50 protein-coding genes and 1 riboswitch (2 of these 51 only partly in view) are annotated in these 57,324 nt (G+C 71.6%); of the genes, 26 read left to right on the forward strand and 24 right to left on the reverse strand.

Annotated features, from left to right (window positions below):
* Nucleotides 1–268 carry the final stretch of an MFS transporter gene (locus tag ACZ7CD_RS28300; RefSeq protein ID WP_458433205.1) on the forward strand. It extends 959 nt beyond the left edge of the window, so only the last 268 of its 1,227 coding nucleotides appear in the window; the start codon falls outside the window, past its left edge; its stop codon occupies nt 266–268.
* Here the strand turns inward: ACZ7CD_RS28300 and ACZ7CD_RS28305 are convergent.
* Nucleotides 175–768 carry a DedA family protein gene (locus ACZ7CD_RS28305; protein ID WP_360387598.1) on the reverse strand — a complete coding sequence of 198 codons (594 nt, stop codon included), beginning with the start codon at nt 766–768 and terminating at the stop codon, nt 175–177. The genes ACZ7CD_RS28300 and ACZ7CD_RS28305 overlap by 94 nt on opposite strands.
* 135 nt (nt 769–903) lie before the next feature.
* On the opposite strand from ACZ7CD_RS28305, the gene ACZ7CD_RS28310 reads away from it, so the two are divergent.
* Together ACZ7CD_RS28310 and ACZ7CD_RS28315 are read left to right on the forward strand one after the other, a co-directional pair.
* A complete protein-coding gene (locus tag ACZ7CD_RS28310; protein WP_470380071.1) occupies nt 904–2,256 on the forward strand; it encodes a gamma-glutamyltransferase in 1,353 nt (450 codons plus the stop codon).
* Nucleotides 2,257–2,320: 64 nt separating this feature from the next.
* A complete protein-coding gene (locus ACZ7CD_RS28315) occupies nt 2,321–3,502 on the forward strand; it encodes a sugar efflux transporter (protein WP_470380072.1) in 1,182 nt (393 codons plus the stop codon).
* On the opposite strand, the gene ACZ7CD_RS28320 is transcribed toward ACZ7CD_RS28315, so the two are convergent.
* Nucleotides 3,426–4,022, reverse strand: a complete 597-nt coding sequence (locus tag ACZ7CD_RS28320) for a flavoprotein (protein ID WP_360387607.1) — start codon at nt 4,020–4,022, stop codon at nt 3,426–3,428. The two genes, ACZ7CD_RS28315 and ACZ7CD_RS28320, sit on opposite strands and share 77 nt — an antisense overlap.
* A complete protein-coding gene (locus tag ACZ7CD_RS28325) occupies nt 4,019–5,215 on the reverse strand; it encodes a helix-turn-helix domain-containing protein (RefSeq protein ID WP_470380073.1) in 1,197 nt (398 codons plus the stop codon). Before ACZ7CD_RS28325 ends, ACZ7CD_RS28320 begins: the two co-directional genes overlap by 4 nt.
* 102 nt (nt 5,216–5,317) lie before the next feature.
* Between ACZ7CD_RS28325 and ACZ7CD_RS28330 the strand changes: the two genes are divergently transcribed.
* The 3 genes from ACZ7CD_RS28330 to ACZ7CD_RS28340 all read left to right on the forward strand — a co-directional run bounded on the left by ACZ7CD_RS28330 (nt 5,318) and on the right by ACZ7CD_RS28340 (nt 7,617).
* Nucleotides 5,318–5,914 carry a hypothetical protein gene (locus ACZ7CD_RS28330; RefSeq protein WP_360387612.1) on the forward strand — a complete coding sequence of 199 codons (597 nt, stop codon included), beginning with the start codon at nt 5,318–5,320 and terminating at the stop codon, nt 5,912–5,914.
* A gap of 285 nt (nt 5,915–6,199) precedes the next feature.
* Nucleotides 6,200–7,090 (forward strand): hypothetical protein, encoded by an 891-nt coding sequence (locus ACZ7CD_RS28335; protein WP_470380074.1) that lies wholly within the window; start codon nt 6,200–6,202, stop codon nt 7,088–7,090.
* On the forward strand, nt 7,087–7,617 hold the full coding sequence (locus tag ACZ7CD_RS28340; RefSeq protein ID WP_360387618.1) for a histidine phosphatase family protein: 531 nt from the start codon (nt 7,087–7,089) through the stop codon (nt 7,615–7,617). Before ACZ7CD_RS28335 ends, ACZ7CD_RS28340 begins: the two co-directional genes overlap by 4 nt.
* Here ACZ7CD_RS28340 and ACZ7CD_RS28345 read toward each other — a convergent pair.
* Complete coding sequence (locus ACZ7CD_RS28345; RefSeq protein ID WP_458433201.1) at nt 7,604–8,758, reverse strand: metallophosphoesterase; 1,155 nt, start codon at nt 8,756–8,758, stop codon at nt 7,604–7,606. The genes ACZ7CD_RS28340 and ACZ7CD_RS28345 overlap by 14 nt on opposite strands.
* A 208-nt stretch (nt 8,759–8,966) precedes the next feature.
* Between ACZ7CD_RS28345 and ACZ7CD_RS28350 the strand changes: the two genes are divergently transcribed.
* On the forward strand, nt 8,967–9,356 hold the full coding sequence (locus tag ACZ7CD_RS28350) for a hypothetical protein (protein WP_458433200.1): 390 nt from the start codon (nt 8,967–8,969) through the stop codon (nt 9,354–9,356).
* 136 nt (nt 9,357–9,492) lie between these two features.
* On the opposite strand, the gene ACZ7CD_RS28355 is transcribed toward ACZ7CD_RS28350, so the two are convergent.
* A complete protein-coding gene (locus tag ACZ7CD_RS28355) occupies nt 9,493–9,654 on the reverse strand; it encodes a hypothetical protein (RefSeq protein WP_458433199.1) in 162 nt (53 codons plus the stop codon).
* 204 nt (nt 9,655–9,858) lie between these two features.
* On the opposite strand from ACZ7CD_RS28355, the gene ACZ7CD_RS28360 reads away from it, so the two are divergent.
* The 7 genes from ACZ7CD_RS28360 (at nt 9,859) to ACZ7CD_RS28390 (ending at nt 16,695) form a co-directional block, all read left to right on the forward strand.
* Complete coding sequence (locus ACZ7CD_RS28360) at nt 9,859–10,791, forward strand: HAMP domain-containing sensor histidine kinase (RefSeq protein ID WP_458433198.1); 933 nt, start codon at nt 9,859–9,861, stop codon at nt 10,789–10,791.
* Entirely contained in the window at nt 10,788–11,435 is a 648-nt protein-coding gene (locus ACZ7CD_RS28365) for a response regulator transcription factor (protein WP_360387631.1), read from the forward strand. Before ACZ7CD_RS28360 ends, ACZ7CD_RS28365 begins: the two co-directional genes overlap by 4 nt.
* A 33-nt stretch (nt 11,436–11,468) precedes the next feature.
* Nucleotides 11,469–11,942: a cation:proton antiporter regulatory subunit gene (locus ACZ7CD_RS28370; protein WP_360387633.1), complete on the forward strand. Its 474-nt coding sequence runs from the start codon at nt 11,469–11,471 to the stop codon at nt 11,940–11,942.
* Between the two features lie 5 nt (nt 11,943–11,947).
* Nucleotides 11,948–13,129: a cation:proton antiporter gene (locus tag ACZ7CD_RS28375; protein WP_360387635.1), complete on the forward strand. Its 1,182-nt coding sequence runs from the start codon at nt 11,948–11,950 to the stop codon at nt 13,127–13,129.
* The gene (locus ACZ7CD_RS28380; RefSeq protein ID WP_360387638.1) at nt 13,126–13,419 is read left to right on the forward strand and encodes a hypothetical protein; all 294 of its coding nucleotides are present in this window, start codon (nt 13,126–13,128) and stop codon (nt 13,417–13,419) included. The genes ACZ7CD_RS28375 and ACZ7CD_RS28380 overlap by 4 nt, the downstream gene beginning before the upstream one ends.
* Nucleotides 13,420–13,449: 30 nt before the next feature.
* Entirely contained in the window at nt 13,450–13,614 is a 165-nt protein-coding gene (locus tag ACZ7CD_RS28385; protein ID WP_360387640.1) for a hypothetical protein, read from the forward strand.
* A gap of 81 nt (nt 13,615–13,695) precedes the next feature.
* Nucleotides 13,696–16,695 (forward strand): DPP IV N-terminal domain-containing protein, encoded by a 3,000-nt coding sequence (locus ACZ7CD_RS28390; RefSeq protein ID WP_470380075.1) that lies wholly within the window; start codon nt 13,696–13,698, stop codon nt 16,693–16,695.
* Here ACZ7CD_RS28390 and ACZ7CD_RS28395 read toward each other — a convergent pair.
* Complete coding sequence (locus ACZ7CD_RS28395) at nt 16,689–17,129, reverse strand: NUDIX hydrolase (protein ID WP_360387645.1); 441 nt, start codon at nt 17,127–17,129, stop codon at nt 16,689–16,691. The genes ACZ7CD_RS28390 and ACZ7CD_RS28395 overlap by 7 nt on opposite strands.
* Nucleotides 17,130–17,193: 64 nt before the next feature.
* Here ACZ7CD_RS28395 and ACZ7CD_RS28400 point away from each other — a divergent pair, with 64 nt between their 5' ends.
* Nucleotides 17,194–18,123, forward strand: a complete 930-nt coding sequence (locus ACZ7CD_RS28400) for a phosphotransferase (RefSeq protein WP_470380076.1) — start codon at nt 17,194–17,196, stop codon at nt 18,121–18,123.
* Between the two features lie 134 nt (nt 18,124–18,257).
* Here ACZ7CD_RS28400 and ACZ7CD_RS28405 read toward each other — a convergent pair whose 3' ends face one another.
* The 3 genes from ACZ7CD_RS28405 to metH form a co-directional block, all read right to left on the reverse strand.
* A complete protein-coding gene (locus ACZ7CD_RS28405) occupies nt 18,258–20,183 on the reverse strand; it encodes a putative bifunctional diguanylate cyclase/phosphodiesterase (protein WP_360387648.1) in 1,926 nt (641 codons plus the stop codon).
* Nucleotides 20,180–21,238: a sugar ABC transporter substrate-binding protein gene (locus ACZ7CD_RS28410; protein ID WP_470380077.1), complete on the reverse strand. Its 1,059-nt coding sequence runs from the start codon at nt 21,236–21,238 to the stop codon at nt 20,180–20,182. The genes ACZ7CD_RS28405 and ACZ7CD_RS28410 overlap by 4 nt, the downstream gene beginning before the upstream one ends.
* A 133-nt stretch (nt 21,239–21,371) precedes the next feature.
* Nucleotides 21,372–24,953, reverse strand: coding sequence for a methionine synthase (metH, locus tag ACZ7CD_RS28415; protein WP_470380078.1), 3,582 nt, complete (start codon nt 24,951–24,953; stop codon nt 21,372–21,374).
* A 13-nt stretch (nt 24,954–24,966) separates the two neighbouring features.
* A riboswitch (S-adenosyl-L-homocysteine riboswitch) is annotated at nt 24,967–25,048 on the reverse strand.
* A gap of 62 nt (nt 25,049–25,110) precedes the next feature.
* Here metH and ACZ7CD_RS28420 point away from each other — a divergent pair.
* Nucleotides 25,111–25,944, forward strand: a complete 834-nt coding sequence (locus ACZ7CD_RS28420; RefSeq protein ID WP_470368497.1) for a patatin-like phospholipase family protein — start codon at nt 25,111–25,113, stop codon at nt 25,942–25,944.
* A gap of 229 nt (nt 25,945–26,173) precedes the next feature.
* A complete protein-coding gene (locus ACZ7CD_RS28425) occupies nt 26,174–27,877 on the forward strand; it encodes a glycosyl hydrolase family 8 (protein ID WP_470380079.1) in 1,704 nt (567 codons plus the stop codon).
* 337 nt (nt 27,878–28,214) lie between these two features.
* Here the strand turns inward: ACZ7CD_RS28425 and ACZ7CD_RS28430 are convergent, their stop codons facing one another.
* Nucleotides 28,215–29,282, reverse strand: coding sequence for a methyltransferase domain-containing protein (locus ACZ7CD_RS28430; protein ID WP_470380080.1), 1,068 nt, complete (start codon nt 29,280–29,282; stop codon nt 28,215–28,217).
* Between the two features lie 58 nt (nt 29,283–29,340).
* Between ACZ7CD_RS28430 and ACZ7CD_RS28435 the strand changes: the two genes are divergently transcribed.
* From ACZ7CD_RS28435 to ACZ7CD_RS28445, 3 genes are all read left to right on the forward strand, one after another.
* On the forward strand, nt 29,341–30,225 hold the full coding sequence (locus ACZ7CD_RS28435; RefSeq protein ID WP_470368493.1) for a DUF5829 family protein: 885 nt from the start codon (nt 29,341–29,343) through the stop codon (nt 30,223–30,225).
* Between the two features lie 110 nt (nt 30,226–30,335).
* Complete coding sequence (locus ACZ7CD_RS28440) at nt 30,336–30,971, forward strand: TVP38/TMEM64 family protein (protein ID WP_470380081.1); 636 nt, start codon at nt 30,336–30,338, stop codon at nt 30,969–30,971.
* 76 nt (nt 30,972–31,047) lie between these two features.
* A complete protein-coding gene (locus ACZ7CD_RS28445) occupies nt 31,048–31,227 on the forward strand; it encodes a hypothetical protein (RefSeq protein ID WP_360387671.1) in 180 nt (59 codons plus the stop codon).
* On the opposite strand, the gene ACZ7CD_RS28450 is transcribed toward ACZ7CD_RS28445, so the two are convergent.
* Genes ACZ7CD_RS28450 through ACZ7CD_RS28460 form a run of 3 tightly spaced genes read right to left on the reverse strand, consistent with a single transcriptional unit; the run spans nt 31,228 to nt 35,653 of the window.
* Nucleotides 31,228–32,406: a cytochrome P450 gene (locus ACZ7CD_RS28450; protein WP_458433186.1), complete on the reverse strand. Its 1,179-nt coding sequence runs from the start codon at nt 32,404–32,406 to the stop codon at nt 31,228–31,230.
* Nucleotides 32,403–34,160 (reverse strand): FAD-dependent monooxygenase, encoded by a 1,758-nt coding sequence (locus ACZ7CD_RS28455; protein WP_470380082.1) that lies wholly within the window; start codon nt 34,158–34,160, stop codon nt 32,403–32,405. Before ACZ7CD_RS28455 ends, ACZ7CD_RS28450 begins: the two co-directional genes overlap by 4 nt.
* A complete protein-coding gene (locus ACZ7CD_RS28460) occupies nt 34,157–35,653 on the reverse strand; it encodes a flavin monoamine oxidase family protein (RefSeq protein ID WP_360387679.1) in 1,497 nt (498 codons plus the stop codon). The genes ACZ7CD_RS28455 and ACZ7CD_RS28460 overlap by 4 nt, the downstream gene beginning before the upstream one ends.
* A gap of 166 nt (nt 35,654–35,819) precedes the next feature.
* Between ACZ7CD_RS28460 and ACZ7CD_RS28465 the strand changes: the two genes are divergently transcribed.
* The gene (locus ACZ7CD_RS28465; protein ID WP_458433184.1) at nt 35,820–36,614 is read left to right on the forward strand and encodes an alpha/beta hydrolase; all 795 of its coding nucleotides are present in this window, start codon (nt 35,820–35,822) and stop codon (nt 36,612–36,614) included.
* 52 nt (nt 36,615–36,666) lie between these two features.
* Here ACZ7CD_RS28465 and ACZ7CD_RS28470 read toward each other — a convergent pair whose 3' ends face one another.
* From ACZ7CD_RS28470 to ACZ7CD_RS28500, 7 genes are read right to left on the reverse strand one after another with little or no spacing between them, the layout of a single operon-like run.
* Nucleotides 36,667–37,149, reverse strand: a complete 483-nt coding sequence (locus ACZ7CD_RS28470; RefSeq protein WP_360387684.1) for a flavin reductase family protein — start codon at nt 37,147–37,149, stop codon at nt 36,667–36,669.
* Entirely contained in the window at nt 37,146–38,381 is a 1,236-nt protein-coding gene (locus ACZ7CD_RS28475; RefSeq protein ID WP_458433183.1) for a cation:proton antiporter, read from the reverse strand. The genes ACZ7CD_RS28470 and ACZ7CD_RS28475 overlap by 4 nt, the downstream gene beginning before the upstream one ends.
* A gap of 5 nt (nt 38,382–38,386) precedes the next feature.
* A complete protein-coding gene (locus ACZ7CD_RS28480) occupies nt 38,387–39,934 on the reverse strand; it encodes a tryptophan halogenase family protein (RefSeq protein ID WP_360387689.1) in 1,548 nt (515 codons plus the stop codon).
* 25 nt (nt 39,935–39,959) lie between these two features.
* Nucleotides 39,960–40,970, reverse strand: a complete 1,011-nt coding sequence (locus tag ACZ7CD_RS28485; RefSeq protein ID WP_458433181.1) for a methyltransferase — start codon at nt 40,968–40,970, stop codon at nt 39,960–39,962.
* Complete coding sequence (locus ACZ7CD_RS28490; protein ID WP_360387693.1) at nt 40,967–42,205, reverse strand: FAD-dependent oxidoreductase; 1,239 nt, start codon at nt 42,203–42,205, stop codon at nt 40,967–40,969. The genes ACZ7CD_RS28485 and ACZ7CD_RS28490 overlap by 4 nt, the downstream gene beginning before the upstream one ends.
* On the reverse strand, nt 42,205–45,252 hold the full coding sequence (locus ACZ7CD_RS28495) for a ferritin-like domain-containing protein (RefSeq protein ID WP_470380083.1): 3,048 nt from the start codon (nt 45,250–45,252) through the stop codon (nt 42,205–42,207). Before ACZ7CD_RS28495 ends, ACZ7CD_RS28490 begins: the two co-directional genes overlap by 1 nt.
* Nucleotides 45,249–45,941: a class I SAM-dependent methyltransferase gene (locus tag ACZ7CD_RS28500; protein WP_470380084.1), complete on the reverse strand. Its 693-nt coding sequence runs from the start codon at nt 45,939–45,941 to the stop codon at nt 45,249–45,251. The genes ACZ7CD_RS28495 and ACZ7CD_RS28500 overlap by 4 nt, the downstream gene beginning before the upstream one ends.
* Before the next feature lie 203 nt (nt 45,942–46,144).
* Between ACZ7CD_RS28500 and ACZ7CD_RS28505 the strand changes: the two genes are divergently transcribed.
* Together ACZ7CD_RS28505 and ACZ7CD_RS28510 are read left to right on the forward strand one after the other, a co-directional pair.
* Nucleotides 46,145–47,749, forward strand: coding sequence for an FAD-dependent monooxygenase (locus ACZ7CD_RS28505; protein ID WP_360387702.1), 1,605 nt, complete (start codon nt 46,145–46,147; stop codon nt 47,747–47,749).
* An 85-nt stretch (nt 47,750–47,834) separates the two neighbouring features.
* Nucleotides 47,835–48,527, forward strand: a complete 693-nt coding sequence (locus ACZ7CD_RS28510; RefSeq protein ID WP_360387704.1) for a class I SAM-dependent methyltransferase — start codon at nt 47,835–47,837, stop codon at nt 48,525–48,527.
* Between the two features lie 4 nt (nt 48,528–48,531).
* On the opposite strand, the gene ACZ7CD_RS28515 is transcribed toward ACZ7CD_RS28510, so the two are convergent.
* A complete protein-coding gene (locus ACZ7CD_RS28515) occupies nt 48,532–49,380 on the reverse strand; it encodes a helix-turn-helix transcriptional regulator (protein ID WP_458433177.1) in 849 nt (282 codons plus the stop codon).
* An 85-nt stretch (nt 49,381–49,465) separates the two neighbouring features.
* Here ACZ7CD_RS28515 and ACZ7CD_RS28520 point away from each other — a divergent pair, with 85 nt between their 5' ends.
* Nucleotides 49,466–50,245 carry an SDR family NAD(P)-dependent oxidoreductase gene (locus ACZ7CD_RS28520; protein ID WP_470380085.1) on the forward strand — a complete coding sequence of 260 codons (780 nt, stop codon included), beginning with the start codon at nt 49,466–49,468 and terminating at the stop codon, nt 50,243–50,245.
* A gap of 344 nt (nt 50,246–50,589) precedes the next feature.
* Nucleotides 50,590–52,113: a non-reducing end alpha-L-arabinofuranosidase family hydrolase gene (locus ACZ7CD_RS28525; protein WP_458433176.1), complete on the forward strand. Its 1,524-nt coding sequence runs from the start codon at nt 50,590–50,592 to the stop codon at nt 52,111–52,113.
* Between the two features lie 192 nt (nt 52,114–52,305).
* Here the strand turns inward: ACZ7CD_RS28525 and ACZ7CD_RS28530 are convergent, their stop codons facing one another.
* Together ACZ7CD_RS28530 and ACZ7CD_RS28535 are read right to left on the reverse strand one after the other, a co-directional pair.
* On the reverse strand, nt 52,306–53,757 hold the full coding sequence (locus ACZ7CD_RS28530; protein WP_470380086.1) for an amidohydrolase family protein: 1,452 nt from the start codon (nt 53,755–53,757) through the stop codon (nt 52,306–52,308).
* 132 nt (nt 53,758–53,889) lie between these two features.
* Nucleotides 53,890–54,894 (reverse strand): sugar ABC transporter substrate-binding protein, encoded by a 1,005-nt coding sequence (locus ACZ7CD_RS28535; RefSeq protein ID WP_458433174.1) that lies wholly within the window; start codon nt 54,892–54,894, stop codon nt 53,890–53,892.
* A gap of 209 nt (nt 54,895–55,103) precedes the next feature.
* Here ACZ7CD_RS28535 and ACZ7CD_RS28540 point away from each other — a divergent pair, with 209 nt between their 5' ends.
* Nucleotides 55,104–57,068, forward strand: coding sequence for a putative bifunctional diguanylate cyclase/phosphodiesterase (locus tag ACZ7CD_RS28540; RefSeq protein WP_360388371.1), 1,965 nt, complete (start codon nt 55,104–55,106; stop codon nt 57,066–57,068).
* 61 nt (nt 57,069–57,129) lie between these two features.
* On the opposite strand, the gene ACZ7CD_RS28545 is transcribed toward ACZ7CD_RS28540, so the two are convergent.
* Nucleotides 57,130–57,324, reverse strand: the end of a protein-coding gene (locus ACZ7CD_RS28545; protein WP_470380087.1) for a M28 family peptidase. Its footprint extends 1,134 nt past the window's final position; only the last 195 of its 1,329 coding nucleotides appear in the window; its start codon lies beyond the right edge, outside the window — the gene reads right to left on this strand; the stop codon is at nt 57,130–57,132.

The following is a 57,324-nucleotide window of genomic DNA, read 5'->3' on the forward strand; positions in this document are numbered from 1 at the left end:
GGACGCGCCGGTGCTGGCCTCGTCGTCCAACCACTCGTCGCTCAACGTCGCGAACGGCGCGGGCGCGTGGCTCGGCGGCCTGGCCATCGCGGCGGGCTGGGGCTACGTGTCCACCGCGTGGGTCGGCGTCGGGCTGTCGCTGGCGGGCCTCGCGGTCGCGGTCGCGTCGGTGCTCTACGAGCGGCGGGCCTTGGACCGCGAGACCACGAACCACACGATGGCGATGACCAGCGCCGCGATGACCACCGTGGACACCCACCCCAGGTAGCGGTCGACGAGCTGGTAGTTCTCGCCCAGCGCGTACCCGGCGAGGATCAGGGCGGTGTTCCACAGCAGGCTGCCCGCCGCGGTGTAGACCGTGAACTTCACGATCGGCATCCCGGACACCCCGGCGGGGATGGAGACCAGGCTCCGCACCACCGGCACCATGCGCCCGAGGAACACGGCCTTGTTGCCGTGCTTGTCGAACCACGCGTCGGACTTGTCCACATCGGACGCCGTGACGAACGGGATCTTGTCGGCCGCCTTGCGCAGCCGCTCCAGCCCGAGCCACGCGCCCAGGCCGTAGAGGACGAGCGCACCGACGACCGAGCCGGCCGTGGTCCACAGGATCGCGGCGACCAGCGAGATCTTGCCCTGCCCCGCGGTGAACCCGGCCAGCGGCAGGATCACCTCGCTGGGCACGGGCGGGAAGACGTTCTCCAGCGCGACCGCGAGGCCCGCGCCGGGAGAGCCCAGTGCCTCCATCAGCTTCGTGATCCAGTCCATGGTTGTCGATTTACCCGTTTTGCTCCGCCTTTCAACCCCGTCGACCGATCCGGTGAGCGGCCCCGCCGGGCCGGGTGGCTCGGCGATCGCCACCGGGGCTACCGTTGACGGTCTCTTCAGTGGAGGTCGACAACGGTGCGTGGAGCGATCGCGGCGGGTCACCCGCTCACCGCAGAGGCAGGTGCGGCGCTGCTGCGCGCCGGTGGGAACGCCGTGGACGCGGCCGTCGCGGCGATGCTCACGTCGTGCGTGACCGAGCCGCTGCTCACGGGTCTGGGTGCGGCCGGGTACATGATGATCGCGCCGGCCGGGAAACCCCCTGTGCTGCTGGACTTCTCCGCCCAGGCACCCGGTCGCGGCGCCACGGCGGAGCGGGCGCCGCTCGACCCGATCGTGGTCCGGTTCGGCGACGCCCAGCAGGAGTTCCACGTCGGCCCGTCGTCGGTCGCCGCGTTCGGGATGCCCGCCGGTGCGGCCGCCGCCGCCCGGTACGGCACGGCGCCGTTGAGCGAACTCGTGGCCACGGCGGCGATGCACGCGCGGGAGGGCCACCGCGTGAACCGCTACCAGGCCTACGTCACCTCGATCCTGTTGCCGCTGGCCCGCAGCGCGGGGCTCACCGCGCTGTCCGAAGGCGAGCTGCTCGTGCAGCCCGAGCTCGCCGAGTCCCTGCTGCGCCTGGGACGGGACGGTGCCGAGCCGTTCTACACCGGCGACATCGCGGCCACGATCGCCGACCGCATCGGTTCCTCGGGCGGTGACCTCACGAGGGCGGACCTCGCGGCGTACGAGGTCATCGAGCGTGAGCCGTTGCACGCGCGGCACCGCGGCCGTGACGTCCACACGAACCCACCGCCCGCGGCGGGTGGTGCGTTGCTTGCGCAGATGCTGGAGACGGTGCCGGACAACCCGTCGCAGGCCGACCTGATCCGCGCGATGGCCACGCCGAAGGTGCCCCTCAACCGGCTCGGCTCGACCACGCACATCTCGGTGCTGGACGCCGACGGCACCGCGTGCTCGGTCACGACCACGAACGGCGCCGGCTCCGGCATCGCGATCGCCGGCGTGCACCTCAACAACATGATGGGCGAGGAGGAGCTCTCGCCCGACGGCTTCTTCAGCCACGCACCCGGCGACCGGCTGCCGTCGATGATGTCGCCGACCGTCGTGACCGGCCGCGACGGTGTGGAACTGGTGCTCGGCAGTGCCGGGTCCAGCCGCATCAGCGGTGCGATCCTGCAGGTGCTCGTGAACGTCCTGGACCGCGGGATGCCCGCGCAGGAAGCGGTCGACGCACCCCGCCTGCACCTGAGCGGCGACCACCTCCACGTGGAACCGGGAATTCGACCGGAAAGTGAACTGCCGGTGACGTTCTTCCGCGCGCCGAACATGTTCTTCGGCGGCTGCCAGGTCGTGCAGCGCACCGGATCCGGCCTGCTCAGGGGTGGTGGAGATCACCGTCGCGACGGCGCGGTCGTCGTCGTGTGAGATGTTGCCCGCACAATGGGATATTTGGTTTCCTGATTCACCGGCCAGGAGGCAGTATCCGTTCGTGACGGCAATCAGCGAGAAAACCCCCTCGCCGCTCCTGTCCCGTTCCTTCTTCCAGCTCGCGGTGATCAGCGTCGTCACCGGTGTGTCGATGGCGTTCGCGCTGCCGTTCGGCTCGCTGTTCCTGACCTCCGAGATCGGGGTCACGCCCTTCCAGCTCGGCTTCTTCCTGCTGGCCTCACCGATCGCGTCGGTGGTCGCCAGCACGGTCATGGGCAGGCTGTCCGACGGCCGCGTGCAGCGCCGGTTCATGCTCGTGGCGGGCGGTGTCGCGGGCGCGGTCGGCTACGGCCTGTTCGCCGTGTCGCGCGACTACTGGTTCCTGCTCGGCACCTCGGTGCTGTTCATCGCGATCACCTCCTCCCTGCTGCCACAGCTGTTCGCCTACGGCCGCGCGGTCTCGCAGGGCCCGTCGATGGTCGTCAGCGTCCTGCGCACCCTGCTGTCGGTCGCCTGGGTGGCCGGTCCGCCGGTGGCCGCGCTGCTCGTGTCGAAGGTCGGCTGGTTCGGCCTGTTCGCCTCGACCGCCGCGCTGCAGCTCGGCGTGGCCGTGATCGCCTGGTTCCTGCCCGTGCCCGCCGAGACCCCGCAGGAGGTGGTCGAGGACGAGGCACCCGCCGGCCCGTCGCGCGGCCGCATCTCGGTGGTCTCGGTGGCGTTCACGTTCCTGCAGGGCTCCGTCGCGCTGGCGGTGAGCGGCCTGCCGTTGTTCGTCACCACGAACCTGGAGGGCACCGCGGGCGACGCGGGCCTGGTGATGGGCCTGTGCGCGGCGCTGGAGATCCCGATGATGCTCTGGTTCGGCGCACTGGCCAACCGCAAGTCGCTGCACATGATGGTCGTCATCGGCGCCGCGATCTCGTTGGGCTACCACGGAGTCATGCTCGTCGCTGACTCCGTCTGGCAGGTGATGGCCGCGCAGCTGCTGCACGCCACGGTCATCTCGCTGATCATGGGCGTGGGGATCACGTACTTCCAGAGCCTCGACCCCGGCCGGCCCGGTCACACCACGACGATGTTCAGCAACACGCAGATCGTGGGCACCATGATCGCGGGGCCGCTGCTCGGGGTGGCGCAGGGGATCGGGTTCCGGTCGGTGTACGCGTTCACGCTCGGGATGTGCGTGCTCGGGCTGGTGTTGCTGCTGGTGGCCGGGCGGATGAGGAGTGGCGTGCGCTCCTGACCGCGTCCAGTGCCGCGTTCCACGGGTAGTGCTCCACGGCCTGGCCGCCGGTTCGCGGCGGGTGCGGCACGAAGCCGCCCTCGCCGAACAGCACCGTCACGCCGGACTCGCGCAGCTCCGCGACGCTGCGGTGGAACGCGCGGTTGTTCGCGAGCGCCGTGTTCACGAACGGCAGCACGGCGATCGGCACGCCCAGACCGGTGAGCTCGGCGAGCTGGGTGAGGACGTAGGTGTCCGCGATCCCGCTCGCCCACTTGTTGATCGTGTTGTAGGTGGCGGGAGCGACGACCACCGCTGCCGCCGGGGGCAGTGCCGGCTGTCCTGTCCGCTGGTGACCCGTTCGCACCGGGTGGCCGCACAACGCTTCGAGGGCGTCGAGGTCGAGGAAGTGCTCGACGGCGGCCGGTGTGGCGACGCACCACACGTCCCACCCCTCGGCCTGCGCCAGTTCGACAACGCGGTCCACGTGGTCAGCGGGTCCGGCTCCGCAGACCACGAGGTAGAGCACCGGGGCGCTCATGCCTCGACTCCCGCTCGGCCGGCCATCCGCCGCACCAGCCTCGCCGGTTCGCCCGAGGTGTGGTTCACCAGTGCGCGGAGCAGGCCGTGCGCCAACGGTCGGCAACGGACCTCTTCGGGTGCGATCTGCTCGGCCTTGCCCAACAGGCGCGCGGCCTGCCGGTGGTCCCCGACACCCGCGTGCGCCCTGGTGAGGTCCAGCAGGTAGCCGGCCTGGCGCTCGACGGACAAGGCCTTCACCTCGCGTGGGCTGATGGTGGCGGCGAACTCCAGTGCTCGGCCGCAGTCGTGCAGCCGCACCAGGGCCGAGACGCGGTGGATCTGCGTGTTGGTCACGCCGAAGCACGTCCCGTGGTCGTTGTGCTCCGGCCGCATCGTCCGCGCGGCCGCCAGGGTGGCGTCGTGCACGTCCTGGGCAAGATCGGCGTCCTCCCGCTCGGCCGCGACGATCGACGCAGCGAGGTACAGCATGCCGTGCAGCGCCAACAGGTCCGCCGGGGCGGCGCTCACCTCACCGCGCATCCGGTCCGCCATCGCCAGCAACGTCGCGACCGCCTGCGCCTGCTCGTGCACACCCGTCATCGCACGAGCGGTGCTGCGGGTCGCGCGGGCCAGCGACCAGGTGTCCCCGGTCCGCATCGCCACGTGCAGAGCGCGGTCCGCGGCCAGCCAGGCGATGTCGTCGTCGCCGAACTTGAGCAGCATCGACGAGGCCAACCGGTACACGGTCACCAGCACCCGGTGCGCGGCCGGTTCGTCGGCCCCGGTCGCGAGGTCCGCCGCCGCCTGGGCACTGCCCATCAGCTCGGGCAGGTGCCGGGAGAGGACGGAGAAGCGGGACATGCTCCACGCGTGGTCGAGATAGGTCGCCTGCCGCGCCACCGCCGCCAGGTCCGGCACCGACGGGCCGCGGAGCCCGGGGTGGTTCGCCAGGGCCTGGCGGATCGCGCGGACCTCGCCACCGTCGACGCACTGCCGGGCACGCCGGTCGCGGACGTCGTCGGTCAGCACGGCCGGGTCGAGGTCCAGCACCTCGGCGACGCGCTGGATCACCGGGAGCCGGGTCAGCCCGCGTTCCCCCGTCTCCACCTTGTCGAGCCAGGACGCCGAACGACCGACCATGTCGGCGAACTGCTTGCGCCCCAACCGCCGCCTCAGCCGCCAGTACCGGACACGCGCACCGATGTGCTCCACACCCACCTCGCCGGGTCGGTTCCGCAGGCAGCCACTGTAGCGAGCCGGCGGTCACACATTTTGTACAACCGATCACGCTGCGCAGTCCTACCGTTCGGCGCCGTGAAGACCATGATCGTTCCGTACGTCACCGCCTGGAGCGCTGAGCCGGACCTCCCGTGCCGGGTGGTGGAACGACCCGGTTGCGGCATCGGGTACCAGGACGAGCTGATCGGCGACCGCGATGCCCGCGGCGTGCTGTGGGTTCGCACCGCACTCCGCCGGGAGGTGGGCCGGCCCGAGTTCGGCAAGGTGCACCCGCTGCGGCAACGGCGGGCGATGCGGATGCTGCTGTGCCAGGTGTGCGGCGAGCCCGCGGACCGGAACGCCGACGGCGTCCTGTGGCTGCTGCGGGACTTCCGCGACGACTGGCCCGGTTGGCCGGACGGCGCCGCGTGCGTCGACCCGCCCGTCTGCGTGCCCTGCGTCTCGACCTCGCTCTCGCTGTGCCCGGCGTTGCGGCGCGGCGCGGTGGCTGTTCGAGCGCGTGCCTTTCCCGTTGCCGGTGTCCGGGGCGCTTTGCACCGGGCAGGCCCATCTGGTCCTGTGGCGGTGAAAGCGGTGAACCTGTCCTACGACGACCACGAGATCCGGTGGGTGGTCGCTTCGGCGTTGATCCGCGAGCTCCGCGACTGCTCGCCGGTGCCGCTCGACACCTGACCTGCCGCGGAACGCGGCGGGATCGGCGCGATCCTCAGGTGTGTCCAGACCGTGACCGGACTCCCGCCCCACCACCGTTTCCCGGCGATTCGCCGACCCGATGACTGCACGTGGGACGGCCCGCGCGCCGAGATCCCGGCACACCGGCCGGGAACGCTCCCGGCACACCGTGTCGACCGAACCGGCGAGCGGCTGCTACTGCGTGCGGTGGATTGAACGCGAATGACCCTTTCGTGAAACAACCACGCGTTCGGGTGGTGCTGTGCGGCTGGCACACTGCGCTGCGTGCCGACCGACTACCCCGACGACCCGACCGACGTGATGCTCGATCCCGCGTTGATCGCCGCTGTCCGCGCAAGGGGACAGGGACGTCGGGCCCTCGCGGAGGAGACCGCGCCCGCGCCGGAGGAGAAGCCGCCGCCGGTGAAGCGGCGGCTCGTCGTGATCGCCGTCGCCGCCGCCGGGCTGGTCGTGGCCGGCATCGCGGTCGTGGGGCTGAGCGAGCCCGGTGCGCCGACCGAGGCGATGCCCACGCACAGCTACCTGCCCGGCGCGATCACGCCCGCGGAGGACCTGCCGGTGGAGTCCTCGGCGAGCACGGACCCGATGTTCGCTTCCTCGGCGCTCGGGCTGGTGCCGACCACGACCACGCCGCCGCCCGCTCCGCCGCCGCCTCCCGCCGAGCGCGCGCCCAGCGGTGCCAAGACGGTGACGTCGGGGCCGGGGTGCGGGGGCTACCGCAGCGTCGGGTCCTACCGGGACGGGCGGCGGGGCTGGGTCGAACACGGCGACGGCAGGTGCGGGTCGGCGTTCGTGTCGGTACCGATGTCGGGTGACGCGCGGCGGGACGACTCGTCGTCCTACGCGATGTGGACGTTCGCCGCCGCCGGCACGTGCGAGGTGTCGGTGCACGTGCCCGACGGGGACCTGACCGCCGTCGGCGGTAACCCGACCGTGTACTTCGTGTACGACCGCAACGGGGTCGGGGGCGCGCCGGTCGCGTCGTTCGCGATCAAGCAGGTCGACCGGCGCGGGCAGTGGGTCACCGCCGGCAGGTTCCGGAGCAGCGGAACCCTGACGGTGCAGCTCCTCAACCGAGGTCAGGACTGGAACCGCCGCGGACCGACATACGCCCATCACGCCGCCGGTGCCGTCAAGGCACACTGCACGTCGTGACGAGAGATCTCCACCTGGTCCGGCACGGCGAGGCGACGAAGGACGAGACGCGGCTCACCGCGCACGGGCGCAGGCAGTCCGAGCTGCTCGCGGAACGGTTGCGGGGCACCGGGTTCGCCGCCGTGCACCACGGTCCGCTGCCGCGGGCAGCCGAAACCGCGTCGATCATCGCCGAGGTGCTGGGGGTGCCCTGCCGGGCCGAGGCGGCCGCTGACGACTTCGTGCCGCACTTCGTCCCCGACCACGACGAGTTCTTCGACCGGTTCCCCGAGTCCGAGCGCACCCGCGGGCCCGCGCTCGCGCACGAGGCCGAGACCCGCTTCGCTCGGCCGGGTGACGGCCCGGTGCTGGTGGTGACGCACGCGTTCCTGATCAGCTGGCTCGTCCGCGACGCGCTCGACGCCGCACCCGAGCAGTGGCTGACGCTGGACAACGACAACGCCGCCCTCACGGTCATCCGCTACACGGCCGGCCGGTCACCGCGGCTGGTCAGGTTCAACGACACCGGGCACCTCATGCGGCCCTGAGCGTCAGCAGGGTGATCTCGCTCGGTGCGAACACCCGCATCGGCGGGCCCCAGAAACCGGCACCGCGGCTGGTGTAGAGCTGCGTGCGGTCGCTGTGCCGGCTCAGGCCCGCCACCACCGGCTGCTGCAACCGCACCAGGTGGTGGAACGGCCAGATCTGCCCGCCGTGGGTGTGACCGGACAGCTGCAGGTCCACGCCGGCCTCGACGGCCTTGCGGATCTCGGAGGGCTGGTGGGCGAGCAGCACCACCGGGTCGCCGGCCTCGGTGCCGCGCAACGCGAGCGCGAGGTCGGCGGCGTGGCCGGGCTCGCCGGAGTGGTCGGCGGTGATGTCGTCGATGCCCGCGAACACCAGGCGGGCACCGCCGCGTTCGAGCACCACGTGCTCGTTGTGCAGCGCCTTCCAGCCCAGCCGGGTCATGAGGTCGATCCAGCCCTGGGCGTTGGAGTAGTACTCGTGGTTGCCGGTGATGTAGAACCGGTGCGCCGCCGTGACGTCACCCAGCGGCGTCGCCTGCTCCAGGCGCTGCTCAGCGGTGCCGTCGGCGATGTCACCGACGTGCACGGCCACGTCGGCGTTCAGCTCGTTGACCGCGTCGACCATGCCCCGCGACCACTTCGCGCGGTCGATCGCGCCGTAGTGGGTGTCGGTGACGACGGCGACGGTCAGCCCGTCGAACGCCGGGTCGAGGCGGGGGATCGTCACGTCCTGGCGCTTGACCCGCGGCACCCGCATGGCCTCGTGCACGCCGTACGCCGTCACGGCGACGATGAGCACCGCCAGCAGAACGGCGATGAACCGCGCGCGGAACGGGTTCTCCACACCGGCCAGCGCCAGCACCAGCCGCACCACGTCGGTGAGCAGCGTCCAGACGAACGCGATCCACACGAACCCCAGCAGGAAGTGCGAGATCCGCGCGGCGCGGTCGGAGTTCCTGCGGGTGAACAGCACGATCATGCTGATCGCCGCCGCGGCGAACACGACGGCCGCGATCGGCCGCACCGGCCCCGGCCACTGCGCCGACGCCGCGAACAGGCCCTCGAACGGCACCCAGAACAGCAGCGTCGTGACGCTGAGGAGGACGAGCGTGAACACCACCCGCCGTACCGTGATGCGGGGGCGGGCCACGGTGGTCGTCATCGCTGATCCTCCAGGGGTTGGGCTGACAACTCATGTCAACGCCCGGAGGTGTCATTTGTACGCCGCGTGACGAGAGGTTTCGCGCTGAGCAGAACTGCCCGATGAGCCACGTCGCAGTTTCGCCGCCGGGAGCAACCACCGGCGCGGTGGCGAGTCTTCGTACCAGTACCGCCGAAATCGCCTGATCACAAGACATAGAGTGGACGCCATGATCTTCTTCACCGACGAGGAGAGCCGCACGCTGCGCACCGCCGTGTACGGCGCGATGCTGCTGGTCTCCCACGCCGACCCCGGCCCCGTCCTGGAGGAGCGGTTCGCCGGCCTGCGCGCCCTGTCGCACCTGTCGCCCGACCTGCGCCTCGTCATGGGCGCCGCCCGCCCGTCCGTGCCCGCCGGCACCGACGAGGAAGTCGAGCCGGTCGTCCTCGAGGCGTTGCGCGGCTCGATGAAGATCCTCACCACGCGCTCGCCGGAGGACGCGAGGTCGTTTCCCGCCGCGGTGCTGACGATCGCGCGCGAGGTGGCCGAGGCCGACGGCGTGGTCGTCGACGCCGAGGACGCGATGCTCGCGCGCATCGAAGGCGCGCTGGCGCTCTGAGCAAGCCCACGTCCGGGTAGACCCGGACCAGCAAGACCAGGAAAACCGGTAAGACCGGGAAGACCAGGCCGCCGCCGTCAGCTTCTGCCTGACAGCGGCGGCCTCCGCCGGCGTGGTCCTCGTGTCGGCGCGCCCGCTAGGGCAGTGCCACGCACCCGGCCAGCAGCAGGCCGGCCGCGATCAGCAGCGTGTGCGGCAGCACCAGCCCCGCCGCCACCGACGAGAACGCCACGGCCAGCAGCGTCCACCTCGGGGCCCGTTTCAGTGCGGGTCTGCGCGGTCGTCGTGTGGTCTCCATCTCCGCCTCCCGTCGCCGTGCGGTCGAGACGTCTTCACCTTCTCCCGCGCTGCTGGGGAAAACGATCCGGGCGGGCACGCAGATCCGGCCAGCGCTGACCCCCATGCAGACCGAACATGGGTGTTGCCACGGATGGACACGTGGTGGGTGCGCCCGTCAGCCTCGCAAGGCGTGGCGGGAAGTGATCGCGGAAAGGCGGCGCGCGTGTCGTTGTTCGGGCGGATCTTCCTGCTCAACGCCCTGGTCCTGATCATCGCCACGGCCGTGCTGGCGTTCAGCCCGGTGACGGTGTCGACGCGGGCGGTGTCCGGGGAGATGGTCGTGCTCGGGGCCGGGCTCGTGGCCATGCTGGTCGCCAACGCGGTGCTGATCAGGGTCGGGCTGGCGCCGCTGGACCGGCTCACCAAGGCCATGACCACGATCGACCTGCTCAAACCGGGGCCGCGACTGACCGCCAAGGGGCACGGGGAGATCGCGGAGCTGATCACCACGTTCAACGCGATGATCGACCGGCTGGAGGCCGAACGCGGGTTCAGCTCGGCGCGGGCGCTCAGCGCGCAGGAGGCCGAACGCAGGAGGGTGGCGCAGGAGCTGCACGACGAGGTGGGGCAGTCGTTGACCGTGGTGCTGCTGGAGCTGAAGCGGGTGGCCGACCAGGCGCCCGCGCACATGCGCGAGGAGCTGCGGCAGGTGCAGGAGACCACCCGCAGCACGCTCGACGAGATCCGGCGCATCGCACGGCGGCTGCGGCCGGGGGTGCTGGAGGAGCTGGGGCTGGTCAGCGCGCTCAAGGCGTTGACCGCGGAGATCACCACCGGGCTCACGGTCACCAAGCGGTTCGCGAAGGACCTGCCCGAGCTCGACGCCGAGACCGAGCTGGTGGTCTACCGGGTGGCGCAGGAGGGGCTGACCAACACCGTCCGGCACGCCGGCGCGACCTCGGTCGAGCTCGCGCTGCAGAACCACCCCGCCGGGGTCGAGCTGCGCATCCGCGACGACGGACGGGGCATCGGCGACGCCGAGGAGGGCGCCGGCATCCGCGGCATGCGGGAGCGGGCGCTGCTCGTGCACGCCGAGGTCGAGATCACCGCTCTGGCCAGGGGCACCGAGGTGCGTCTGGTGGTGCCGGCCAGGTGAAGACGCGCATCCTGCTGGCCGACGACCACGCGCTGGTGCGCCGCGGCGTCCGGCTGATCCTGGACAACGAACCCGACCTGACCGTCGTGGCCGAGGCCGGCGACGGCGCGGAGGCCGTCACCAAGGCCCGTGCCGAGAAGCCCGACCTCGCGATCCTCGACATCGCCATGCCGCGGCTCACCGGGTTGCAGGCCGCGCGTGAGCTGTCGCGGCTGCTGCCGGACCTGCGGATCTTGATCCTCACCATGTACGACAACGAGCAGTACTTCTTCGAGGCGCTCAAGTCCGGTGCCTCCGGGTACGTGCTCAAGTCGGTGGCCGACCGCGACCTCGTGGAGGCGTGCCGGGCGGCGATGCGCGGCGAGCCGTTCCTCTACCCCGGCGCGGTGAACTCGTTGATCCGCAACTACCTCGACCGCGCCAAGGACGGCGGCGGCATCCCGTCGCGGGCGATCACCGACCGCGAGGAGGAGATCCTCAAGCTGGTCGCGGAGGGCCACTCGTCGAAGGAGATCGGCGACCTGCTCTTCATCAGCGTCAAGACGGTCGAGCGCCACCGCGCCAACCTGCTGCAGAAGCTCGGTCTCAAGGACCGCCTCGAACTCACCCGGTACGCGATCCGCGCCGGGCTGATCGAACCCTAGAAAACCCAAGAACCCAAGTCAGGAAGCACGCCAGTGAACGTCGAAGTGACGCCCCTGCCCGGCATCGGGGTCAGGCAGGACTTCAGCATCCGCTCCGGCCGCCGGATCGGCGTGATCTCCTACCGTGACGGCAAGTTCGAGCTCATATTGTCCAAACAGGACGACCCGGACGCGACGGCCGCCTCGATCCCGCTCGCGCCGGAGGAGGCGGGCACGCTCGCCGGGCTGCTCGGCGCGCCGCAGCTGGTGACGCAGCTGAGCAAGCAGCACCGCGACATCACCGGCATCACCACGCGCCAGCTGCTGGTCACGGCGTTCGCGCACCGCACGCTCGGCGACACCGCGCTGCGCACCCGCACCGGCGCGTCGGTCGTCGCCGTCGTGCGGGAGGGCACCGCGCACCCCTCGCCGGGCCCGGAGTTCCTGTTCTCCAACGGCGACCTCGCTGTCGTCGTGGGCACCGCGGACGGCCTCGACACCGCCGCCGAGATCCTGACGGGCGGCTGAGCGCAGTGCACGACACCACGATCGCGCTGATCGAACTGGGTGCGGTCTTCTTCGGGCTGGGCCTGCTCGGGCGACTGGCCTGGAGATTCGGCATCTCGCCCATCCCGCTCTACCTGATCGGCGGCCTCGCGTTCGGCGCGGGCGGCATCGTCCCGCTGCACGGCATCGAGGAGTTCGCGCACCTCGCCAGTGAGATCGGCGTGGTGCTGCTGTTGTTGTTCCTGGGGCTGGAGTACTCGGCCTCCGAGCTCACGACCGGGCTGAAGAAGTCCTGGACCGCCGGACTGCTCGACATCGTCCTCAACGCGACCCCCGGCGCCGTCGTCGCGCTGCTGCTGGGCTGGGGACCGGTCGGTGCGCTCGCGATGGCCGGCGTCACCTACATCTCCTCGTCCGGCATCGTCGCGAAGGTCCTCGGCGACCTCGGCCGGCTCGGCAACCGCGAGACACCGGTGGTCCTGTCGGTGCTGGTGTTCGAGGACCTGGCCATGGCGGTCTACCTGCCGGTGCTCACGGCGCTGCTGGCCGGTGTCAGCTTCCTGGGCGGCCTCACCTCCGTCGGCATCTCGTTGCTCGCCATCACCGTCGTGCTCGTCGTGGCGCTGAAGTACGGGCGCTACATCTCCGCCGTCGTCGACAGCCCCGACCACGAGGTGTTCCTGCTCAAGCTGCTCGGCTCCGCGCTGCTCGTCGCCGGTGTCGCCTCGCAGCTGCAGGTCTCGGCCGCGGTCGGCGCGTTCCTGCTCGGCATCGCGATCTCCGGCTCCACCGCGGAGAACGCCACCCGCCTGCTGGAGCCGTTGCGCGATCTCTTCGCCGCCATGTTCTTCGTGGTGTTCGGCCTCAACACCGACCCGCGCTCCATCCCGCCGGTGCTCGGCGTCGCCGTGGCGCTGGCCGTGGTGACGACGCTGACCAAGCTCGCGACCGGCTGGTGGGCGGCGCGCAGGCAGGGCGTCGGGCCGATGGGCCGGGCCCGCGCGGGTGCCGCACTGGTGGCCCGCGGTGAGTTCTCCATCGTCATCGCCGGTCTCGCGGTGGCCTCCGGCATGGTCAGCGCGCAGCTCGCGGCGCTGTCCACGGCGTACGTGCTGCTGATGGCGGTCATCGGCCCGATCGCGGCCCGCTACGTCGAGCCGGTCGCGGAGTTCTTCGCGCGCAGGCGGGCAGGGGCCACCGCACCGTGAACCGCGCCGCGCCGGCGCTGCTGCTCGCCCTGCTGCTGGCGCTGCTGCCCGCCCAGCGGGAGCACCAGGACCTGGGGGACCGGCACCTGCCCAGCAGGGTGTCGGTCTCGCACGGTGCCACCGCCACGCCCGCCGCACCGGACACCGGGTGGGCGTGGCGGCCCGCCGCCGTCAGCGGGACGGGTGAACCGCCGACGCAGCGCGACGACGTCGACTGCGGCACCACGACCTCCACGACACCGGCCACACCTTCGTGCCGGGCACCGCCACGCGCATCCGCGTGCCTGTGACCCGAACTCCCGTTGCGAAGGAAGAAGACCGTGTCGTACCTGGTGCTGGCGTTGTTGTTGATCACTGTCGGGGTGGGGGTCGCCGCGCTGGCGGCGATGATCACCAAGAAGGAGCCGTTCTACGGGGTGGTCGGTCTCGTCACGATCTGCTGCCCCAGCGCGATCCTCGCGTTGGTGTACACGGCGGTGGCCTGACCGCCGATCGGTGGATGGTGCCGGCCCGGTGCGGTGGCAGTGTGGTTCTTCCAGGGCGTCAACGCTGGGGGAGTGCCACGCATGGACCTGTCTCGTCGTGAGCTGCTGACCCGCACCGGCCAGGCCGCCGCCCTGGCCACGGCCGCCTCCGCGCTCACCACCACCGGTGCGGCGCAGGCCGGACCGGGCACCGTCGTCACGCTCACCCAGGGCACCAACATCTCCGTCACCCGGTCACGGGACGGCAGGTGGCTCGCGATCGACCTCGTCACCGCCATCTGGGTGCTGCCCGCGACCGGTGGCACCGCCCGCAGGCTGACCGACGAGCTGCAGGACGCGTCGCTGCCGTCGTTCGGTCCGGGCGGCCGGATCGCGTTCCAGTCCTACCGGGACGGCAACTACCACCTCTACGTCACCGACCTCGCCGGGAGCACGCCCCGGCAGCTCACCAGCGGCCAGTACGACCACCGCGAGCCCGCGTTCTCGCCCGACGGCACGAAGATCGCGTTCACCAGCGACAGGGGCGGCAGCTACGGCGTGCACGTGCTGGACGTCGCCTCCGGTGCCGTCACCCAGCTCACCGGCCTGCCGGACGAGGCCGCCGCACCGCAGTGGTCACCCGACGGCCGCCGGCTGGTCTTCACCGTCGGCAACGCGGCCGTGGACGCCGTGGCGCTCGACGGCACTCGCGAACGCCTGGTCACCGCACCGGCGGGCGCGCAGCTGTTCGGCGCGAGCTGCGGGCCGGGCGGTCAGCCGAGCTACACGCTGATGCGACCGGGCCAGGCCGACCTGATGCTCGGTGACCGGGCCGTCGTCACCGGGCAGGACGTCTTCGGGTTCGCGCCGCTGTGGGACGGCGGCAGCGTGCTCTACACCGCCGACGGCAAGATCCGGCTGTTCGACGGCAGGTCCACGAAGGACATCCCCTTCAGCGCAACGGTTCCCGTGCGCACCCCGCGGCAGCACCGTGCGCGCACCCCCACCGGCGGCCAGGTCAGGGGCATCGCGAGCCCGGTCGTGTCGCGCGACGGCACGAAGATCGCCTTCCGGGCGCTGAACGCGCTGCACCTGCTGGCCGACGGCCGCACCACGAAGCTGACCGACGGCGCGTACTTCGACTCCGACCCGGACTTCTCGCCCGACGGCACCCGGCTGCTGTACGCGAGCGACCGCACCGGCATCGCCCAGCTGCGCGTGCGGGACCTGCGGACCGGCGCCGACGAGGCCCACGCGCCCGCGCCGCACGCGCAGACCACGCCCCGGTTCTCCCCGGACGGCACCAGGGTCGCCTACGTCGACCAGGACGGCCAGGTGTGGGTGGTCGACGCGGCTGGCCGCCGCCAGGTCACCCCGACGCTGTTCCAGCCCGGCCGTCCCACCTGGTCCGCCGATGGCACGGTGGTCGCGCTGGCCGCGGTGAAGCCGTTCTCCCGGCGGTTCCGCGAGGGCACCAGCCAGGTCCTCACCATCGACCTCGTCAGCGGCGAGCTGCGGTACACCGAGCCGATGCCGTTCCGGTCGATCGCGACCCGCGGCGACGACGGCCCGGTGTGGTCGCCCGACGGCCGGCACCTCGCGTTCGTCGTCGAGAGCCTCGCCTTCGTCGTGGCCGTCGACGGCAAGGGCCGGTTCCTCGGCACGCCGCGGCAGGTCACCCGCGAGGTCACCGACTCGCTGGCGTGGCACGGCGACGACGCGTTGGTGTACCTCAACAACGGCCGCCTGCGGAAGTCCACACTAGACGGCAAGGCCAGCACCGTCCGGGTCGGCCTCACCTGGCGCAGGCAGCGTTCATCCGAGCGCGAAGTCGTGCACGTCAAGGCTTACTGGGACGGCGAGGCGCACGAGCTGCGCGAGAACGTCGACCTCGTGGTCGACCACGGCCGGATCGCGGACGTCCGCCCGCACCGCGGTCGCGCCGACGTGGACGCGAGCACGCTGACCGCCATCCCCGGCCTCATCGACGCCCACAACCACTGGCACCTGCGCGGACGGGCGTGGGGAGCGCGCCAGGGCAACGTGTGGCTCGCCTACGGCATCACCACCGTCCGCTCACCCGGCGACCCGGTCTACCAGATGGTCGAGACCCGCGAGGCGCTCGCCGCAGGAACCCTGACCGGGCCCCGGTTCTACGCGACCGGCGAGGCCGTCGACGGTTCCCGCGTCTACTACAACTTCATGCGCCCGACCCTGTCGCGCGCCCAGCTCGACCTCGAACTGCGCCGCGCCCACGAGCTCGACTACGACATGCTCAAGACCTACGTCCGGCTCCCCGTCGAGCTGCAACGCGCTGCCGTGCAACGGTCCCGCGTCCCGTTGTCGTCGCACTACCTCTACCCGGCCGCGAACATCGGCATGAACGGCATGGAGCACGTCGGCGCCACCAACCGCCTGGGCTACTCGCACACGATCTCCCGCCAGGGCCGCGCCTACCAGGACGTGGTCGCGCTGTTCACCCGCACCGGCATGTCCATGACCCCGACCCTGTTCCACAACCGCGCCCTGTTCGCCGAGGACAGGTCGCTGGTCTTGGACGAACGCACCCGCGTGCTGTTCCCGCCGTGGGAGTACGAGCGCTACCTCGCCGAGGCGAACACCGGTGGTGCCTCCTCGTCGTTGCACATCTTGCGCGGCTGGGTCGAGTTCGCGCTGGCCGTGCACCGCGGCGGTGGCCTCGTGATCTGCGGCACCGACGCGCCACTCGACGCGCCCGCCACCGCCACGCACATGAACCTGCGCGCCATGGTCAAGTTCGGCTTCACACCGCGGGAGGCGCTGATCACCGCCACCCGCAACCCGGCGACGTGGCTGGGCCTGCCGATCGGGTCGCTGCGGCCCGGTGCCCCGGCCGACATCGCGTTCGTCTCCGGCAACCCGCTCGCGGACATCAGGGCGGCGGCCGACGTGCGCCAGGTGATGGTCGGCGGACGCCTGCACACCGTCGCCGACCTGCTCAAGCCCTACCGGGCGCAGCAGCGGACGGCGACGGACGACGCGCTGCCGCCGTTGCCGTCAGCGCGGAACAGGCACTGGTGGCACGAACCGGAGTGGGCCGACCACGCCTGCTGCGGTCACTGATCCCAGCCGAGCACGCTGAACGGCGTGCCGGCGAGGTGACCGCGGATTCCGGCGGCGGAGTAGGCGATCAGCTCCTCCGGCAGCGCGTCCAGCCCGAACCAGCGCAGCGCCGAGCACTTGCCGGGCTCGCGGTTGACCGGCTCCCCGGTCCACCGCGTGGTCGTGAAGAACAGGCCGAGCCGCGGTTCCACACCGGCCGCGGTGACGTGCGCGGTGTGCACGTGCCGCAGGTCGGCCGGGTCGATCTCGACACCGACCTCCTCGCGGGCCTCCCTGACCGCGGCGGCCGGCACCGACTCGCCGCGGTCGAGCTTGCCCGACGGCAGGTGCCACACCCCGTCGAAGCGCGGGTCGGTGTCCCTGCGCAGCGAGAGCAGGACCTGCCCGGCGCGCAGCAGCAGGACGTGGACGTCGATCAGGTGGCGGTCGGGCACCGGGTCCTCCCAGGGACGCGAAAATGATCTGCGGCCGCGCGGGCTGTCGTGACACGATCGTGCCATGACAGCCTTCGCGACCCCCGACGACATCGCCCGGCGCACCACCGCGGCCAGGGACGCGGCCGTGGCGGCGGGGCGCGACCTCGGCCTCACCGTGACCGAGCCCGCGGTGCTCTACGAGCTGTTCTCGGTGGTCGTGCACCTGGCACCGAGCCCGGTCGTGGCCCGCGTGCCGGTCGTCCTGCCGCACACCGAGGACCTCGACGCCACCAGCGCCCGCCAGCGGCGCGAGCTGGACGTGGCGCGGTGGCTCGCGGACCAGGGCGTCCCGGTGATCCCGCCGAGCCCCGACGTGCCGGCCGAACCCGTGCAGCGCGACGGGTTCTCCATCACGTTCTGGCCGTTCGTCCCGGAGGACAAGAGCGGTGAACCGGATTACGTCGCGAACTCGGAAAAGGCTGCCGAACTGCACGCGGCGCTGAAAGGGTATCCGGGCGAACTCCCATTCCTGGGAACAGCGGACCCCGCATTCATCACCGATGCGCTCCGCCTCCTGGAAAAGCACCCGGACCTGCTCGACGCGGCCGATCTCGACCGCGCCCGGCGTGAATGGGCGGAGCTCGAACCGGTGGTGCGTTCCCAGGCCGAGTTCGAGAAGCGCTTTCCCGGCGTAGAACTGCAGCCGATCCACGGCGACTGCCCGCCCGCGAACATCTTCGCGAGCACGACCGGCCCGTTGTTCTCCGACTTCGAGCTCGTCACGTACGGGCCGGTCGAGTGGGACCTCGCCTCCCTCGGCCCCGACCTCGAAGCCGCCTACAACCGCGGCGCCCGCACCCACGGCCTCCGCGAGCTGGACGCCGACGTGCTGGCGTTCGTCAACGCCGTCGCCGCTCTGCGCGCCGTCGCCTACCTCGTGGTCGCGCCACAGCTGCCGCAGATCGTCGACTTCATGAAGCCGTTGGTCGACACCTGGCGCTCCCGCGCCTGACCGGCATCTGCAAGTACCGCCAACCACCCCGCAAACCGCACTTTTCCACTGCCAACCCGTTCGTCGAACACCGAACAGGTTGGCAGTGGAAAAGTGCTGGATGATCTTGAGTTGGTGGTACTCGCAGATGCGGGCTAAGCGTGGGCGGCTGCGGCTCGGTCGCCCAGCCAGGCCACCACGTCCTCGGCGGGCAACGGCTCGCTGAGGAAGTAGCCCTGCACCACGTCGCAGCCGGCCTCGGCCAGCGCCGTCCAGGTGTCCTGGTCCTCCACGCCCTCCGCCACGGCCTGCAGGCCGAAGTTGCGGGCCAGGGCGACCAGGGCGTGCACGATCGCCGAGTCACCGGCGTCGGTGCACATGTGCGTGACGAACGAACGGTCGAGCTTCATCTCGTGCACCCGCATGCTGCGCAGGTAGGAGATCGACGAGTAGCCGGTGCCGAAGTCGTCGATCGACAGCCGCACGCCCAGCTCGGTCAGGCCGCGCAGCACGTCCACGGCGCGGTCCGGGTCGGAGATGATCGCGGACTCGGTGATCTCCAGCGTCAGCAGCCTGGCGGGCAGGCCGTGGCGCTTGATCAGGTCGGCCACGTCGCCGGGGAACTCGGTGTGCAGCAGGCAGGCGGCGCCCACGTTCACCGACACCGGCACCTCCCAGCCCGCGTCCGACCAGGTGCGGCACTGGCGCAGCGCCGCGTCGATCACGTACCGGGTCAGCGGCTCGATCAGGCCGTTCTCCTCGGCGACCGGGATGAACTCGTCCGGGCGCACCAGGCCGCGGGTCGGGTGCTGCCAGCGCGCCAGCGCCTCGACGCCGCACACCGCGCCCGTGTCGGCCAGCGCCTTGGGCTGGTAGTGCAGGAACAGCTCACCGCGGTCGATCGCGTGCCGCAGCTCCGTCACGGCCGTGAGCTGCGAGGCACCGCGCTCGTGCAGGCGGGCGTCGTACACGGCCACACCGGACTTGTCGCGCTTGGCCGCGTACATCGCGATGTCCGCGTGCCGCAGCAGCTCGTGGCCGTCCAGGGAGTCGTCCGGGCACAGCGCCACGCCGACGCTGCCCGCGATCTCCAGCTCCAGGCCCTCCAGGATCACCGGCATCGCCAGCGCCGTGAGGATCTTGTCCGCGACCATCCGCGCGTTGTCCGCCGAGCCGACGCCGGGCAGCAGCACCGCGAACTCGTCGCCGCCCAGGCGGGCCACCAGGTCGGTGTCGCGCACCGCCCACGACAGCCGGTTGGCCACCTGGCGCAGCAGCAGGTCACCGACGTGGTGCCCGAGCGAGTCGTTGACCTCCTTGAACCGGTCGAGGTCCACGATCAGCAACGCCAGCGGCTCGTTCTTCTTGTGCGCCTTGGCGACGACCTGCTCCATCCGGCGCGCGAGCAGCGTCCGGTTCGCGAGACCGGTCAACGCGTCGTGGTGCGCCTCGTGCTCGTTCTTCGCGGCCTGGCGCAGGATCTTGCGGCGGTGGCCGAGCAGCACCATGCCGAACAGGCCCACCAGGAACGCGTCCAGCGCGAACGCCGCGATCTGCGCGACCCGCAGCCGGGTGTTCTTCTCGTCCGCCGCGCGCAGGTAGTCGGTGGTGTCGAGCTGCTTGGCACCGATCGTCGTGGAGACCTGGCGGCGCAGCGAGGAGTGCGCGAACCCGGCCTGGTCGACCTGCGCGGGGTCGTCACCGGCGAGCACCTTGCGCAGCGTCTCCGTCGTCGTGTCGTACAGCGGCAGCAGGCGCGTGGCCACCGCGACGTCCGACGGGGTGCCGTTGGCCTGCAGCCACTCCAGCTCGCCACGGGCGGCGCCGACCGAGTTCCGCAACGGCTCGACGGTCAGCTCGGTGCGCTTGAGCTGCAGGTCGCGCAGCGCGTTGTCGGTGATGTTGATGTGTTCGAGCACCCGGCTCCAGCGCTCGCTGGTCTCGTTGAACTGGCGCACCTGCGCGGTCGTGATCTGCGCGCTGATGCTGCTCCACAACGCCAGCCCGGCCAGTGCCAGCAGCCCGGCCGTCAGCCCCACCGTCGCCACCCGTGCGGTGGCGCGGCTCTCCCAAAGCCTCACCGTGCCTGCTCCAACGGTCGCAACCAGCTCGCGGGGTCCTCGACGAAGGCGTCGAGCTGGGGACGGAACCACTGCTCGCGCGCCTGCTCCGACTCCTGCCGGTGCAGGACCTCGTCGAGGTTCGCCGTCGTGACCGCCAGTCCCGGGGTGAACACCCACCCCTCGGGTAACTCCGCGCCGCCTCTGGCCTGCCGGGCGAGCAGCCACCCGGCGACCGCGCCCTTGAGGTAGTGCTCCGGCGAGACCGACGCCACCACGACGCCGTCCCGCACCGCCTGCAACGTCCGAGGGTCGACCCCGAACCCGCCCACCAGCCACCTCGCCGACTTCTCGGTCTTGATCGCGGCGAGGTTGAACCCGTCGCAGTCTCCGGTCCCCACGAAAGCCAGTGCGCCGGGGTTGGCCGCCGCGAGCCGTCGCCACGCGTCGAGGTTCGCCTCGTCGTCGCGCTGCGTGTCGAACGGCCCCAGCACCCGCACTCCCGGTAGTTTCTCGGCGAACCGCCCACGGATTCCGTCGGCCCGGTCGTCGAACCCGGCCAGTCCCGGAGTGGCGTTTCCCAGCACCACCGAACCGGTCGCGTCCGAGGGCAATCGGCGGATCAACTCGTCAGCCAGCTTTTCGCCGAGCTCGTAGTTGTCGTTACCGATGTGGAGCCTCACCCCGGAGCTCGACCCGAGTCGCATGTCCACACCGACGACGGAGAGGTGTTCGCGCAAGGCCGCGGTGATGGACGGCGCCATCAGCGCGGGTTCGGACGTGGCGACGGCGACACCGCCTTTCGCCGTCCGTGACAGATCCTGGAACAACTCGACTTCCCTGTGCCCGTCGTGGCCGGAGGGTCCCGTGACGGTCGCGCTCACCCCGCCGACCCGGCCGACGCCCTCGTGGAACCCGCTGGTCATCTCCTGTGCGAACGACCCGCCCGTGCGCTTGACCACGAACCCGACGTGCGGCAACGCCGACGAGCTCGCGGCGGCACCGCAGCCGGTGGTGGCGACGGTGCCGGCGGCCACCAGGCCCAGCAGGCCCGCCACCAGCCCCGCAGTACGCATCGCAGACCTCGGGCTCGCTCGACCGACGGAACGGTTGATCTCCAGAGCGGCCGATGCTACCTCGACCGATGTGAAATGGGGACAGCGCACTCCTGGACGGGAAGCGCTTTCACATTACCGGTGCGCCTTTCCGTCAGGACGGGTCATAACCCAGATTCGGGCGCAGCCACTGCTCCACCTCGGCCACCGGCCGGCCGCGCCGCAGCGCGTAGTCCTCGACCTGGTCGCGGCCCAGCCGCCCGACGGTGAAGTACTTCGCCTCCGGGTGCTGGAAGATCATCCCGCTCACGCTGGCGGCGGGGTTCATGGCGAACGACTCGGTGAGGCTCACGCCGATCCGCCCGGCGTCGAGCAGGTCGAACAGCTCGCGCTTGACGGTGTGGTCAGGGCAGGCCGGGTAGCCCAGCGCGGGCCGGATGCCGCGGAAGCGCTCGGCGTGCAGGTCGGCGAGCTCGGGCGCCGCGTCCGGCTCGAACCAGTCGCGGCGCGCCCGCAGGTGGATCCACTCGGCGAACGCCTCGGCGAGCCGGTCGGCCAGCGCCTTGACCATGATCGCCCGGTAGTCGTCGTTCTTCGCCTCGTACGTCGCGGCCAGCTCGTCCGCGCCGAGCACGGTCACCGCGAACCCGCCGACGTGGTCGCCCTGAGGCGCCACGTAGTCGGCCAGGCAGCGGTTCGGGCGGGAGAGCGGCTTCTGCGTCTGCTGGCGCAGCATCGGCCACGTCACGGTCTCCGCGCCGGCCTCCACGACGATGTCGTCACCCTCGGAGTGCGCCGGCCAGAAGCCGTGCACACCGCGCGGCTGGAACGAGTCGTTCGCGATGATCTCGTCGAGCAGCGCCGTGGCGTCGTCGTAGAGCTCGCGGGCGACCGGCTGCTCCAGGATCGCCGGGAACTTGCCCTTGAGCTCCCAGGCCAGGAACAGGAACGTCCAGTCGACGTACTCGCGCAGTTCCGCCACCGACGGCGTCAGCACGCGGGTGCCGGTGAACGCGGGCGCGGGCAGCTCGGAGAAGTCGACCCGCTCGGCGTTGGCGCGCGCGTCGGCGATGGCGAGCAGCGGCACCTGCCTGCGGTTCTCGTGCTGCTCGCGCAACCGGGCCTGCTCGGCGCGGTTGGCGAGGTTCAGCTCGTGCCCGCGGCGGTCGTCGCGCAGGTCGGACACCACGCCGACGACCCGTGAGGCGTCCAGCACGTGCACGACCGGCTCGTCGTAGACCGGGGCGATCTTCACGGCGGTGTGCTGCCGGGAGGTCGTGGCGCCGCCGATCAGCAGCGGCAGCTTCATGCCGCGCCGCTGCATCTCCTCGGCCACGGCGACCATCTCGTCCAGCGACGGCGTGATCAGCCCGGACAGGCCGATGACGTCGGCGTGCTCCTTGATCGCGGTGTCGAGGATCTTGGCGGCCGGCACCATCACGCCGAGGTCGATGACGTCGTAGTTGTTGCAGCCCAACACGACTCCGACGATGTTCTTGCCGATGTCGTGCACGTCGCCCTTGACGGTGGCGAGCACGACCTTGCCGTTGCCACCCGCGGACGACGACGGCTCGTTCTCCATGAACGGCTCCAGGTAGGCGACCGCGCGCTTCATCACCCGCGCGCTCTTCACCACCTGCGGCAGGAACATCTTGCCCGCGCCGAACAGGTCGCCGACGACCTTCATGCCGTCCATCAGCGGGCCCTCGATCACGTCGAGCGGCCGGGGCAGGGCCTGGCGGGCCTCCTCGGTGTCCTCCTCGACGAAGTCGACGACGCCGTGCAGGATCGCGTGCTCCAGCCGCTTGGCGACCGGTGCCTCGCGCCACGACAGGTCGACGACGCGCTTCTGACCGGGGCCCTTGACCGTCTCCGCGTGCGTGACGAGCCGGTCGGTGGCGTCCTCGCGGCGGTTGAAGATGACGTCCTCGACCAGCTCCAGCAGGTCGGCGGGGATGTCCTCGTAGACGACGAGCTGGCCCGCGTTGACGATGCCCATGTCCAGGCCCGCCTTGACGGCGTGGAACAGGAACGCGGAGTGCATCGCCTCGCGGACGACGTCGTTGCCGCGGAAGGAGAACGACAGGTTCGAGATGCCACCGCTGGTGCGCGCGCCCGGACAGCGCTCCTTGATCAGCGGCAGGGCGTCGATGAACGCCCTGGCGTAGCCGTTGTGCTCCTCGATGCCGGTCGCGACCGCGAGCACGTTCGGGTCGAAGATGATGTCCTGCGCCGGGAAACCGGCCTCGCGGGTGAGCAGGTCGTAGGCGCGGGCGCAGATCTCGACCTTGCGCTCGGTCGTGTCGGCCTGGCCCTGCTCGTCGAACGCCATGACCACGACGCCGGCGCCGAAGTCGCGGATGACGCGGGCCTGCGCCAGGAACGGCTCCTCGCCCTCCTTGAGGCTGATCGAGTTGACCACGCCCTTGCCCTGCACGCACCGCAGACCGGCCTGCAGCACGTCCCAGCGGGAGCTGTCGATCATGACCGGGATCCGCGCGATCTCCGGCTCGGTGGCGATGAGGTTCAGGAACGTCGTCATCGCCTGCTCACCGTCGAGCAGGTCGGCGTCCATGTTCACGTCGAGGAGGTTCGCGCCGCCGCGGACCTGGTCCAGCGCCACCGCGAGGGCCGACTGGTGGTCGTCGGCCTCGATCAGCCTGCGGAACTTCGCCGAGCCGGTGACGTTCGTGCGCTCACCGATCATGACGAACCCGGTGTCGGCGCCGATCTCGAACGTCTCCAGGCCGCTGAAGCGGGTGGTGTGGCGCGCCTCGGGCACCGCGCGCGGCGCCTGGTCCCGCACGGCGCCGGCGATGGCCCTGATGTGGTCGGGGGAGGTGCCGCAGCAGCCGCCGACGACGTTGACGATGCCCGCCCGCGCGAACTCGCCGAGCAGGGCCGCGGTCTGCTCAGGCGTCTCGTCGTAGCCGCCGAACGCGTTGGGCAGGCCGGCGTTGGGGTGCGAGGCCACGAACGTGCCGGCCTTCTGCGCGAGCTCGGCCACGTGCGGGCGCATCTCGGCGGCGCCCAGCGAGCAGTTCACGCCCACGACCAGCGGCTCCGCGTGCTCGACCGAGCTCCAGAACGCCTCGACGGTCTGCCCGGACAGGGTCCGGCCGCTCAGGTCGACGATCGTCACCGAGATCCACAGCGGCAGCTCGGGGGCGACCTTGCGGGCGGCGGTGATCGCGGCCTTGCAGTTGAGCGTGTCGAAGATCGTCTCGATGAGCAGCAGGTCGACGCCGCCGTCGCGCAGCGCCGCGATCTGCTCGGCGTAGGAGTCCTCGACCTGCTGGTAGCTGACGGCCCGGTAGGCGGGGTCCTCGACCTTGGGCGACAGGCTGAGCGTGACGTTGAGCGGGCCGACCGAGCCGGCCACGAACCTCCCGCCGAACTCCTCCGCCGCCTGCCGCGCGAGCCGGGCGCCGGCGAGGTTCATGTCGCGCACCCGGTCCTGCAGCCCGTAGTCGGCCTGGCCGATCGAGGTGGCGGTGAACGTGTTCGTCGTCGTGATGTCCGCGCCCGCCGCGAGGTACTGCCGGTGCACGTCGAGCACCAGGTCGGGGCGGGTGAGGTTGAGCAGGTCCGGGTCGCCGGTGACGTCCATGTGGTGGTCGCCGAACTCGGTGCCGCGGTAGTCCGCCGGCGTGAGACCCGCCTGCTGGAACATCGTGCCCCAGGCCCCGTCGAGGACTGCGATCCGCTGGTTCAGCAGGGCCCTGAGATCACTCACGCGCGCTCCCGAGTAGTCGGAAGCGCCCTTGTTGCGTGGTGACTCGACGCCGAGCGTGGCAGGCCGCGAGGCCCGTTGCAGCGCTTCTCGACATCGCCGGAAGTCTACCGTGGCCGACCACGGGTCAGGAAACCGTCCCACCAAATAAGATGGTCGGATGACTGGCGGACGCGCGTTGGTGCTCGGCGGTGGCGGTGTCACCGGGATCGCTTGGGAGACAGGACTTCTGCACGGTCTCGCCGAGCGGGGGATCGACCTGGCGGCGGCGGACCTGCTCGTGGGGACGTCGGCCGGTTCGGTCGTCGCCACCCAGCTGGCCGGAGGGGTCGCGCCGGACGAGCTGTACGCGAGCCAGCTGCTGCCGCCGGACGGGGAGCTGCCGGCGAGGCTGACCGGCTGGATGATCGCGCGGTACGCGCTTTCCCACGCGCTACCCGGTTCCGGCGCGGTCAAACGCGCCCGGCTGGGCAGGGCGGCGCTGCGCGCGTCGACGCCGTCGGAGGAGTCGCGGCGCGCGGTGTTCGAGAGCCGGCTGTCCACCAGGGAGTGGCCCGAACGCGCGCTGAAGGTGACCGCCGTGGACACCGCCGACGGCCGGTTCGTCGCCTTCGACCGGGACAGCGGGGTGCCGCTGGTGGACGCGGTGGCCTCCTCCTGCGCGGTGCCGCTGGTGTGGCCGCCGGTCACGATCGGGGGCCGCCGGTACATGGACGGCGGGATGCGGTCGGTGGCCAACGTGGACCTCGCCGCCGGGTGCGAGCGGGTGGTCGTGGTGGCGCCGCTGGCGCGGGCCATGTCGAAGGCGGCGACCCCGCAGGCGCAGGCCGAGCGGCTGGGCGTGCCGTCGATCGTGCTCAGCCCCGACGCCGCGGCGCTCGCGGCGATCGGGAAGAACCTGCTGGACCCGGCCCGGCGGCGACCCGCGGCGGAGGCCGGGTACGCCCAGGCGGAGTCGGTCGCCGAGGCCGTGCGGGCGGTCTGGGCGGGCTGAGCGTCCGGGGCCGGACGTTCGGAGTCGGCTGCTCGGCGGTCGGGCGTCTGGGGCCGGGCGTCGAAGGGTGGCGGGTCTGGGACTTGGGCGCCAGAGGCTGAGCGCCAGAGGCTGAGCACTGTCCGAACGCGCAACAACCGGTCCTGACCCTTGTCCGAGGCCGCTGACCTGCCTAGCGTCGCCAACCACTCGCATTGTCAGCTTTGTTAACCATTTGCTGGAGGCGGTCGTGGGCGGCAGGACGACGACGGCAGTCGGGGCGGTCGGGCTCGTGCTCGGTCTCCTCATCACGGGGGTGACCAGTGCGTCGGCGGCGGACCCGCTGGTCTCCCGCGGCAAGGCGGTGCTGGCCTCCTCGACCGAGGGGACCGGGTTCGAGGCGGCGAAGGCGGTCGACGGCAGCACGTCGACCCGCTGGGCGTCGGTGGAGGGGCACGACCCGGAGTGGTTGCGGGTCGACCTCGGCTCCACCCACGCCATCAGCCGGGTCAGGCTGAGCTGGGAGGCCGCGTACGCCAGGGCGTACCGCGTGCAGACCTCACCGGACGGCTCGGCGTGGAGCGACGTCTACTCGACGAGCTCCGGTGACGGCGGCACCGACGACCTGACCGTGTCCGGCTCCGGCCGGTACGTGCGGGTCTACGGCACGGCCCGCGGCACGGCGTACGGCTACTCGTTGTGGGAGCTGGAGGTCTACGGCAGCGCGGACGGCACCACCCCGCCGACGACACCGCCGACCACCACCACCACCACCACCACGTCACCGCCGTCGTCCGGGCTCGGCTACCCGTTCGGCAGCAGGCAGACCCCGTACGCGGCCGGGGTGCTGCGGCCCTCCGGCAGCACGTCGGCGCTGGACGCGAAGATCGTCGACTACTACCAGCGCTGGAAGTCGGCGTTCGTGAAGCAGAACTGCGGCAACGGCTGGTACCAGGTCATCTCGCCGGACGCGGCGTTCCCGTACGTGGCCGAGGCCCAGGGCTACGGCATGGTCATCACCGCGACCATGGCCGGCGCCGACCCGGACGCGAAGAAGATCTTCGACGGCCTGCTGAAGTACAAGCTCGCGCACCCGTCGGCCAACAACCCCGACCTGCTCGCGTCCGAACAGGACACCGCCTGCCGCAGCGTCAACGGCAGCGACAGCGCGACCGACGGCGACATGGACACCGCCTACGGCCTGCTGCTCGCCGACCGGCAGTGGGGCAGCGCGGGCACCTACAACTACCGGCAGATCGCGCTGAAGAACATCGGCGCCATCAAGAAGAGCCTGGTCAATCCGAACACGAACCTGCTGCTCATGGGCGACTGGTCCACCTCGGGCAACAGCAGGCAGTACTACGGTTCCCGGTCGTCGGACTGGATGAGCGACCACTTCCGGGCGTTCCGCAAGGCGACCGGTGACGCGGCGTGGGACACGATCCGCGCGAAGCACCAGGACCTGATCGCGAACCTGCAGGCCAACTACGCGGCGGGCACCGGTCTGCTGCCGGACTTCGTGCAGGACACGAACTCCACGGCCAAGCCCGCCGTCGGCGAGATGCTGGAGGAGGCGGCGACCGACGGCAAGTACTGGTACAACGCGTGCCGCGACCCGTGGCGCATCGGCGCGGACGCGGCGCTGACCGGTGACGCGAAGTCGCTGGCAGCGGCCCGCAAGCTCAACTCGTGGATCAAGGGCAAGACCGGTGGCGACCCCGGCAGGATCGCGATCGGCTACCAGCTCAACGGCACGCAGATCAACAGCGGCAGCGACGCGGCGTTCGTGGCGCCGTTCGCGGTCGCGGCCACCACGGACCCCGGCAGCCAGGCGTGGCTGGACGCGCTGTGGGCCAAGATGCTCGCCACGCCGATCAACACCGACACCTACTTCGGCGCGAGCATCCAGCTGCAGGTGATGATCACGGTGAGCGGCAACCACTGGATCCCGTGATCCGGGGTTCACTGTCCCGGTGGGGATCGCGAAGGCGCGCCGGATCGCGCTGAGGGCACATCGGGGACAGCTGACGGACGGCGGCGGGCTGTTCGTCGACCGGCTGGAGTAGCCCGGCAGGCGGTGTGGCTGCACGCCGTACCCGGCACCGGGGTGGACCTCACCCGCCAGGACCTGTCCTGGCGGGTGCTCCGGGTGGTGGAGGCGCTGCAACCGGAGCACCGGTGGGCCGCACCCGTGCCCGCCCGGACGCGGTGCTGGTGCACCAGGTGCTGCGGGCCGACCGGCGCTGGCACCCGCCGGTGAGCACGCCGAAGCGCGTGGCACCCGCCGTCGGTCAGCAGAGCGTCCGCAGGAACTCCGGACCGCCCTCTTCCGCGTTGAGTCCTTTCTCGACGAACGCGATGTTGTGGTGGAACGAGATCCCGCTGATGTTGCGCTGCACGCACCCGCCGTTCACCCGCGGGTCGGCCACCTCGGCCAGGTTCAGGCCGTCCACGAAGGACTTCAGCATCCCGATCGACGTGCCGGCGCCGCCGTCGGGAGCGCCGCCCCAGCTCGGCCAGTACGCGGTCTGCAGGTCCTCGACCACGTACAGCCCGCCGGCGCGCACGTGCGGGAACAGGGCGTGGAACGACGTCCGCACGTGGTCGTTGAGGTGGCTGCCGTCGTCGATCACCACGTCGAACGGGCCGAGCCGCGTGCCCAGCGCGTCGAGGAACGTCGCGTCGGACTGGTCGCCCTGCACGGTCGTGATCCGCGGGCCGGTCACACCGGGTTTCGCCGTGATGTCGAGGCCGTGGACCAGGCCGCGCCGGAAGTAGCGCTGCCACATCCGCAGCGAGGCACCGCCGCTGTCCGGGTCGTCGTAGCCGCCGATGCCGATCTCCAGCACCCGCACCGGTTCGGTGCGCAGGCGGGCGAAGTGGCGTTCGTAGTGCTGGGTGTACCAGTGCAGGTCGCCCCACTTGTCCGAGCCGAACCGCACGGCCAGCGCGCCGAGGTCCTCCTGCGGCGGTCGCAGCGCGGTGAGCACCGCCTCGACGGCCGCCGGGTAGTCGCGGCGGCCGCGGAACCACGCGCCCACGCCGCCCTCGTCGAGCCCGGCGGAGGGGGTGCTGACCGCGAGGCTCGGCCACCGCCGCTCGGTGCCGTAGAGGGTGCGGACGGCGTCGGCGAGGTCCAGGGAGACGACGAGGTCGGCGCCGGTGCGCAGGTGGCTCGTCGTGACGCCGTCGAAGTGCAGGTCCAGGCGGACGTCGTGCTCCACCTCGCCGATCTCGGCCAGCAGCGCCGCGGTGACCGCGTCCGGTCCGAGGCGGCGGAGGGTGTCGTCGAGCAGGTCACGTCCCGCGGTCGCGGCCTGGAGCAGCGGAGCGAGGACCGGCCAGCTGGCGTCCGGCAACTGTTCCCCCTTGGTTTGACTTGAGTCCGGGTCGAGCGGGTCTTCCTACGATCCCACCATGGGGATTCGGCGCACGGTATCCATGATCTTGGCCGCACTGCTCGCGGTGGTGTCCGGCGGGACCGCACAGGCGGGGGAGCGGCAGTTGCTCTTCTACAACCACGCGTGGGGCACCTACGACCGCGTCACGGCCGACGCGGTCGAGCACTCCGCCTACCTGAGGGCGTTCGCCGACTTCGAGGTCCGGACCACGACCGGCGCGGGCGGTGAGGTGTGGACCGGCCGCTACCTGCGCGGCCGCGAGACCTACCTGGAGATCTTCGGCGTCGGCGACGTCCCCGGCCAGGACGGCCTGCTCGGTTCGGCGGGCCTGGGCCTGTCGACCGAGCACGACGGCGACATCACGGCCGTGCGCTCCCGCCTGGCCGCCTCCGGTGTGCCGCCGTTCGAGTTCGTGCAGACCCGCGACTTCGGCGACCACGTGCCGGTACCGTGGTTCGACGCGGTGCTCGGCTTCGAGCAGTACGACCGCTTCGGCGCGTGGGCGATGGAGTACCGCGACGAGTACTTCGCCGACCCGCGCGGCCAGACCCAGCCCGCCCGCTATCCCGGTGACGTCGGCCGCGAGCGCTACCTGCCGGACAACTACCGCGACCGCCTGATGCGCGACATCACGTTCGTCCGGCTCGCCGTCACCGAACGGGACTTCGCGAGCACCGTGCCGCTGCTGCGGGCAGGGGGGTTCAAGCTCAAGGCCGACGCCGGTGGCGTCACGGCGTTGCGCGGCGGCACCACCATGCGGTTCGACAAGGTGCGGATGGGCCAGACCGGGCTCAAGCGGATCGAGTTCGCGCTGAACCGCGGCGTCGCGCGGCACGAGGAGCGCATCGGCAACTCCACGCTGGTCGTGGGCCCGGGCAGGCACGCGGTCTGGACGTTCTGACACAGTTGGGCCATGTCGCCGGTCGGGCAGGAGCAGCTGGTCGCGCCGGCCGAGGCCGTGGTGGCCGGGCTGACCGACGAGGAGATCGGCACCGGGTGAGAAGAGCCTCCATGCGTGACGTGCGTGCCCTGGTGCTGGCGGTCCTGGTCGTCGCCCTCGTCGTCACCGCCGCGCTGGCCGACCTGCCCGACGTGGCCGAGCTGCGCACGTCGATGCAGGCGCTGGGCCCGTGGGCACCGCTCGCGTTCCTGGCGTTCGGGGCACTCGGCACGCCGCTGTTCTTCCCCAAACCCGTCCTGGCCACGGTGTCCGGGCTGCTGTTCGGGGTCGTCACCGGTGCGGCGCTGGCGGTCGTCGCGTTCACCGCGGGTGCCCTGATCTCCTTCTGGGCCGGTCGCCTGCTGGGACGCGAGGCGGTGGCGCGCAGGCTGGGCAGCGGGCGGTTGCGGGTGCTGGACGAGGTGTTCGCCACGAACGGGCTCGCGGCCACGGTCGTGCTGCGGCTGCTGCCCGTCGTGCCGTTCGCCGCGTCGAACTACGGCGCCGGCGTCACGGCGGTGCGGCCGGTGTCGTTCGGGCTGGGCACCGCGATCGGGCTGGTGCCCACGACGCTGGTGGCCGCGTTCCTCGGTGACGCCGTGCTCGACCTCGGCTCACCCCGGTCGGTCGCAGCCGGGGCGGCCTGGCTGGTGCTGGCGGCGGCCGGGGTGGTGTGGGGGCGCAGGTTGCTCCGGCAGCCGGGGTGAGGTGGAGCCTGCTCCACCCCGAACCCGGCAGCTGGCGGGATCCTCGCGGAACCCCCTGGTCACTAGCGTTTCCGGCATGACGAACACCCGAACGAACAACAGCGCGACCCGTGCCCTGCTCTGGACCGCACTCGTCTTCTTCCTGATCGGCAACGTGGGCTCGCAGGTCCTCGGCCTCGGCATCGCCGTCACCATCGCCTTCGGCGTGCTGACCCTGCTGGCCGGCGCCGCCCTGGTCGCCGGCCGCAGGAGGTGATCAGCCGCGCCGCGTCACGACCACGCGGTGCGGGCCGTGGAACACGATGTCGTGCGGGAACTCCACCTCGCCCGTGCTGAAGCCGCCCAGCGCGGGCAGGAGCAGGCCGAGGCCGATCTCCAGCTCGGCGCGGGCGAGGGTGGCGCCGAGGCAGTAGTGGATGCCGAGGCCGAAGCCGGTGTTGCGGCCGCCGGGGCGGTCGAACAGCAGCGAGTCGGGTGCGGTGAACCGTGCGGGGTCGCGGTTGGCCGCACCGAGCACCACCATCACCTTGGCGCCGGCCGGGATGGGGTAGCCCGCGACGACGGCGTCCTCGTGGGCCCAGCGGCCGACCGCCTGCACGGGCGGGTCGAACCGGACCAGCTCCTCGACGGCCGCCGGGGTCACGCCGCGGCGCAGCTCGGCCAGCGCGGCCGGGCGGGCGGCCAGTGCCAGCACGGACTTGGCCAGGACGTTGGTCGTCGTCTCGTGCCCGGCGGTCATCAGGTGCACGCAGGTGCCGACGATCTCGTCCGACGACAGCGGTTCGCCGCGCGTCTGGGCCGACACCATCAACGACACCAGGTCGTCGCCGGGGTCGGACCGGCGTTTCTCCACCAGTGTCAGGAAGTAGTCGCGCAGCTCCTGGGCGGCGCGGTCGGCGACGGCGTGCGCGTCCGGGTTGGCCGCCGCGCGGACGCTGCTGGCCTGCTGGAGGTCGACGGCCATCGCGCGCAGCCACCCCCAGTCCGCGCGCGGTACGCCGAGCAGCTCGGAGATCACCAGGATCGGCAGCGGGGCTGCGAACCGCTCCACCAGGTCGAACGTCATCGGCAGGCCGGCCAGGAGCTCTTCGGCGATGGCGGCGATCCGCGGCCGGAGGTTCGTGACGACCGAGGGCGAGAACTCCTTGGTCAGCACCGACCTCAGCTCGGTGTGCCGCGGCGGGTCGAGGAACACCAGCCAGTTCTCGACCATCGTGCGCAACGCCGACGACCGCGTCACCGGACTGCCACCGCCCGAGGGGGACCGGCGGCCGAATGCGGGGGAGGTCAGCACCTGCACGGCGGCGTCGTGGCCGAACACGTAGCAGGTGCCGTCCGCGAAGTGCACGGGTCCGGCGGCCAGGTACCGCGCGAACACCGGGAACGGGTCGCGCAGGTCGGCGTCCGACCAGTCCCGCAACGAGAACGGCTTCACCGCGCACCTCCGCGCACGACGTCCGCCACGGAACCGGCGTCCGCGGGCAGCTCGGTGCCGCGCCACGCCACGTGCCCGTCCGGCCGCACCAGGACGAACGGCCGCTCGTAGGCCTGCGCGATCTCCGGCTGGTCCAGCCGCACCGCGTTGAACGGGATTCCGCGCGACTCGAACGCCGCCGTGAACTCGCCGAGCCGGTCGGAGTCCGCGAAGTGCACGAGCACGAACCCGTCCCCGAACAGGTCCAATGTGGACATCGACTCCTTCACCCACGCGTGCGGCGCGCGGGAACCCGGCCGGGTGTTGGGCCTGCGGTCCTCGACGTTCTCGGCCGTGGGGTCGTCGATCACGAGCGGTGACCCGGCGTAGGTGAAGCCGAGGTGGATCTCCGGCGCGTCGAACTCGCGGGCCACGCCGCCGCGCTGAAGGCCCTCGCTGATCTTCGCCCGCATCGCCGCGCCCTGCGGGGTGTCGTCGTTCAGGAAGGGCGGGACCTCGCGCCGCATCGCCCGTTCCAGGTTGCGGTTGGCCTCCTCCAAGCCCTCGAACGCCACGGGCTGACGTTCCAGTGTGTAGCTGTCGAGCAGGCCCGGTCCGGCCCAGCCGCGCAGTTCCGCTGCGAGCTTCCAGCCGAGGTCTGCGGCACCGCAGATGCCGGTGTTCATGCCGAAACCGCCCGACGGCGACAGCGTGTGCGCCGAGTCGCCGACGAGGAAGACGCGCCCGGAGCGGAAGTTCTCCGCAACCCGGTGCACGAGGTGCCATTCGTTGTCGGACAACACCTCCACCGGCGTGTCGAACGCGATCGCCGTGCGCACCAGCGTCTCGGCGTCCTGCGTCGACTCCGGCGACCCCTGCAGGCCGACGGTCAGCCGGTACAGCCCGCGCCCGTCCAGCGCGCGGACCGGGAACCGCAGCGCCGAGGAGATCATCAGGTAGTAGAAGTTCGCGACCGCGGACCCCAGCCGCTCACGCAGTTCCGGCGCCTGGAACAGGATGTTGCGGAACACGAGCGTGTCGTGCACCGGCGGGGCGGCGATCCCGAGCTGCTTGCGGATCGGCGAGCTCGCGCCGTCGCACGCGATCAGGTACCGCGACCGCACCGAGGTGCCGTCGCTCAGCACCGCGAGCACACCGGCCGGGTCCTGGGTGAACGACTCCAGCCGCGTGCTCATCCGCACCGGTCCGTCCGGGTGCACGCCGACCGCCTTGCGCAGCAACGGACCGAGCCAGTGCTGCGGGCAGATCGCGTCCGGTTCCGGGGTGTGCCGGAAGTCGGGGCGGGTGCCCATCGTGTGGCGGTCCAGCCGGAACAGCTCGTGGCCGCCGATGCGGGTGGTCCACACGCAGTCCAGCGGGTGGTCCTCCGGCCAGCCGGAGTGGCGGATGTCGTCGGCGATGCCCCAGCGGCGGAAGAACTCCATGGACCGCGGCCCGATGCTGGAGACCTTGGGGTGGCTGACGCTGCCGTCACCGGCTTCCACGAGGACGAAGTCCACGCCGCGGGACCGCAGCTCCAGCGCGGTGGCCATGCCGGTCGGACCGCCGCCGACGATGACGACCTCGGTGTCGAGCACGGTGTTCTCCTCGATGTTCGTGCTGTGACTCGTGCCGTGGTGCGCGCCGCGGTTCGTGCCGTCGTTCATGCCGCGGCTCACGCCGTGGTCCGTTCCGTCGTTCATGCCGCGGCTCACGCCGTGGTCCGTTCCGTCGTTCATGCCGCGGTTCGCGTCGTGGCTCGTGCCGTCGTTCATGCCGCACCACCGCGCATGCGGCGGTAGCCGGACGCCGCCAGCGGGCGTTCGAGCGGGGTGGCCGCGTGGATCTCCTGCGCCGCGGCCAGACCGGACTCGATCGCGCCCTCGATCCAGGCCGGGTAGGTGGAGCAGTGCTCACCGGCGAAGAACAGCGTGCCCTGCGGTGCGGCCGCCAGCGCCCGTTCCTCCTCGGAGGTCGCGACGTCCTTGCTCCACCGCACCGACGCGGCGCCCATGCTGGAGAAGTCCTCGCCCCACGCCTGGGTCACCACGTCGAGCACCATCCCCGGCGCCTTGAGCTCGGGGTGGATGCGGCTCAGCTCGTCCAGCACCACGCGTTCGCGTTGCTGTGCGGGCAGTTGCCCCAGCGCGTCCGCGTCCGGGCCGATGGTGTAGCTGGCGAGCAGGGCCGCGCCGAGCCGCGGGTCGCTCTCGACCGGCGGGTAGTAGGTCTGGCGGACCAGGCCGCCGGTGAACGAGCCGCCGCCGCTGATGCCGTCGCTCTCCCAGAACGGTTCCCGGCAGTGCACCGCGACCTTGGTGGCCGGCCAGTACTGCATGTCGTGCACGGTCGCGAGCTTGTCGTCGTCGAGCCCGCTCAGCCGCATCCGCCGCACCACCGAGAACGGCACGGTGCACAGCACGTAGTCGCACTGGCTCGCGACGACGTCCAGGCCGCGCCGGGTCTCCACGACCACGCCGTCCGGGCGCACGTGCAGGCCGACCACCTCGCGGCCGCGGTGCACCGGGCCGCGCAGGCGTTCGGCCAGCCGCACGGGGATCTGGTCCATGCCGCCCTCCAGCCGGAACAGCGCGGAGGACGTCTCGACGGTGATGTCGTCGAAGAAGTGCGCGAGCCGGCTGCGCGCGGCGAACTTCGGGTTGCCCGCGAAGAACCGGTTGACGTCGACCCGCTCCACCCCGCCGGTGCTCGCGAGGAACGGCCGCACGTCGATGCCGTCGAGCAGGTCCAGCAGCTCGAGGTTCAGGTCGCTGTGCACGGTGGTGCGGAACGCGCCGGGCGCGACGGCGTTGACGCTGGCGGTCAGCCAGGCCGCCGCGAGCACGGACTCCTCCCGGTACTCGCCGGGCGGCAGGCCCTCGCGGAACTCCTCGACCAGCACCTTCGTGGCCTCGCGCACCCGGAAGTGCCCGGAGCGGGTCTCCAGGTAGCTGGCGTCGTCGGAGAACAGCGTGCGGAACTGCCGCACCCGGTCGCTCAGCCCGAGCAGGTCGATCCACTGCATGGTCCGGTGGTGCGAGGCGGGGATGCGCATGGCACCCAGCTCGGCGAGCGGGCCCCTGCCGACGAACCCGTGCGTGCGCACCCGGCCGCCGACCGCGAGCCGTGCCTCCAGGACCTGGACGCTGTGGCCCAGCCGCTCCAGCTCGTGCGCCGCGACCAGGCCGGCGACCCCCGCGCCGAGCACGGTGACGCGCTTGGGCCGCTGCTGCCAGTGGGGTACGCCCGACAGTACGTTCGTGTGCACCGGACTCATGGCTGAATCGTCGCGCTCCCGCGGACGGCCCCACATCCCCCAGCGCACCCCGGCCTCACCCGTTCATACCGCACGACACAACGGTTTCCGCGGTCACGGGCGCGCGGTGCTCCGTCCACCGCCGACACTGGGGCAAACTCTCGTGAGGAGGCCTGGCATGCCAGTGCGCACCGCTGATCTCGACCAGCGCACGACCACTGTGCGCGGACACGACGGCCTGCGGTTGGCCGCGACCACCGTCCTGCCCGCCGGAGAGCTGCGGTGCACGGCCCTGCTGCTGCACGGCGAGGGCTCCGACCGCGACCAGGGCGGGTTCTACCTGCGGCTCGCCACCGAACTGGCCCAGCTCGGCGTCGCCACCCTGCGCGTCGACCTGCCCGGCCACGGCGCCAGCGAGGGCACCCAGCAGGAGCTCAGCCTGTCCGGTCTGCTCAACGTCATCAGCGCCGCGCTGGCACACCTGCGCGACCACGTGGGTGCGGGTCCGGCCGCGCTCGTCGCGACCGGCCTGACCGGCGGTGTCGCCGCCGGGTACGCCGCACGGCGCGGTGACGAGGTCGCGAAGGTCGTGCTGTACAACCCGCTCATCGACTACCAGGAGCACTTCGCCGACGCCCACCCCGCGTGGTCGCGCGGTTTCCTGGGCGAGGAGGCGGCACGCGCGCTGCTCGCCGACGGGCACCTGCGGGTCTCCGACACGTTCGTCGTCGGCAGGGCGATGCTGAACGAGGTCTTCTGGTTGCAGCCGCGCGGCGTGCTGCCGGTGGTCACCGCCCCGACCCTCGTCGTGCACGGCACCGGCCCGACCGCGGTGCCGGTGTCCTCGTCGCGCACCGCGGTGGAGGCGCTCACCTGCCCGAGCCGGCTGGTCGAGATCAGCCCGCCGGTCGACGCGCACTGGCAGGCCCCGGCGATCCGGGTGACCGCGGAGTGGCTGCTCGGCCAGCACTGACGCACGACGAGGAAGGGCCCCTGGAATTCGCCGCCGCGGCAGGGGCCCTTCCTCACGCCATCTGCGGCCAGGAGGCGTACTGCCGCAGGCCGTAGAGCAGCGGCTGCGCGGCCGACCGGTGCACGACCCGCGCCACCCTGCCGAACACCACCACGTGCGTGCCGGTGCGGTGCATGTGATCGACCTCGCAGTCCGCCGCGGCGTGCGCGTCGTCGACCAGGTGCGGCCCGCCGACGGACTCCGGGCGTTCCCAGGAGATCCGCTCGAACCGCGACGGGTCGCCCGACGAGAACAGCTCCGCGGCCGGCCTGGCACCGTCGTGCAGCAGGTTCACGCTGAAGGAACCGTTGTGCACCAACGCGTCCAGCGTCGGGCTGAGGTACCGCAGGCACACCAGCAACGTCGGCGGGTCCAGCGACACGCTCGACAACGACGACACCGTCATGCCCCACGGCGTGCCGTCCCGGTCGAAGGCGGTCACCACCGCGACACCGGTCGGGAACGCCGCCATCAGCGAGCGGAACTGGGTGCTCACAACGGGACCTCCTCTCGGGCCGCGCCGACCCGCCGGGTGACGAGGTCGAGCAGCGGGCCGGTGAGCGCGGTGGTCACCAGCGCCATCACCAGCAGGGCGACGAACAGGCCGGGCGTGAGCAGGCCGGCGGTGAAACCGACCTGCAGCACCACGATCTCGGTCAGCCCGCGGGTGTTCACCAGCACGCCCACCCGCAGAGCGGTGACCCGGTCCTCGCCGCCCCAGCGCGCACCGGCGTACCCGCCGCCGACCTTGCCCGCGACGCCGAGCACGACCGCCAGCACCACGCCGACCCACGGGAACGCGGAGACCCCGCTGGTGGACAGCGTCGCGCCGGCCACCACGAAGAACACCGGCACGAACGCGCGGCCCACGCCGCTGACCAGCGTGACGACCCGCGACCACGCCTCGGTTCCCGGCACCGTGAGACCGACGAGGAACGCGCCGAAGATGGCCGTGAGACCGAGCGAGTGCACCGCCGTTCCCGCACCGAGCGCCACGACGGCGAGGACGAGCGCGGTCGTGCGCGGCCGTGCGGCGGCGAACGCCTCGGCCGGTGCCGAGCCGAGCGCCCGGTGCCCGGCCCACGCGACGAGCCCGCCGGCGGCGATGGTCGCGAACGCGAGCCACACGCCACCGAGACCACCGGCGGCGAGACCGAGCGCGACGGTCAGCAGCAACCACGCCGGCGTGTCGATCAGCACCGACGCCATCATCGACAGCGCCGAGGCACGCCCCAGGTCCGAGCGCTCCTCCAGGATGCGCGCCAGCACCGGCACCGCGGTCACGGACATGGCGACCGCGAGCATGATCACCAGCGCGGTGGCCGGTGCGGTGCCGCGCACGTCCGCTGGTGCCAGCCAGACCGCCCAGGCGGCGAAGACGAGACCGGTCAGCAGCGGCACCGCGAACGCACCGAGGCTGATCCGGCCCAGCGCCCGGCCGCGCCACCCGCCCGCACCCCGGTCGAGGTGGTGCACGACGCCGACGAGGAACAGCACCAGCCCCGCCTCACCGACCTGCTTCAGCGGACCGGTGACGGCCGCGGGCAGCACGGCGGTGAACACGCCCCTGCCGAACGCGGCCAGCAGCACCGGTCCGAGCAGGATGCTCAGCGCGATCTCCCCGACCACGGTGGGCATCCGCAGCAGCCGCGCGAGGCGCCGGCCCAGCCACGCGACCGCGAACACCGCGGCCAGCAGCACGAGCAGGTGGATCCCGTTCTGCACCACCGCCGTCACCTCGCCTGGTGCAGCTGCGCGAAGTACTCGTACTGCGTGGGCAACGTCCGTGCGAGCTCCGCGGCCTGTTCCGCGACGAGCTTGAGCTCGTGCTGGGCCGACGACGGGTCCATCAGGCCCAGCGCGGGGGAGGACTTCAGCGGAAGACCGCCCAAGCCGAGCAGCATGCACACGTAGGAGTAGGACTCGAACCCGTGGTAGTGCGGGAACACGGACTCGTTGTCCGGCAACCGGGTCTGCCAGCGCTCCAGCCGCTCGGCCAGCCCGTCGGGCAGCGGCCGGGTCTTGGTGTCCTTCCAGTACTGGTTGTCCTGGCGCTTGGCGGCGTAGTAGTGCACGACGAGGAACTCGCGCACGCCGTCCATCACGTTGTTGACCAGCCTGTTGTAGGCGGTGCGCAGGCCGTCGTCCCAGCGCGCGTCCGGGAAGTGCTTCACCAGCTGCTCGATGCCGTGCTGGATGAAGAAGATGCCGGTGGACTCCAGCGGCTCGACGAACCCGCTGGACAGCCCGATCGCGACGCAGTTGTTCACCCAGTGGCGGCGGCTGCGGCCGATGCGCATCCTGATGTGGTTGGCCTCGGCGTCCTGCGCGGCCGGGCCGACGAACGCGCGCAGCGTCCGCTCGGCCTCCTCGGGCGTGGTGTAGTCGCTGGCGTAGACGTAACCCGTGCCGATGCGGTCGAACAGCGGGATCGTCCAGATCCAGCCCGCCTCCTGCGCGGTGGCCGTCGTGCACGGCCGCAGCCCGCGGTTCTCCATGTCCTGCGGCACGCGCAACGCGACCGCGCTGTCGTTGGGCAGCGAGGACTGGTAGGACTCGAACGGCTCCTGCAACGCCTTGCCCAGCAACAGGCTGCGGAAACCGGTGCAGTCGATGAACAGGTCGCCGGTGAGGTTCCCGTTGTCCCTGGTGACGACGTGGCTGATCCAGCCGCGGTCATCGAGCGCCACGTCCTGCACGTCGTCCAGCACGTGCTTCACACCCCGCGCGACCGCGTAGTCGCGCAGGTAGTTCGCGACCAGCGTGGCGTCGAAGTGGTAGGCGTACGGGAACTGCGTGGTCTGCTCGGCGAGGGTCGTGCGGTACGTGCTGCGCTCGCCCAGGCCGCCCTCGAACAGCTCGCCGTCGAGGTGCCGCGGCGACTTCAGGTCGTCGCACAGCGTGCCGACCAGGAAGCAGTCCTTGTCGAAGCGGTCCGACTTCCGCTCGCGCAGCCACCAGTCCGTCAGCGGGAAGCCGTCGACGACGCGCTGCCGCTCGAACGGGTGGTAGAAGTGGTGCCCGGGCTCACGCCAGTTCTCGAACCGGATGGCGAGCTTGTAGGTCGCGTTGCACGCGGGCATCCACTCCTTCTCCTCCAGGCCGAGGTACTCGAAGAAGTGCCGGACCGTGCTGAACGTCGCCTCGCCCACGCCGATCGAGCCGACGCGGGCCGACTCGACGAGCGTGACGTCGACCCGGTCGCCGAAGGCGGCCGTGAGGTAGGAGGCGGTCATCCAGCCGGCCGTGCCGCCACCGACGACAACTACGTTCTTCAACATCTTCGGTCAGTCCTCCGGTTCGTGGTTACTCGGCGACGGCGTGGATCAGGCTCTGCGGTGACGAGGTCGGCGTGACCTCGACCCGGCGCAGGCCCGACCGCCGCAGCAACGCGTCGTAGTGGTCGAGGTCGCGCTCGCGGCCGGAGTTGACGGCGAGCATCCCGAGGTCGAGCAGCGGGGCGAAGCCCGGTTCGCCCATCGGCCCGAGCGGCATCTCGACGACGACCACCCGGCCGCCGGGGCGCAACGCCCTGCGGCAGTTGGTGAGGATCTCGACGCACGCGTCGTCGTCCCAGTTGTGCAGGACGGCCTTGAGCAGGAACAGGTCGCCCTCCGGGACGGCGTCGAAGAACGAGCCGCCGGCGAACGTGCAGCGGTCGGCGAGACCGGCCTTCTCCGCCTCGGCCACCGCGGTCGGCTCCACCGTCGGCAGGTCGAAGACGACGCCCCGCAGCTCCGGGTTCGCCCTCAGCAGCGGGTGCAGCAACGCGCCGTTCGCGCCGCCGACGTCGACCGCCGTGGTCAGACCGGTGGTGTCGAGCAGGTCGCCGATCTCCCGCGACAGCCCGTCGGTCAGCTCGGACATGGAGCTGGAGAACCGTTCCCACTCCCGCGGGTTCGCCTGGAAGTAGGTCCAGATGTCACTGCCCAGCGCGGCACCGGTCTGCGGCTCGCCGGCGCGCACGGCGTCCGGGAACCGGCCCCAGGACAGCCAGTGCCCCGGTGAGCCGTGCACGATCGCGATGTCGCGGAACGACCCCGGCGCCCCTTCGCGCAGCGTCTCCAGCAACGGGGTGCTGAGGAACTTGCCGTTGTCGTAGGTCACGAGCCCCTGCGCTGCGCAGGCGCGCAGCAACCTGGTGGTCGTGCCCGCGTCGACGCCGATCAGCTCCGCGATCTCCGCGCCGGTCAGCGGACCGTCGGCGAGGTGGTCGGCGAGCTTGAGGTCGGCGACGGCGTGCACGATCTGGGTGACCCAGTACCCGGTGATCATCTGCATCATCCGTGCCTGCGGTGGCATTCCCGGTGCGGTCATCGGGCGGTCTCCTCCGGCGCTGCGGCTTGGGTGCGAACGTGTTCTGGCCGGAATCCGAGCCCGATGACGCGGCTCATCAGCCATTGGGCGACGCCGAGCTTCTCGAAGACCTTCGGGGCGGGCGGCTGGCCCGACCCGTCGAGCGCCTCGTCGATGCCGAACTTCTGGGTGGCGCGCTGCAGTCCCTGCGACAACGCGACGGCGCGTTTGCGTCGTTTGCGCACCCGCGCGAGCAGCCCGTCGTCGAAGGGCTCTCCGTTCTGCTTGCGCAGCAACGCCTCCGTGAGGATGTTGGCGGTGGCGACCGCGTCCTGCACGGCGAGGTTCACGCCGAAGCCCGCGACCGGGGACATGGCGTGCGCGGCGTCGCCGATGAACAGCAGACCGGGCTCGTGCCAGCGCTCCAGCCGGTCGATCCGCGCCTCCAGCGGGCTCAGCTGGTCCAGGGAGGACACCTCGTGCGCCCGGTCGGCGAGGAACGGCACCAGCTCGGCGAGGTCCGCGCGGAACTTGTCGAGGCCTTCGCGGCGCACCTTGTCCATGCCGCCGGTGGACGTCTCGTAGGACATCTGCCAGTAGGTGCGGCGGTCGGTGGCGCCGAAGATCTTGCCGTTGCCGATCCGCACGCAGATGCCCTCGTCCGGATCGGTGTCCCTGCGGGAGATCCGGAAGAAGATGACGTCGAGAGAGCGGCCGATCAGCGTGGGCTCGAACCCCGCGTCCCGCCTGATCACCGAGTGCCGCCCGTCGGCCGCGACCACGAGCGTCGAGCGGATTTCCCGCTCGCCCTCGGGGCCGCGCACGCGCAGGCCCGCCACCCGGCCGTCGCACCGCACCACGCCCAGCGCCTCGGTCTTCATCAGCAACCGGAACCCCGGGTACCGCTTGGCCTCGGCGGTGATGAGGTCGAGGAAGTCCCACTGCGGCACGAAGGCCATGTACGGGTAGGGGACCCGGAGCCGGCGGAAGTCGGCGATGTCGATCCGCTTGCCGTCCTGCACCACGCCGATCGTGCTGACCTTCTGGTGCGGCAGCTCGTGGAACCTCTCGATCAGGCCGAGCTCGTCGAGGATCTGCAGGGTGGCGGGGTGCACGGTGTCACCGCGGAAGTCACGGTGGAAGTCGGCGTGCTTCTCCAGCACCACGACGTCCACACCGGACCGGGCGAGCAGCAGCCCGAGCACGGCACCGGCCGGGCCTCCGCCCGCGATGCACACGGTCGTCGTCTCGGCCATCACAGGTCCTTCAGGTCCATGGTGCGCAACGAGTCGCCGATGAAGGCGAGCAGGTCGGCGACGGTCGGGGTGAGGCCGAAGCCGACGCACTTGCGGGCGAGGTCGGCCACCTCGTGGAACTCGCGGGCCATCCACTCGACAGCGACGTCGGGCCGGGAGATGTACTCCGGGGTGGAGTCGAGCTCGAACGACGGTCCCGCGGTGCGGCCGGGCCGCCCGGACGGCAGCGTGACGACCAGCTCGCCCAGCGGCCGCAGCACACCGGTCATGATGTCCAGCGACCAGTTCATCAGCCGCGAGCGGCGCAGCGACTTGTCCGGGCTGTAGCCGAAGTGCTGCACCATCAGCTGCATCGCGAGGAAGTACGACCGGTTGAACGCCTTCACCGCGATGCGGGCCGGCTCGTGGGTGATGTGGTCCATCGCCGGGTTGCCGGGCTTCAGCGTGGGGTTGCGCATCACCGGGTAGGCCGGGTTCCACGGGATCTTGCGGCCGTTGGGGCCCTTCGCGCGTTCCGCGATCAGCAGCTCCGAGATCCGCAGGAACGTGTCGAAGTGCGACTCCTCCTCCGGCAGCGTCGAGGGGATGTGCCCGCCCTCGCCGTGCTCGGTGACGAAGTCGATGGCGAACACGGCGCTCGCGACGTCGTCGACCTCCAACTGGTAGTCCGGGTGCACCGCGTTGACCGACTCGCGCATGAACAGGTGGTGCGCACCGCCGCCGCGGCCCTTCTTCACCAGGAACACGCCGGGAACGGCCTGGACGCCCTCGCGGATCGCCGCGTACAGCTCGCTCAGCGACCCGTACTGGTACGGCTCGCCGTCCGCGCGCAGGAGCGCGGAGTCGTTGCCCTCGATGTCGTCGATCAGGTCGTGCGGCTGTTCCAGTGCCACGAACCGCTGCACGCTCGCGAGGTTCAACGGCTCCAGCGAGAACTCCAGCGGCACGCACACCTGGCTGTTGAACGTGCCGAAGTCGAGCTTGGGCAAGTGGAACGGCCGGCCCATCGCCATCAGGATGTTGTTGATCGCGAGGAAGTGCATCATCTCCTCGCGGGCGACGGACATCAGGCTGCCGCGGATGCCGTTGTTCCACGTCTCGGTGCCCTCGCCGCACGCGGTGAGCAGGTGCTCCTCGGTCCACTCACCGCGCTCGACCAGCTTCCGGCCGGCACCGTGCGTGGGCACGCTGTAGGCCGCGTAGAGGTACTGGACCATGGTGGCCAGCTCGATCGCCGCGGCCTGGTGGAGCGCGTGGAGCAGCTGGTCCTTGGTCGTGATGGTGCCGAGCTTGCGCTGCTGGGGGACGAAGGTCGGCGGTGTCTGCCGCCGGTCGTCGTCGGCGAGCAGGTAGCGCAGCATCAGGCGGATCTGCGGCGCGCTCATGTCCCGCGTCGGCGGCATGTAGAACGTCTTGCCCTTGTGCTCGGGCGCGGACACGTGCCAGATCAGCCGGGCGTAGGGCTCGACCTTGAACTCGTCGGCGAGGCTCAGCACCTCCGAGCGCATGAACGAGTACTGCAGCTCGTAGTAGGCGAGCGCCTCCCGGTACAGCGTGGGGAAGGTGATCTCCTCGTCGGGCAGGTCGTCGAGGTGCCAGTGGTCCGGCAGCACCCGCACGGCCACGGACCCGACCGCCGACCAGTAGCCCTGCTCGTCGTTGTTGTCGTAGCGCTCGGCCGCCGTGGTGCCGCGCGGTTCCGGCGTGGTCTCCGGGCGCAGCAGCACCCTCGTCGCACCGCCGCGCACGCCCTTGAGCGTGATGGTGCCGCGACCGTGCTCGTCGGTCGAGAGCACCAGGTCGGGCCGGTACTCGGACTGGCCGGCCGGCAGGAACGCGACGAGCTGCGCGGTGTCGCGGTCCTGCGCCAACGGCAGCGCGGCCGGGTTGACGTGCTGCCCGACGTGGATGCGGTCGACGCGGGCCGGTGCGCCGCGCACGTAGGAGCGGACCGGGATCTCGACCGCGTGGTCCTCGCCGGTCCCGGTGTTCTCGTGCTCCAGGAACAGCGCGGCCTCGTCGGACTCGACGACGACCTCCTCCTCGCGGGACAGGACGGTGCCGTCGGGCGCGGTGAGCACGAGCGGTTCGGCCGGGTCGCCGGTGCCACCGTCCACCCTGGACACGACGACCACGCCGGACGTGCGCGCGTCCTCGGCGGGGGGAATCGTGGCGAGCAGCGTGCCCGACGCCGTGCGCACCTCCAGGCCGGTCCGCGACCACGCGGTGACCAGGTTCGCGGTGACGTGCGACTCGGTGAGGTGCACGGAGGCGTTGGGCAGCGCGGACCCGGTGGTGCGCGCGGTGAGCAGCCGCCCGGCGGGGGAGGTGCGCAGCTCGTGGCGGCGCCAGGGCGCGATCGTCCCGCGCAGCCGCCAGACGTCCGGCTGGCCCACGCCGGTGGGTTTCATGTCGGTGATCGAGAACTGCACCACGAGGCCGTCGGCGTCGTCCTCGGCCACCGCGCGCAACCGGGCGAGCGCGGGGGAGTCCGCTGCGCCGTCGAGCCAGTGCAGGCCCTCGGTCTTGTCCACCACGAACTGGTGCAGCACGGTGTGGAACTGGTTCCAGCGCGGCGGGCACAGGCCGTTCACGTCACCGGTCACCAGGTACGGGACGTCGTGCGAGCGCCCCGACCGGCCGAGTGCGAGCTGGCCGACCATCAGCGTGGTGGTCCAGTTGGAGGCGGGGTCGACGTCGAAGACCCGCGAGCGGTTCGCCGTGCCCGCCGTGTAGTCGCAGAAGTGGCCCCAGAAGTCGAGCTGCCGGCCGACGACGAGGTCGTCCGCGCCCACCTCACCGGCGGCCAGCTCCGTGCCGACGACCTCCGCGTCGACCCAGAAGTGGCCGTTGCCCTCGAAGTTGTGGCCCTTCGACTCGCCCAGGAAGTCGTAGTAGTCCTGCACCGGGCGGTCGGTGTCGAACACGCCGTCGGCGTCGATGGCCCGGTTGCTCTCCAGGTCCAGCCACCCCGCGCGCGGCCCGGTGGGCAGGCGGGTGACGGCGGAGCCCGCGAAGTGCAGGCGGGGCAGGTCGAAGACGCTCATGCGTTGTCCCAGACGACCGCGCTCATCGTCGGGATGAGGTCCTTCGTGATCCGCACGCCGGGCAGCGCCTTCTCGTACTGCAGGCGGAACTCCGTGTCCGTGAGCGGCATCGCGGCGGCGCTCATCTCCAGCCAGCGCGGGTGCAGCATCATCCGCACCGAGTCGCACGCGGCGTCGACGTCACCGGACACGTCGTAGATGATCTTGCCGGTCTCGAACGCGTAGGCGCTCTGCTCGCTCGGCGCCGCGGCACCGTCGGGCTGGGTCACGTCGACCACCACGAGCCGGCCGCCGGGGGCGACGAGGCCGCGCAGCACGGGCAGCACCTCGTCGGCGGGTCCCATGTGGAACACCGCGTTGACCGACATCACCAGGTCGAACTGCCCGTCGCGCTCGGGCGTGAGGTCGACGGCGTTGCGGCACTCGTAGCGCACCGGCACCCGCGTCCGCTTGGTGGCGGCGATGTCGAGCATCTTCTGCGACAGGTCGACGCCGACCACCTCGTCGTACCGGCTCGCGAGCAGGCCGCAGTTGTTGCCGCTGCCGCACCCGGCGTCGAGCGCGCGGCGACCTCCCGGCAGCTGCTCGACGAGCCACGACCGCACCGGGCTCGTGGCGGCGTCACGGATCACCGTGAACCGCTCGTAGAGCTCGGCCAGGTCATCAAAGTACGCTTCCGGGGCGCTCATTGAGGTTCCTCGACTTCCGGCGGTCCACGACGTGACGGCCTCCACCATCGGACGTCGGGCGGTCCGCTGATAAGGACCTGCCGGAGAACCTGCGCGCTCGCGCAGGGTGGCCCCCCGATCCCGTTCCACGGCGGGCGATGTGGTGCGTCCGCGCAGGTCGCAATACTGCGATCGCACATTCGCCGACGTGAACGAGGAAGCCGATGCGCGACGAACGCGACTGCGACGTCCTGGTGGCGGGCGCGGGACCGACCGGTCTCTGCGCCGCCCTCATGCTCGCCCAGCACGGCGTGCGGGTGCGGGTGGTCGACGCCGGGTCGGGCCCGGTGGAACAGGCGCGTGCCGCGATCGTGCACGCCCGCACCCTGGAGCACTTCGACCGGCTCGGGGTCGCGGAGGCGGCCGTCGCCCGCGGCCTGCCGATCACCGACGTCGCGATCCACGAGGCCGGCCGGCACGTGGGCGACATGCCGCTCGCCGGTGAGGGCAGCGCGGACCAGACCCGGTTCCCCTACGCGCTCGCGCTGGAGCAGTTCGAGACCGAGCGGGTGCTCGTGGAGGCGTTGAAGGAGCACCACGTCGAGGTCGAGTGGAACACCGCCGTGGCGGACCTGGCCGACTCCGGCACCGAGGTCGCCGTGACCACCGTGCAGGGGCGCACGATCACGGCCCGCTGGCTGGTCGGCGCGGACGGGGCGAGCAGCGTGGTGCGCGGGCTCGTCGGCCAGTCGTTCGACGGCGAGACCTACGCCCAGGCGGGCATGCTCGCCGACGTCACGCTCGACGTCGACCTGGGCGTGCGGGGGATGCGGCTCAACCTGACCCGCGGCGGTTTCGTCGGCATCCTGCCGCTGGCGTCCGGGCGCTGCCGGCTCTTCGGCGTGGTGCCGCCGGAGCTGAGCCAGGCGCCTGCGCAGAAGAACCCCACGCACGAGGCCTACGCGCCGCTGCCGCCCGCGGACCTGCAGCAGTGGTTCGAGAACTACTTCAAGGTCGACGCCCGGCTCAAGGACGTCGTGTGGGCGTCGATGTTCCGGTTCCACAGCCGGATCGCCTCGAAGTTCCGCGTCGGCAACGTGTTCCTCGCGGGCGACGCCGCGCACATCCACAACCCGGCCGGTGGCCAGGGCCTCAACCTCGGTGTCGGCGACGCGGTCAACCTCGCCTGGAAGCTCGCGCAGGTCGTCAACGGCGAGGCGCCCGAGTCGCTGCTCGACACCTACGAGTCGGAACGCCGCCCCATCGCGCGGACCGTCCTCAAGCGCACCGACCTCGGGTTCAAGCTGGAGACCGGGAACAGCGCGGTGGCGGTGTGGATGCGCACGCACGTGGCGACCCGCGTGGTCGGCGTGGTGTCCCGGCTGGCGCCGATCCGCCGGATGTTCTTCCACATGTTCTCGCAGCTGTGGATCAGCTACCGGGGCTCGGCCGCGGTCGGCCCCGGCACCGGGCCGCTGCGGCCGGGCGACCGCGCGCCGTACGCCGAGATCCGGCCCACCCCGGACGGGGCGAGCAGCGTGCTGGACCTGACCCACGGCGCCGGGTACCACGTGCTGCTGTTCGGCGCGCAGGGCCTCGACACCGACGGGCTGGCCGCACGGCTCGACGACCGGTACACCGCCGCGATCACCACCCACGTCATCCCGCCGGAGGAGGAGGCCGCCCACCGCGGGTACCAGGTGAACGGCCCGCTGCTGGTGCTGGTCCGGCCGGACGGGCACGTCGCCGCGGTCGCGGACCCGTCGTCGGTGCAGGGCGTGGTGGACCACCTCGACACCGTGCTGACCCGCGTGCGGTCCGCGGTCTGACCCCGCGCGGGGTCCATGCTGCGCAACCGCGTGGGATCGTTTCCACCTGGTGTTCCCGGTCCGTCCTGCTCACCAGACTGTGCCCATGACACAGAGCGAGAAGACCGACGAGTCCCGCGGCTTCACGGACCCCGAGTACTGGAACTTCATGTACGACGAGGGGACCGCGCCGTGGCTCATCGGCGGGCCGCAGCCCGCGATCGTCGAGCTGGAGCGGCAGGGCCTGGTCCGCGGCCGCGTCCTCGAACCGGGCTGCGGCTCCGGTGAGCACACCACCCTCTTCACGAAGCTCGGCTACGACTCCCTCGGCGTCGACCTGTCCCCGAGCGCCATCGCCTACGCCCGCCGCACCGCGGCCGAACGCGGGGTGCCCGAGGCGCGGTTCGAGGTCGCGAACATGCTGCGGCCGCAGGACCACCCGTTCCTGTCGGGCGGGTTCGACACGGTCGTGGACGTGGCGCTGTTCCACGGGTTCGGCGCCTACGGCGACTCGGGTCACGCACAGGCGTACGCGCAGGTGCTGCACTCGCTGACGAACCCCGGCGCGCTCGTGCACATCCTCGCCCACTCCGACGCCGCGCCGGGGCTGAGCTCCAGCATCGGCGAGGGCGTGATCCCCGCGGCGTTCATCGACGGCTGGGTGGTCGAGAGCGTCGAGGCCGCGAGCTACCAGGGGTTCATCACCGAGCAGATCTCCGCGGTGGCCGTGCAGCGCGGCCTGCCCGCGCACGGGCCCGTCGAGCTGGCGGCGTGGCTCGGCCGGGTCCGCAGGCTGTGACCGGTCAGGCCCTGTCGCTGGTGTCGAAACCCTGTGCCGCCACCACGTTCAGCAGCGCCAGCGCCTCGGCGTCGGGTGACCCGGCCGGTGCGCTGTAGAGCACGAGGTGCTGGTCGCTGTCGGTGAGCGCCAGCGAGTCGCAGTCGACGGTGATCCTCCCGACCAGCGGGTGCCGGAAGCTCTTGCTGAGCACGGTCGGCGACTGCACGTCGTGGCGTTCCCACCGCCGCGCGAACTCGGCGCTGCCCTCGCACAGCTCACCGACCAGATCGGAGATCACCACGTCGGCCGGGTACCGGGCGAGGGTGGCGCGCAGCTGCATGACGACGTGGTGGCGGAACTCCGTCGCGTCGGAGACCCCGTACAGCGCGGGCCCCGGTGTGAGGAACGCGCGGCGCGCGAGGTTGCGGTCCCGCGGGGCCAGGACGCGGAAGTCCTCCATCAGCGCGGCCATCAGGTCGTTGCACGCGAGCACCTCGAACGCCGCCGAGACCACCATCCCGGCCGTCTGCGGCAGCCGGTCGAGCAACGCGAGGACGCTCGGCCGGACGTCGCGCCGGTGCACCGCCGTGCGGCTGGGCGCGGTGCCCGCGAGGACGTGCAGGTGGTCGGACTCGGCGCCGGTCAGCCGCAGCGCGCCCGCGATCCCGGCGAGCACCTCGGCCGACGGGCGCGGGGCCCGTCCCTGCTCCAGGCGGACGTAGTACTCGGTGGAGATGTGCGCGAGCACCGCCACCTCCTCGCGCCGCAGGCCCGCGGTCCTGCGGCGCGGGCCGGACGGGAGACCGACGTCCTGCGGCCGGAGCCGGGCGCGCCGGCTGCGCAGGAACGTGCCGAGCTGCTGCTTGTCCATGCCCCGAGTATCCGCGCCGCGAACGGGCCCAGGGTGGTACAGCCTGTGCCTGCCTCCGGTGCGCCGGCGGCCCGACGCTGGAGCCATGACGAACTCCGACACCACTCCGGCCGGGCTGCTCACCGGCAAGGTCGTGCTCATCACCGGCGCCAGCCGCGGCATCGGCGAGGCAGCGGCCCGGCTGTTCTCCCGTGAGGGTGCTGCAGTCGTGCTGGCCGCCCGCGGAGCCGACGCCCTGGACCGCATCGTCACCGGCATCCGCGCCGAGGGCGGTGTCGCCGACGCGGTCGTGGTGGACCTCGCCGACCGCGACAGCATCCGCGCCGCCGTCGACCGGGTCGAGCAGCTGCACGGACGGCTCGACGGCGCCTTCAACAACGGTGCGGTGGTGCAGCAGCCCGGCCCGCTCGACACGACCAGCGACGAGACGATCGACGAGCAGTTCGTGGTCAACTTCCGCGGCCACTGGACCGCGATGACCGCCGAAGCCGCCCTCATGCGCAAGAACGGCGGCGGCGCGATCGTGAACACCTCCAGCATCGGCAGCCGCCGCGCGAACCCCGTGCTGCCCGCCTACGGCGCCATGAAGCGCGCGCTCAACAGCCTCACCGAGAGCGCGGCCGTGACGTGGGGCCGGGAGGGCATCCGGGTCAACGGCATCACGCCCGGTGGCACCGAGACGGCGATGATCGACGAGTGGGAGGCGGCGACCCCCGGCGTCGTCGAGCAGCTCACCGCCACGATCCCGGTGGGCCGGATGGCGCAGCCCCGCGAGGTCGCCGAGGTGGCGGCGTGGCTGCTGAGCGACCGGGCCGCGATGGTGACCGGTGCGCTGGTGCCGGTCGACGGCGGTGCGGGCGCGTAGCCACCGCGCAATTGCGCGCACCTCGCGGTTCCGCGCTTTTAGCGGAAGCTAAAGGAATGCGGGTTCTTTTAGCTTCCGCTAAAAGCAGCAGGATGTGGCGGGCTTGATCGTGTTAGCGTTCACATTGGTTCTTGACCAGTCGCAGATCGTGCCTCAGAGTTTGCTGTGTGCGTTCGACATCTGCGGTGAAGACAGCCCGGTCTCCGGGGTCGTCGTCGAATTGTCGAACGCTCACATAGAGGCACTTTCATCACAGGGCGCGCGATGACCACTCGGCGCAAGAGGTCGCTCGGACGTTGCCCGTGCCGCAGTTCGCCCACACCTCGACGAAGAGGAGCACGCCCGTGGTCAGGACAGACCATCACCCGCCCACCGCACTTCCCCAGACCCGCAGGCGCCGTGCCGCCGGCGTCACCGCCGTGATCGGCGTGCTGCTCGGCGGGTTGCTGGTGGCGGTCAACGCGGCGCCCGTGTCGGCTGCGACCGTCGACACCACCGCCTGGTACGTGCTGGTCAACCGCAACAGCGGCAAGGCGCTGGACGTCTACAACCTCGCCACCGGTGACGGCGCGCGCATCACCCAGTGGAGCCGCAACGACGGCAACCAGCAGCAGTGGCAGTTCGTCGACTCCGGTGACGGCTACTACCGGGTGAAGTCCCGCCTGTCGAGCAAGGTGCTCGACGTCCACAACTTCTCGACCGCGGACGGCGGCAACGTCGTCCAGTGGTCGGACCTCAACGGCACCAACCAGCAGTTCCGCCTCGCTGACTCCGACGGCGGCCACGTGCGGCTGATCAACCGCAACAGCGGCAAGGCCGTCGAGGTCCAGGGCGCCTCCACCGCCGACGGCGGCAACGTCGTGCAGTACAGCGACTGGGGCGGCACCAACCAGCAGTGGCAGCTCGTGCGCGTCGGTGGCGACACCGGCCCCACCACCACGACGAGCAACAACCCCGGCCAGTGCTCCCTGCCGTCGACCTACCGCTGGTCCTCGACCGGCGCGCTGGCGCAGCCGCGGCAGGGCTGGGTGTCCCTCAAGGACTTCACCCACGTCATGATCAACGGCAAGCACTTGGTCTACAGCACCACGCACGACACCGGGACCAGCTGGGGCTCGATGAACTTCACCCCGTTCACCAACTGGTCGGACATGGGGTCGGCGAGCCAGAACGCGATGAACTCCGGCACCGTCGCGCCCACGCTGATCTACTTCGCCCCGAAGAACATCTGGGTGCTCGCCTACCAGTGGGGCGGCACCGCGTTCACCTACCGGACGTCGAGCGACCCCACCAACCCGAACGGGTGGTCGTCGCCGCAGGTGCTCTCCACGGCGAGCATCAGCGGCTCCGGCACGGGACCCATCGACCAGACGCTCATCGGTGACGGCCAGAACATGTACCTGTTCTTCGCCGGCGACAACGGCAAGATCTACCGCCAGGTCATGCCCATCGGGAACTTCCCCGGCAGCTTCGGCTCCTCCTACACGACCGTCATGAGCGACACGACGAACAACCTGTTCGAGGCGCCCGAGGTCTACAAGGTCCAGGGCCAGAACCAGTACCTGATGATCGTCGAGGCGATCGGTGCCAACGGCCGCTACTTCCGGTCGTTCACCTCCAGCAGCCTCAGCGGTTCCTGGACGCCGCAGGCGGCCACCGAGAGCCGTCCGTTCGCCGGCAAGGCGAACAGCGGTGCCACCTGGACCAACGACATCAGCCACGGTGACCTGATCCGCACCAACCCCGACCAGACCAAGACGATCGACCCCTGCAACCTGCAGCTGCTGTACCAGGGCCGCAACCCGAGCTCGGGTGGCGACTACGGCAAGCTGCCGTACCGGCCGGGTGTGCTGACGCTGCAGCGCTGACCGACCTTTTCACGAATCTGAACACCTGAACGGTTTCTCCGCCGGACTTCCTGAGTCCGGCGGGGAAACCGTTCTCGCTATTCATGGCTCATTCCGTTCACATACCGGAATCGGTCCGCAGTTCCTGGACGCCCATACCGGAGGCGTTCACCCGCGCCGTGCTCGACCTGTGAACGCCTCCGTGCCCCCGCGTCAGCCGGCGGGAGGCGTGAGCACCCCGCCCGCCGCCGCGCGGATCCGCAGCGACGAGGCCGTGGCGTCGCGCACGATCCGGTCCACGTCGTAGCCGGCCAACCGGCCGCCGCGCTTCACGAACTCCCCGTCGACGAGCACGGTGTCCACGTTGGCGGGCGTGGCCGACTGCACGAGCGCGGTCTCTGGCAGCCCACCCGGCGCGATGTTGACGTCGGTGGTGCGCACCAGGACGAGGTCGGCGCGCTTGCCGACGGTGATCGACCCGGTGACGTCGCCCAGGCCCAGCGCGCGGGCGCCGTTGATGGTCGCCATCTCGATCACCCGGCGGAACCCGATCTCCGGCAGGTCCGCGGTGGGCGTGCCCTGCCACGGGATTCCCGTCGTCCAGGCCACCCGCATCGTCTCGAACGGGTCCGGCGGCGCGATGGACGTGGCGTCCGACGACAGCGACACCGGCAGCCCGGCCGCGTTCATGCGCAGCAGCGCCGCCCTCGGGTCACCGGCCGCGCCGAGGCGGAACTCCGAGTGCGGCGCCCAGCTCAGCGGCGTGGCGGTGCGCACCAGGACCTCGATGTCGCTGTCGAGCGCCGTGACGTAGTGGCACAGCAACGTCTTCGGCCCCAGCCACCCGCGCCGCTCGTAGTCGGCGGCGTCCACGATCCGCGGCGGCGACTGGCCCGCGTGCACCGACACCGGCAGCCCGCGGCCCAGCACCGCGTCCATGTCGGCGAAGAAAGCGCTCTCATCGCTCTGCGACAGCCCGCGCACGCTGACCCCGAGGTGCACGCGCCCGTCGAACGCGGTGCCACCCGCGAAGTACTGCTGCCGCACGCGGTCCACGTCGGTCAGGTCCACCGGCACGTCCCGCGGCATCTGGTCCACGTGGCCGTAGGAGAACCGAGCGCGCAGCAGCCCGTCGCGGTGCGCCCGCAGCTCGGCGTCGGCGTGCGCGGGGGAACGCGTGTTGTTGCACCAGTTGTGGACGGTGGTGACGCCCGCGTTCGCCAGCTCGGCGAGCCCGAGCAGCACGCTGCGGTAGTGGTCGGCCGGTTCGTACAGCGCCGACGTGGCCCGCTTCGCCGCGAAGTACGGGAAGCCGTCGGCCACGAAGTTGCGGCCCAGCGCGCTCCACATGTGGTGGTGGGTGTTGACGAACCCCGGCGCGACGATCATGCCGGTCGCGTCGACGACCTGCGCGTCCGGTGCCTTCAGGCCGAGGCCGACCGCGGCGATCCGGCCGTTCTCGACGAGCACGTCACCGCGGGGCAGCACGCCGAGCGCGGGGTCGACGGTGACCACCGCGCCGCCCCTGATCAGCAGGCGGCCCCGGTGCGGGCCGGGACCGGCGGGTGTTGTCCCCGGCTCGGTGGCCGCTGCCGTCGCGGAACCCGCCGCGGACACGGCGAGTGCGGCACCCAGGGACTTGGTGAGCGTCCTGCGGTTGATCATGGGACCTCCAGGGCTGGGACTCGGACGAGTCATGCTCACCTGGGACTTCCGCCCCTGTCACCGTGCTGCCGCGGCCGCTGGACCAGGCGGTGGAAGGCGCTTACCGCGCCTGGTCCAGCCGGCGTGCCCCGCTCACCGAGCCTCGTGCAGCGGCCGGATGTGCCGTTCGGCGTGGGCGGTCAACGCCTCCACCTGGGGCCGTGCCGCGTCGAGCCGCGCCTCGGGACTCGACTGGCGGGCGATGACCTGGTCCACGTTGGCCCGCGTCACCAGCAGCCCCGGCGCCACGAACCAGCCCTCCGGCAGCGGGCGGCCGTTCTTCGCGTGCGCGGCGAGCAGCCAGCCGGCCACCGCGCCCTTCACGAAGTGCTCCGCCGACACCGACGCGAACAGGTGCCCGTCCTTGACGCCCTGCAGCGCCTTCGGGTCCACGCTGAACGCACCGGCCAGCCACCGCGCGCCCCTCGCGGCGTGCACGGCGGCGAGGTTCACCGCGTCGACGTCGCCGGCGCCGAGGAACGCGAGCGCGTCCGGGTTCGCGTCCACGACCCGCTGCCAGGTCGCGAGGTTCGCCTGCGCGTCCCTGCCGGTGTCGAGCGGGCCCATCACCCGCAGCTTCGGCAGCCGTTCGGTGAGCCGGGCCCGCATGCCGGCCGACCGCTGGTCCAGCGCGGGCATCGCGGGGGAGTTGCTGCCGATCACCACGGTGCCCGCGGCGTCGGGCGGGAGCCGCTCCACGGCGGCGTCGGCGAGCAGCTGGCCCATGTCGTAGCTGTCGTTCTCGATGAGCAGCTCGACGTCGGCGCCCGGCGCGATCTGGCCGCCGGCGACCGCGATCACCGGGATGTCCTGCTCGACCAGCCGCGCCATCGGCCCCGCGAGCAGCTCCGGTGCCACCGCGGACACCCCGATGCCGCCCCTGGCCCGCGTGGCGAGGTCCCTGAGCAGCTCGACCTGGCGCAGGCCGTCGTGCGTGGCCGGGCCGGTGGTCTCGGTCCGCACGCCACCGACCAGCTGCGCGCCCGCGGTGAACCCGTCGCTCATCTCGCGGGAGAAGTCGCGCGAGGTGTTCTGCGACAGGAAACCGATGGTCGGCGGATCATCGGACGTCTGCCCGGTCGTGCACCCGCTCACCACCAGTGCGAGGGTGAGAACCGCTGCCGGCAGGGCACGGGCAGGCGAAAGCATTGGTGGGCCCCATCGTCGGGTGTGCCGAGCGCCAGACGGTAGTGGGTCGGTGCCGATCACCGCCAGTGGTCCGGAAAGCACCGTCCGCGGGTTGCGTGCCATCCTTTGGCTGCGTACCAATGAGCACTTCGCACGAGTTCCGATCGTGAGGCGCGGTGATGCTGTCCACCTGGGTCGAGGCCCGCACGACCGCGCACACGACAGTCGTGAGCCTGGTGATCGGCCTGGCCACGCTCGCGGGGATCGCGCTGTGGATGAGCCTGAGCGCCCAGCGCGCCGCCGCGCACCTGCACGAGCTCAACGAGACCAGCGACCGCTGGGGCCAGGTCGTGCAGAACGTCGACGTGGCCGACCACGCCATGTCCGACTACCTGCGTTCCGGCACGCCGGTGATGCGGCAGCCGCTGGTCAGCGCGGCCGGTGCGGCGGGGGAGAGCCTGCGGTGGCTGGGCGACAACGGCGGCGCGGCCGACGTGCGCGCCGCCGGGATCGTCGGCGACCTGTACGGCGACTACACGACGCTGCTGCGCGACGTCGTGGCCCTGGGTGACGGCGGTGACGCGACCGGTGCCGCGCTGAAGGCCGACCAGGCCGAGCTCACCGTCGTCTCGCTGCGCAAACAGCTCTCGACCGTGGTGCAGCTCAAGCGCCTGGAGACCTCCGAGTACCTCAAGCACGCCGAACACCACAACGGGCAGCTGCGGATCGCGGCGCTGGTCGCGTTCGTGGTCGACCTGGGGCTGGTCGCGCTCTGCGCGGTCGTGCTGCTCGGCCACCGCCGCAAGATCCTGCGCCAGGCCGCGAAGAGCGAGCACGAGGCCTCGCACGACGCGCTGACCGGCCTCGCCAACCGCACGTTGCTGACGCAGCGGACCGAACAGGCGATCAGCCGGGCAGCGGTCTCCGGTGACCCGCTCGGGTTGTTCCTGATCGACCTCAACCGCTTCAAACCGATCAACGACACCCTCGGCCACGCGTTCGGCGACCGGTTGCTCCAGCACGTCGCGACCCGGCTGACGAGCGCCGTGCGCGGGGACGACACCGTGGCGCGGCTGGGCGGCGACGAGTTCGCGGTGCTGCTGCCCGCCGTCGGCAGCACGGCGAACGCGCTGGCCGTGGCGGGCAAGGTGCACCGGGCCCTGGAGGAGGCCGTCGACCTCGACGGCCTGTCGGTGGAGGTCGGCTGCAGCATCGGCGTCGCCCTGTACCCGAGCGACTCGACCGACGCGCACGACCTGCTCAAACACGCCGACATCGCCATGTACGCGGCCAAGCGCAACCGCCTGGGCACCACGGCCTACGAACCGGGCCTGGACGAGCACAGCGCCGCCCAGCTGACCGTGATCAGCGACCTGCGCCGGGCGATCGACCAGCGCGAGCTGGTGCTGCACTACCAGCCGAAGGCCGACGTGCGCAGCGGCACGATCTGCGGCGCCGAGGTGCTGTGCCGCTGGCAGCACCCGCGGCTGGGCCTGCTCGGCCCCGACCGGTTCATCCCCGCTGCCGAGGAGACCGGCCTGATCGAACCGCTCACCCGCTACGTCCTCGACCACGCGCTCGACCAGTGCCGGCGGTGGCACGCGGCCGGGCAGGAGGTGCCGGTCTCGGTCAACGTCGGCGCCCAGTGCCTGCACGACCTCACGTTCCCCGACCAGGTCCTCGACCTGCTCGCACGGCACGACCGCCGGCCGGGCGCGCTCACCCTGGAGATCACCGAGAGCGCCATCATCGCCGACCCGCACCGCGCCACCGAGGTGCTCGGCCGGCTGCGCGAGCTCGGCGTGCGGCTGTCCATCGACGACTTCGGCACCGGCTACTCGTCGATCGCCTACCTGCGCACGATGCCGGTGCACGAGATGAAGATCGACCGGTCGTTCACCACGAACATGCGCACCGACCCCAGCAGCGGGGCGATCACCCGCTCGCTGCTCGGCCTCGCGCACAACCTGGAGCTCGAGGTCGTGGCCGAGGGCGTGGAGGACGAGGAGACCTGGTCCGCGCTGGCCGCGCTGGGGTGCGACATCGTGCAGGGCTACTGCCTGAGCCGCCCGCTGCCCGCCGACGAGTTCGCGGCCTGGCTGCGCGAGCGGACGCCCACCGGGCTGACCGTTCCGAGCGGATGACCGCGGGCGCGCACCCCGGCGTGAGGTGCGCGCCCCCGTGCCGCCTCAGCGTCGGGACCGTTCAGCGCTGCGTGGCGAGCCGGTACGCCGCCGCGCCGACCAGCTCCATCGACACCTGGAGGCGTTCGAGGCTCACGTTGGCCGCGATCGTGTCCTCCGGCGTGTGGTAGATCGGCTCCAGCAGCTGCGGACCGCTCTCGCCGCGCCAGCTGAAGTTCGCCGACGCCATGCCCTTCTCGTGGAACGGCACGTGGTC

This window comes from Lentzea sp. NPDC036949 (assembly GCF_055608075.1).

Excerpts from the sequence above, each read along its gene's own strand:
- ACZ7CD_RS28355 (WP_458433199.1), bottom strand. The coding sequence starts at position 9,654 with ATGGAGACCACACGACGACCGCGCAGACCCGCACTGAAACGGGCCCCG.
- ACZ7CD_RS28500 (WP_470380084.1), bottom strand. The coding sequence starts at position 45,941 with ATGAGCGCCCCGGAAGCGTACTTTGATGACCTGGCCGAGCTCTACGAG.
- ACZ7CD_RS28455 (WP_470380082.1), bottom strand. The coding sequence starts at position 34,160 with ATGAACGACGGCACGAGCCACGACGCGAACCGCGGCATGAACGACGGA.
- ACZ7CD_RS28420 (WP_470368497.1), top strand. The coding sequence starts at position 25,111 with ATGACTGGCGGACGCGCGTTGGTGCTCGGCGGTGGCGGTGTCACCGGG.
- ACZ7CD_RS28305 (WP_360387598.1), bottom strand. The coding sequence starts at position 768 with ATGGACTGGATCACGAAGCTGATGGAGGCACTGGGCTCTCCCGGCGCG.
- ACZ7CD_RS28350 (WP_458433200.1), top strand. The coding sequence starts at position 8,967 with ATGATCTTCTTCACCGACGAGGAGAGCCGCACGCTGCGCACCGCCGTG.
- ACZ7CD_RS28530 (WP_470380086.1), bottom strand. The coding sequence starts at position 53,757 with ATGATCAACCGCAGGACGCTCACCAAGTCCCTGGGTGCCGCACTCGCC.
- ACZ7CD_RS28515 (WP_458433177.1), bottom strand. The coding sequence starts at position 49,380 with ATGGACAAGCAGCAGCTCGGCACGTTCCTGCGCAGCCGGCGCGCCCGG.
- ACZ7CD_RS28505 (WP_360387702.1), top strand. The coding sequence starts at position 46,145 with ATGCGCGACGAACGCGACTGCGACGTCCTGGTGGCGGGCGCGGGACCG.
- ACZ7CD_RS28480 (WP_360387689.1), bottom strand. The coding sequence starts at position 39,934 with ATGTTGAAGAACGTAGTTGTCGTCGGTGGCGGCACGGCCGGCTGGATG.
- ACZ7CD_RS28320 (WP_360387607.1), bottom strand. The coding sequence starts at position 4,022 with ATGAGCGCCCCGGTGCTCTACCTCGTGGTCTGCGGAGCCGGACCCGCT.
- ACZ7CD_RS28540 (WP_360388371.1), top strand. The coding sequence starts at position 55,104 with ATGCTGTCCACCTGGGTCGAGGCCCGCACGACCGCGCACACGACAGTC.
- ACZ7CD_RS28490 (WP_360387693.1), bottom strand. The coding sequence starts at position 42,205 with ATGGCCGAGACGACGACCGTGTGCATCGCGGGCGGAGGCCCGGCCGGT.
- ACZ7CD_RS28400 (WP_470380076.1), top strand. The coding sequence starts at position 17,194 with ATGACAGCCTTCGCGACCCCCGACGACATCGCCCGGCGCACCACCGCG.
- ACZ7CD_RS28345 (WP_458433201.1), bottom strand. The coding sequence starts at position 8,758 with ATGACGACCACCGTGGCCCGCCCCCGCATCACGGTACGGCGGGTGGTG.
- ACZ7CD_RS28410 (WP_470380077.1), bottom strand. The coding sequence starts at position 21,238 with ATGCGTACTGCGGGGCTGGTGGCGGGCCTGCTGGGCCTGGTGGCCGCC.
- ACZ7CD_RS28510 (WP_360387704.1), top strand. The coding sequence starts at position 47,835 with ATGACACAGAGCGAGAAGACCGACGAGTCCCGCGGCTTCACGGACCCC.
- ACZ7CD_RS28495 (WP_470380083.1), bottom strand. The coding sequence starts at position 45,252 with ATGAGCGTCTTCGACCTGCCCCGCCTGCACTTCGCGGGCTCCGCCGTC.
- ACZ7CD_RS28465 (WP_458433184.1), top strand. The coding sequence starts at position 35,820 with ATGCCAGTGCGCACCGCTGATCTCGACCAGCGCACGACCACTGTGCGC.
- ACZ7CD_RS28520 (WP_470380085.1), top strand. The coding sequence starts at position 49,466 with ATGACGAACTCCGACACCACTCCGGCCGGGCTGCTCACCGGCAAGGTC.
- ACZ7CD_RS28445 (WP_360387671.1), top strand. The coding sequence starts at position 31,048 with ATGACGAACACCCGAACGAACAACAGCGCGACCCGTGCCCTGCTCTGG.
- ACZ7CD_RS28440 (WP_470380081.1), top strand. The coding sequence starts at position 30,336 with ATGCGTGACGTGCGTGCCCTGGTGCTGGCGGTCCTGGTCGTCGCCCTC.
- ACZ7CD_RS28390 (WP_470380075.1), top strand. The coding sequence starts at position 13,696 with ATGGACCTGTCTCGTCGTGAGCTGCTGACCCGCACCGGCCAGGCCGCC.
- ACZ7CD_RS28435 (WP_470368493.1), top strand. The coding sequence starts at position 29,341 with ATGGGGATTCGGCGCACGGTATCCATGATCTTGGCCGCACTGCTCGCG.
- ACZ7CD_RS28485 (WP_458433181.1), bottom strand. The coding sequence starts at position 40,970 with ATGACCGCACCGGGAATGCCACCGCAGGCACGGATGATGCAGATGATC.